Source organism: Sphingopyxis sp. BE235, assembly GCF_031457175.1.
In the GTDB taxonomy this organism is placed as follows: Bacteria; Pseudomonadota; Alphaproteobacteria; order Sphingomonadales; family Sphingomonadaceae; genus Sphingopyxis.
In genome coordinates this window covers 110,932-165,529 of the sequence record NZ_JAVDWC010000003.1, presented here as the reverse complement: position 1 = coordinate 165,529, position 54,598 = coordinate 110,932, and the positions used below count along the sequence as shown (strand labels likewise).

Here is a 54,598-nt window from a genome sequence, read left to right as displayed (position 1 = left end):
CGCCGTCCCGATGGGCATATCGACTTCGCTCGATGCGAACGGGGAGGAAATGGGCCGTCATGTCTTAGCGGCTTTCCCGACCGCCTTTTTCTTGGGAGCGATTTTCTTGGCAGACGGCTTCTTTTTGATGGCAGGCTTCTCAGGCGCCTTCTTGGTCGCCTTTTCCGGTTTCGCCTCGGGCGGAGCGGCCTCGGGCGCGGGCTCCTTCGCCACCGATTTCGCGACGCTTTCCTCGGGCTGGCCCAGCGTGCGCAGGAACATGTTCCGCACGTCGCGGACATGATTGTTGATCGTCCGCACGCTCCATTTCGACGTATCGACCGGCGGCAGCACGGTGACGCGCACCGTCGCGGGGCGCATCACGAACTCGTTCTTCGGCGCGACGTCGGTGGCGTTATGAATCACGATCGGGACGATCGGCACGCCGGCCTGCATCGCCAGATGGAACGCACCCTTTTTGAACGGCTCGAGTTTCGGCGTCAGGCTGCGCGTGCCCTCGGGCGAGATGCAGATCGACTTGCCCTCGACCTTGATCGCATCGACCAGCGGCTCCATTGCCTTGATCGCGCTCTTGCCGTCGGCGCGGTCGACGAAGACGGTGCCGCCCCATTCCATCAGCTTGCCGAGGATGGGGATGTCCTTGATCTCTTTCTTGCCCACCCCGCCCATGTCGCGGCGGATGAGCTTGGCGAGGATCATCACATCCGCCTTGCTCTGGTGGTTAAAGATGAAGACGCACGGGCGCGACGACCAGAGATGCTTCTCGTCCTCGACCTCCAGCTCGACCCCGGTGATCGCGGTCGCGAAATCGCCGAACAGCCCTATCGAGAAATTCGCCGCCTCTCGCTGCGAGCGTGTCAGCGCCCAGATCGGCAGCCCCGCGGCAAAGGCGCCGACGAGCGAGCCGGTGGCGTAGATGGTGCGCGTGTAATCGACCCAGCTCGGCGTCCCGCGGCTCGCGAAGCGCTGGACCGGCCAGCCATGCTCGTCGGCGATTGCCTTGAGCTTCAGGTTCGGGTTGAGCGGGCGGGGTTTGCCAACGCGTTCGAGCAGTTCGATATCGTCGTCGCTGTCCGAGTAGAAAAAGCTCTGGTCGAGATCTAGGCCATATTCGGCGGCGAGTTCCTCGGCGGCGAGCACCTTGCCTTCGCCGAAACACAAGGGCCGGATGATCTCGCCGGTAAACACGCCGTCCTCGATCTCGTATGCCGAGCATTTGATGTCGGTGATGCCAAGGTCGCGCGCGGTCGGTTCGATCTGGTAGATCGTTGCCGACGAGATGATCGCGACGCGGTGACCTTTTGCCTGATGCGCCTCGATGATCGCGCGCGTCTCGGGATAGATTTTGCGCGCGATATGCTTCTTGTAGAGTTCCTCGCCGAATTCGATGAAGCTTTCTTCGTCGACCCCGCGCATGAATTTGGCGGCGCCCGACATCAGCCCCGAAAAGCCGATGGTGCCAAGGCTGTGCTGCGCGATGACCTGCGCGGTCTCGGCGATTTCCTCCATCGACATTTCGCGGCGCTGGAATTTCTCGCGCAGCATCGCGGTCGCCGAGTAGCCCGAGATGATGGTGCCGTCGAAATCGAACAGCGCGGCGATATGCGATCCGGGTTCGGACGCCAGGACTTCTTCCAAATGCGGCTGCGGCCTCGGCACGCGCATCTCCCCACCAAGCGACTATATTGCCGCCTTTCTCTGCACGATGGCAGTAAAGATGGCGTTTATCAATGCGCCCAATTCGTGGTCCGGGTTAGGATGCGAGCGCTGCGGCCTCGCGCGCCAGTGCCTCGATCCGCGCGGGGTCCAGCGGTCCCGACGGGACGACCCAGCTGCCGCCGACGCACAGCACCGGACCCAGCGCGAGCCATTCGGGCGCCGTGGCGGCGCTGATCCCGCCGGTCGGGCAGAAATTGATCCCGCCGAACGGACCCGAAAGCGCCTTTAGCGCCGGGATGCCGCCGCTCGTCGCCGCGGGAAAGAATTTGAAGCTGTCGAGCCCGAGGTCGAGCCCCGCCATGATGTTCGACGCGTTGGCGACGCCGGGCAGGAAGGGAATGCCGCTCGCCACCGCCGCTTCGCCGAGACTGTCGGTGAGGCCCGGCGAGACGATGAATTCGGACCCCGCGTCGATGGCGTCTTTCAGCATCCGGGGGTTGAGCACCGTCCCGGCGCCGACGACCGCGCCCGGCACCTTCTTCATCGCCGCAATCGCATCGAGCGCGGCTGGGGTGCGCATCGTGACTTCGAGCACCGTCAGCCCGCCCGCGACGAGCGCCTCGGCCATCGGCACCGCGTCCTCGACCCGGTCGATGACGATCACCGGGATGACGGGCGCGAGGCGCATGATCTGGTCGATACCGCTGTCGGACATTCCAATTCTCTTTCTTCGTCATCCCGGCAAAGGCCGGGATCTCATCGTTGCATTTTGCTTCATCGTCGAGATCCCGGCCTTCGCCGGGATGACGGACAAATTTGAAGTTAAATCACTGTTTCCATCGCGGCGAGCACCGCCGATCCGCCCTTTTCGGCCTCGTCGGCATGATGGCGGAACAGCGCGAATAGTTCGCGGCCGACGCCGAGTGCAGGCGGCGGGGCGATGGCGGGAGTGCGCGCAGCCCATTCGGCCGGATCGACGAGCGCCACGACTTCGCCGGTCACCGCGCAGACGCGGACGATGTCGCCGTCCTGCAGAAAGGCGAGCGGGCCGCTGACGCCGTCCGTTCCCGGCAAGGCTTCGGGCGAGAGGTGGATTACCGCGGGCACCTTGCCACTCGCGCCCGACATGCGGCCGTCGGTGAGCAGCGCGACGCGGAAACCGCGATCCTGGAGCACGCCCAATGCGGGCGTCAGCTTGTGCAGTTCGGGCATGCCGTTGGCGCGCGGGCCCTGGAAGCGCACGACGACGATGACGTCGCGTTCGAGTTCGCCTGCCTTGAACGCCGCAAGCACCGCGTCCTGCGTGTCAAAGATCCGGCACGGCGCCTCGATCGTCCAGCGATCCTCGGCGACCGCGCTCGTCTTGATGATCGCGCGCCCGAGATTGCCTGCGAGCAGGCGCATGCCGCCGTCGGGCGAGAAAGGCGCCGCAGCGGGGCGGAGCATGGTATCGTCGCGGCTCTCGGCGGGCGCGGCCTGCCAGTGGAGTTCGTCGTTCACCAGCACGGGCTCCGACGCATAATCGGCCATCGTCCCGCCAACCGTCAGCACGTCGCCGTGGAGCAGCCCGGCATCGAGCAATTCGCGCACGACATAGCCGATACCGCCCGCGGCATGGAAATTGTTCACATCGCCCGCACCGTTCGGATAGACTCGCGCGAGCAGCGGCACGGCGTGGCTGAGCTCGTCGAAATCCTGCCAGTCGATGATGATCCCCGCCGCGCGCGCAATCGCGGGCAGGTGGATCGCATGATTAGTCGACCCGCCCGTCGCGAGCAGCCCGATCGCGGCGTTGACGATCGCTTTTTCGTCGACGCAGCGCGAGAGCGGGCGATAATCGTCACCGTCCCAGCCGATCTGCGCGACGCGATGCGTCGCGGCACGCGTCAGTTCCTGGCGCAGCTTGGTGCCGGGGTTGGTGAAGGCGCTGCCGGGGACGTGCAGCCCCATCAGCTCCATCATCATCTGGTTGCTGTTCGCCGTGCCGTAGAAGGTGCAGGTGCCGGCGCCATGATAGCTCGCCGCTTCGGCTTCGAGCAGTTCGTCGCGGGTCGCCTTGCCCTCGGCATAAAGCTGGCGGACGCGCTGCTTTTCCTTGTTCGCGAGCCCCGAAGGCATCGGCCCGGCGGGGATGAGGATTTGCGGCAGATGGCCGAAGCGCAGCGCGCCGATCAGCAGGCCGGGAACGATCTTGTCGCAGATGCCGAGCAGCAGCGCGCTCTCGAACATCGCGTGGCTCAGCGCGATTACCGTGCCCTGCGCGATATTATCGCGGCTGAACAGCGACAGGTCCATACCCGCCTGCCCTTGCGTCACCCCGTCGCACATTGCGGGAACGCCGCCCGCGACCTGCGCGGTCGCGCCGACTTCGCGCGCAAAAAGTTTGATCTGCTCGGGATAGCGGCCGTACGGCTGATGCGCCGAGAGCATGTCGTTATAGCTGGTGACGATGCCGATATTCATCTCGGCGCCGGACCGGATTGCGGGCTTGTCCTCGCCCGACGCGGCAAAGCCGTGTGCGAGATTGCCGCACGACAGATTGCCACGGTTGGTGCCGGCGTCGCGCTGGCGGTCCATCAGGTCGAGATAAGCGGCGCGGCGCGGGGCGCTGCGGGCGATGATGCGGTCGGTGACCGCTGCGATGGTAGGGTGGAGATCAGTCATAAAATTTCCTCGTCGCCCCCGCGAAGGCGGGGGCCGCTATCGGCGCAGCGCAAGGTTGCCAGCGGCCCCTGCCTTCGCAGGGGCGACGTGTTTTCCTCAGTCATGCCAGCTCGCTCCGTCGCGTTCAATTAGCGCGATGGCGCTCGACGGGCCCCAACTGCCCGCGGTGTAATTCTGCGGCGCCATATCGACCTCGGCCCAGGCATCGCGGATCGAATCGATCCACTGCCACTGCGCCTCGACCTCGTCGCGGCGGACGAACAAGGTCTGGTCACCCTCGATGAAATCGAGCAGCAGACGCTCGTAGGCGATGCGCCGCCGCTCGCCGGCAAAGCTGTGCGAGAGCGAGACGTCCATCGTCACCTCTTTGAGCTTCACCCCGTCGCGGTCGAGCCCGGGCTGTTTCGCCATCACCTTGACCCGGATATTTTCCTCGGGCTGCAGGTTGATGATCATGCTGTTTGCATCGAGCTTGCCCGCGCCGACGCGCGCGAAGATATTGTGCGGCACCGGCTTGAACTGGATCAGCACTTCGGACTTGCGTTGCGGCATGCGCTTGCCCGTGCGCAGGTAGAAAGGCACGCCCTTCCAGCGCCAATTGTCGATATAGGCTTTGAGCGCGACAAAGGTTTCGGTGTTCGACGGGTTGCCGAGTTCATCGGCATAGCCCGCGACCGCGCCGCCGTTCACCGCACCGCTGGTGTACTGGCCCTTGACGCTGTGCGCCTTGACGTCGGCGGCGGTCATCTTGCGAAGGCTGCGCAGCAGCTTGACCTTCTCGTCGCGCACCGCGGTCGACGACACGCTCGACGGCGGCTCCATCGCGATGATCGCGAGCAGCTGGAGCATATGGTTCTGCACCATATCCTTCAGCGCGCCGACCCCGTCATAATAGGAAACGCGGCCTTCGAGCCCGACGGTTTCGGCGACGGTGATCTGGACATGATCGATCGCCTGCGCGTTCCACAGCGGTTCGAACAACATATTGGCAAAGCGCAGCGCCAGCAGGTTCTGCACCGTTTCCTTGCCGAGATAATGGTCGATGCGGAACACGCGGTCCTCGGCAAAGGCGTCGCCGACTTGTGCATTGACGTCGCGCGACGACGCAAGATCGTGGCCGATCGGCTTTTCCATCGCGATGCGGCATTCGGCGCAGGAGATGCCGGCGGCCTTGAGCCCCTGCGCGATCGGACCGAACATCGATGGCGGGGTCGAGAGATAGACGCCGATGGGGCGGCCCATGCGGTCGCCGAGCAGCGAAGCGAGTTCGTCATAACCCGTGCCCGCGCCGGCATCGATCGCGCAATAATCGATCCGGTCGAGGAAGGCGGCGACACCCGCATCCTCGATACGGTCGGCGGGCAGATGCTCGGTCAGCGCCTCGCGGACCTGCGCCTGAAACGCCGCGCGATCCATTTTCGAGCGCCCTGATCCGATGATCGTCAGCGCATCGGCGAGCAGCCCGTCGAGGTGGAGATTGTAAAGCGAGGGAAAGAGCATGCGCTGCGCCAGGTCGCCCGTCGCGCCGAACAGCACCAATGTTTCGACTTTCACGCTCACAATCGTCCCCTTGGATAACATGAAAAGAATTGGGCGATACACGAAGCGAATGCAACGCGCATACGTAGGCCGCATACGATGTCGGCACTTGGCAAATCCGACAACGCTGCCATAGGAATTCGCCATGGCCGACAGCCCTGCCCCTTATGATGTCATCGTCGTCGGCGGCGGGGTCAATGGCGCGGGTGTCGCGCGCGATGCCGCGGGGCGCGGCGCGCGCGTGCTGCTGCTCGAAGCGGGTGACCTCGCCGAGGGCACGTCGTCGAAATCGACCAAGCTGATTCACGGCGGGCTGCGTTACCTCGAACATTATGAATTCCGGCTCGTCCGCGAAGCGCTGAAGGAACGCGAAATACTGTGGGGCATCGCGCCGCACATCATCCGCCCACTGCGCTTTGTCCTGCCGCATCGGCCGGGGCTGCGGCCACGCTGGCTGCTGCGGCTCGGGCTGTTTCTCTACGACCATATCGGCGGGCGCAAGAAACTGCCCGCGACGCGCTCGATCGACCTGCGCCGTCATACCGCGGGCGGACCGCTGCAGCCGCAATATGTCCACGGCTTCGAATATTCGGACGGCTGGGCCGACGATGCGCGGCTGGTCGCGCTCAACGCGCGCGATGCCGCCGACCGCGGAGCGCGCGTTCGCACGCGGACGCGCGCCGAAATGCTGCGCTGCGAGGATGGCCTGTGGGTGGTCGACGCACGCGACGATCAGGGCCACCAATATCGCTTCACCGGCCGGAGCGTCGTGAATGCGGCGGGCCCCGCGGTGCTCGACCTTCTCAAACGCGCCGACGCCGAACCCGACCATCAGATGCGGTTGGTGCGCGGTTCGCATATCGTCGTGCGCAAGGTCTTCGAGCATGACTATGCCTATTTCTTCCAGCTTCCCGACGGCCGCATCTTTTTCGCCATTCCTTATGAGCGCGACTTCACGCTGATCGGGACGACCGATCAGGACCATGACGGGCCGGCGAGCGAGGCGAAGGCGAGCGACGAGGAAATCGCCTATCTGTGCGAAGGCGCGAGCCTCTATTTCCGCACGCCCGTCACCCCCGCCGATGTCGTCTGGACCTATTCGGGTGTCCGACCGCTGATCGAGGATGGATCGGGCCGCCCTGAGGCGGCAACGCGCGGATACCGCATCGACCTCGACCTCGCCGAAGGTGCGCCGCTGCTCACCATCTATGGCGGCAAGATCACAAGCTATCGCCACGTCGCCGAAGCCGCGGTCGACGAGCTTGCCGATCATGTTCCGGCGCTGTCGTCCAAGCACTGGACCGCCAAGGCGCCGCTTCCCGGCGGCGATTTTCCGACGAATGGCGTGGCGGCGCTCAAGGCAGAATATAGGCTTTCCTATCCCTTCCTGACGGCGGCGACGGTCGACCGCATCACCCGCGCCTATGGCACCGATGCGCAGTCGTGGCTCGCGCAGGCCGAAGGTTGGGACGCACTCGGCGGCGAGATCGCGCATGGGCTCAGCGTGGCGGAACTGCGCTGGATGGCGATGCGCGAATGGGCGCGCACCACCGACGATGTCCTTTGGCGGCGCAGCAAGCTGGGGCTGCATTTCACACCCGCGGAAACCGAGCGTCTTGCGGTTCATGTCGAACGCCTCGCTGCCGAAGCGCGGCAGTCCGACGTCGAATTTTTCGACGACGAGCGGACCCGCTAGATCCTGACCCTAATCCGCGCCGAACTGCTCGGCGAGCTTGGCGCGCCTTACCTTCCACGTTTCGGCGAGCACAGGCACGTCGCGGAGCGCGCGCAGGTCCGCCGGGCGATCCTTCGCCTCGCCGCCAATCAGCAAGGCGAACAGCGAAGCCAGCGGCCAGTCGGGATAGGGCCGCTCGACCAGGTCCAATGCATCGCCCGCACGCACCTGACCGGGTTCGAGCACACGGTAATACCAGCCCGTCCGCCGCGTCTTGACCACCTGCGCCATCACGCCCTTGGTTCCAAAGCGATGGTCGAGCTTCCAGCACGGCTGGCGCGCCTGCGTCACTTCGACGAGCGCGGTGCCGAGGCGGAAGCGGTCGCCGAGGAAGACATTCTGCTCGTCGAGACCGGCGGTCGAGATATTCTCGCCGAACGCGCCCGGTGCATCGAGCAGCGGCGCATCGTCCAGATACTCCCGCCACCAATCATAATGATCGGCGGGATAATGATGGATCGCCTTGTCGATGCCGCCATGCACCGTCCGGTCGGACTGCTCGTCGCCGGCAAGGCCCATCGCGCCGACGGCAACCGAATCCGCCACCGGCAGCTTGCCGATGGCGCTGGGTTCGTCGCCCCGGAAGGGCTGTGACTTGCCAAGGAGGACGGCGAGAATTTCGGTATTCATACCCGCGATGGCATAAGCTCCGCCACCGAAATGGCAATCGTCAGGCTTGCGCGAGCACCGGGGCAGCGCGCTGGCGCGATGCCAGCACGATCGCGAGGCCGGCAACCGCCATCATCGCGCCCGCAATCGACACCGCCGGAAAACCGAGACCGAGCCCGATCACCCCGCCGCCGACCGCGGCGCCGATGGCATTGCCGAGGTTGAACGCGCCGATATTGACCGCCGAGGCGAGGTTCGGCGCGTCGGAGGCCGCCTCCATCACGCGCATCTGGAGCGGCGGGACGATGGCGAAGGTCGCGACGCCCCACAGGAAGATCGTAACCCCGGCCGCGATCGGCGAATACATTGTGACAGCAAACAGGATCAGCATCGCCGCAAGCCCGGTCAGCGAGACGATCAGGGTGCGGTCGATCGAACGGTCGGCAAAGATGCCGCCGAGCCAGTTGCCGGCGGTGAGGCCGAGGCCGTAAATCACCAGCATCGCGGTCACGAACAACGTCCCTGCCCCCGTCGCTTCCTTCAGGATCGGCGCGATATAGGTGAAGACGGTGAACATCGCGGCCGATCCGATCGCGGTGAGCGCCAATGCGACCAGCACCTCGCGGCGCTTCAGCACACCGAGTTCGGCGAGCATGTTGCCGCCTTCGGCGCGCGGGATGTCGGGAAGCGCGAAACGGAGCGCGGCCATCGTGATCAAGCCCCAGATTGCGATCGCACCGAATGCGGTGCGCCAGCCGAAGGTTTCGCCGACCCATGGCGCAAGCGGCACGCCGATCACATTGGCGAGCGTCAGCCCCATGAACATCGCCGCGACCGCGCTCGCGCGCTTCTCGGGTGCGACTAGGCTCGCCGCAACGACCGAGCCGACGCCGAAGAAGGCGCCATGGTTCAATGAGGTGATGACGCGCGCGACCACCAGCGTCGTGTAATCGCCCGCAATGGCCGACAGGAAATTGCCGAGCGTGAAGATCGCCATCAGGCCGATCAGCAAGGTGCGCCGGTTCATCTTTGCGGTGGTGAGCGTCATCAGCGGCGCACCGAGCAGCACGCCGAGCGCATAGGCCGATACGAGCAGCCCGGCGGCGGGGATCGAAACCCCCAGCCCTTCGGCCATGTCGGGGAGCAAACCCATCGGGGCGAATTCGGTGATGCCGATGCCGAAGGCGCCGGTCGCCAGCGCGAGCAGGGGAAAGTTGATTTTCATGGGAGAGAGTCCAGTCAGACGAGCGGCGGGTTCAGCCGGGCAAAGCCCGCCTGCTGCCGATAGGGGGTGTGCGGATAGGGCGGCAGCACGTCGCTCGCAGCGTCGAGCACCGCTACCTGGTCGGCGGTCAGCGCCCAGCCGACGGCTCCAAGATTCTGGCGCAGTGGTTCCTCATTGCGCGCGCCGATGATCACCGACGACACGGTGGGGCGCCGGAGCAGCCAGTTGATCGCGATCTGCGGCACCGTCTTGCCGGTTTCGGCCGCGACCAGCTCGAGCGCATCGATGACGCGATAGAGCAAATCCTCGGCCACGGGCGGCGCGAACTGTTCGGTGTCATGCAGGCGGCTGCCCGCGGGGACCGGGCGGTCACGCCCGATCTTGCCGGTCAGGCGGCCCCAACCGAGCGGGCTCCACACCAATGCGCCGATGCCCTGATCGGCAGCGAGCGGCATCAAATCGGCCTCATAGGCGCGCCCGATCAGCGAATAATAGACCTGGTGCGCGACGAAGCGCGGCGTGCCGAGGCGGTCGGCGGCGGCCTGCGCCTTCATCAACTGCCAGCCGGGATAGTTGGAAACGCCGGCGTAGCGCAGCTTGCCCGCGGCGATCAGCGTAGCGAGCGTGCCCATCAGCTCGTCGACCGGGGTCGAGGCGTCGAACGCGTGGAGTTGCAGCAGGTCGATATGGTCGGTCCCGAGCCGCCGCAGCGCATCTTCGACCGCGCGGATCAGACGGCTGCGCGAGGCGCCCCAATCCTGCGGCCCGTCGCCCATCGGCAGCCCGGTCTTCGTCGAGATCAGCACCGCGCCGCGGCGACCCTTGATCGCCTCGCCCAAAATCTCTTCGGACGCGCCGGTCGAATAGACGTCGGCGGTGTCGAACAAGGTGACCCCGGCATCGAGGCTGATGTCGATCAGGCGCCGCGCCTCGGCGGCGTCGCTCGTGCCCCACGCGCTGAACAGCGGCCCCTGGCCGCCGAACGTCCCGGTCCCAAAGCTCAACGCCGGAACGCGAAGCCCCGACGATCCCAATTGCCGATATTCCATGATCCTGCCCTTTCGATTACGTGTCGTACGCATAGATGGACTCGAGATGACAGGCGCAGTAGCGTCCACGGGAGCCAAGGATTTTTGAAATGAACGCAAAGATGGACGGTAGTGGCGATCGCGCGCGATCGATGGAGGTCTTCGCCGCTACCGTCGCGGAGGGCAGCTTTTCCGCCGCCGGCCGCTGCCTTGGCCTCACGCCGTCGGCGGTCAGCCGCACGATCGACCGGATCGAGGCGCGGCTCGGCGTGCGCCTGCTGCTGCGCTCGACCCGCGCGCTCGCGCTGACCGCCGAGGGCGAGGCCTATCTGCGCGCCGCGCGGCGCATCCTCGCCGACCTCGACGATGCCGAGCAGGTCATCGCCGATCAGGGCGCCCCGCGCGGGCGGCTGCGCGTCAGCGCGGCGCAGGCGCACGGGCGGCTGACCATCGTGCCCTTGCTCGGCGACTTCGTGCGCCTGCACCCGCACATCCTCGTCGACATCAGCCTTGCCGACCGGCTCGTCGACATTTCCGCCGGTCAGGCCGACGTCGCGATCCGTTTCGGTCCGCTGGCCGACAGCCCACTCACCGCGCGCAAGCTGGGCGAAAGCCGCCGCATCATCATCGCTTCGCCCGCCTATCTCGCCGCGCACGGCACGCCGCGCGTGCCCGAGGATCTGCACGGCCATAATTGCCTGAACTTCAATTTCCGCCGCGCCGAGCCGACCTGGCCCTTCCGCGACGGCGACCGCGAATTCACGTTATCGGTGCAGGGCAATATCGAGGCGAACAATGGCGAGACGCTGGGACAGCTTGCGGCGGCCGGCGTCGGCATCGCGCGCGTCGGCGCGTTCAGCATCGCCGACCAGATCGCGAGCGGCGCGCTCGTCCCGATATTGGAGGACTATAATCCGGGCGATGTCGAGGCGATCCACGCGGTGTTTGCCGGCGGCGCGAACACCCCGGCGCGGGTGCGCGTATTCGTCGACTTCCTCGCCGAACGGCTCGGCCGTGCCGGTTGAGACAGGCGAGCGCGGATGCGGTACGGTGTGCCGATGAATCAGGAAATGATCGACCTTCCGGTCCGGCGACTGGGGCTTGGCGAGCCCGGCGATGCGGCGCTGACCCGCAGCATCGCCATCGAGGCGCCGGTTTCGGTCGAGGTCGGCGGCATTGCCTATGCCGTGATGATGGCGACCCCGGCCGATCTTGAAGATTATGCGATTGGCTTTGCGCTTGGCGAGGGTCTGATCGAAACCCCGGGTCAGATCGGACGGATCGATGTGCAACCGATCGAAGGCGGTTGGGCGCTGCGCATCTGGCTGCCGCCCGAGCGCAACGCGCTTGCGCTCGAACGCGCGCGCAAGCGCGTGAGCGAAAGCAGCTGCGGGCTATGCGGAATCGAGAATATCGAGGAGGTATTGCGGCCGCTTCCGCCCGTGACTGCGCGCATCAGGGCCGATCGCACCGCCATCGCGGCGGCGCTCGCGGCGCTGCACGATCATCAGCCGCTCGGCCGCGCAACGGGTGCCGTCCATGCCGCTGCCTTCTGCTCGCCCGCGGGTGCCATCCTGCTCGCACGCGAGGATGTCGGGCGGCACAATGCGCTCGACAAGCTGATCGGGGCGCTGGCACGCGCGGGTATCGATCCCGCCTCCGGCTTTATCCTGCTGTCGGCGCGGTGCAGTTATGAGCTGGTCGAAAAGACGGTGCGCGCGGGTTGTCCGATGCTTGTCACCATTTCGGCGCCGACCAGCCTTGCCGCGACACGCGCGGTGCAGGCGGGGCTGACGCTCGTGACGCTGGCGCGGGCGGATTCGGCGCTGGTCGTCAGCGATCCGCACGGAATGATCGCGTGAGGACGCTCGGCGCGGTGCTCGCAGGCGGGCGGTCGAGCCGCTTCGGGTCGGACAAGGCGCTCGCGATGCTCGATGGGCGGACCTTGCTCGACCATGCGCTGGCGGCGCTGCGCCCGCATTGCGATGCGGTCGTCGTCGTCGGCCGGGGCGAGATCGCCGACTGGCCGCGCCCCGACATGGGGCCGCTCGGCGGGATTGCGGGGGCGTTGATCCACGCGGCGGATGAGGGCTTCGATCAGGTGCTGACCGCGCCGGTCGATTGCGTGCGCCTGCCGGGCGATCTGCGTGCGTTGCTGGAGCCCGCGCCGGCCTTTCTGGAGACGCAGCCGGTGATCGGGTTGTGGCCAGTCGCAGCACTGCGCGACCTTCGGTCTATGCTGGAAGATGCGGACGATCTGGCGGTCAAAGCCTTCGCCCGGCGGATCGGCGCGCGACCGGTGACGAGCGATTTCGTGCCGCCGAACATTAACAGCACCGCCGACCTCGACTGGCTGACGGGTTTATGATCCGCCGATGGCGTTCACGGTGAATGCCAAAATGCCCATGTTGAAGACAAACGCCGCCATGCAGTGGCCAAGCACGACGCGGCGCATATGCGCGCCCGATATCGTCACATCCGACGTCTGGAAGGTCATGCCGAGCGTGAAGGCGAAATAGAGGAAGTCCCAGTAACCGGGCTCATCCACCCCGGGCACCTCGATCCCGCGCTGGTCGCGGCCGTCCTTCTGCAGATAGTAGAGATGCGCATAGTGGAGCGTGAACACGATGTTCGCGAACAGCCACGCCAGCGCGAGCGTTGCGATGATCAGGAGGACGTCGCAGCGGCCCAGCTTGCCCGGGCTCGCGATCAGTGTCCCGACCGCAAACAATATGACGAGCGAGAGCAGCACGGTGATCGCGAGCAGGCCGATGCGGTTCGCGTCATTAAATTCGGCGCGGCGGCGCATCTGGTCGGCGTCGGCGCGGAAGAGCGGCATCACGGTGCAAAGAAAGACGAAGGCGGCGACGTCGAAGCCGATCAGGAACGCGGCGCGCGGATCGATGTCCAACGCTAGCGCCGCGCCCATCGCGGCGACCAGCACGAACGGAAAGATCAGGAAACGGACGGGCGCGATATGTTTGCCGACAGCCATCGGCGGCGTCAGTCCGCGGCCCGGACGACGCGCACCGGGATCGACTTGGCGGCGGGACAGCCGCTCGTCCTGTCGTAATGGACCAGCGGCAGCAGCGGGTTGAGCTCGGGATAATAGCCCGCGACCGAGCCGCGCGACATCGGATAGTCGAGGATCGTCAGCCCCCCTACCCGGCGCGCGACGCCGTCGGCGCTGATCGTTTCGAGCGCGACCTTCGTTCCCGCCTCCAGCCCGCGCACCGCGATATCGTCGGCGTTCATGAACAGGACCATGCGGTCGTTATACACGCCGCGATAACGATCATTGTAGCTGTAGATCGTCGTGTTGAACTGGTCGTGCGAGCGGACGGTCGCAAGGCGCAGCATGTCGGGATCGTCGACCGCCGCATTGACCGCAAGCCCCGGCAGCACGAGGAAATTGGCCTTGCCGTTCGGCGTCGCCCACACGCGGCGGCGCGGCGGGATATCGAGGTGAAAACCCATCGGCGCCTTGATGCGCTCCGAAAAACCCTCGTAGAGCGCGGGATAGACCGCGGCGATCTTGTCGCGGATCAGGCCATAATCGTCGATATAGCTGGCCCAGCCGGTCTTGCTGTCCGGAAGCGTCGCCATTGCCATGCGGCAGACGATCTCGGTCTCGGGCATCAGGTCGGCGCTCGCAGGTTCGAGCACGCCGCGCGAGGCGGTGACGTTCGACATCGAATCCTCGATCGTCACGAACTGCTCGCCTGCCGCGGTTTCGATCCGCTCGGAGCGCGCGATAACGGGCAGGATCAGCGCGTCGCGGCCGTGGACGAGGTGCCCGCGGTTCAGCTTGGTCGCGATCCCGACGGTCAGGTCCAATTTTCGCATCGCGTCGTAAGCGCGGCCGGTGTCTGGCACCGCGCGGACGAAATTGCCGCCGAGGCCGATGAAGACCTTGGCGGTGCCCGCCATCATCGCCTCGACCGATTCGATGCTATGATGGCCCTCGCCGCGCGGGGGTTCGAAACCGAAGACATCGCGCACCTTGTCGAGATAGGCCTGGCCCGGTTTCTCGTCGATCCCGACGGTGCGGTCGCCCTGGACGTTCGAATGGCCGCGGATCGGCGAGATACCCGCGCCCGGTTTTCCGTAATTGCCCTTGAGGAGCAGCAGGTTCGCGATCTGCTGGACGAGCTGCGATCCCTGCTGATGCTGGGTCACCCCCATGCCGTAACAGATGATCGTCGCGTTCGATCGGATGTAGATTTCGGCGCAGCGGCGGATCTGCGCCTCGTCGATCCCCGCCGCGGCCACAAGGTCGGGCCATGTCTGCGCCTCGATATCGGCCTTCAGCGCTGCAAAACCCGACGTATGTTCGGCGATGAAGTCGTGATCGAGCACAGTTTCGCCCGCGGCCTCGCGCTCGAACATCACCTTCATCATGCCCTTGAGGAGCGCGAGATCGCCGCCGATCCGGATATGCACGAATTCGCTGCTGACCTCGGTCGAGCCGAAGGTCGCCATCTGGACGATGTCCTGCGGCTCGGTGAATTTGATCAGCGCGCGCTCGGGCATCGGGTTGACCGCGACGATCGGGACCCCGCGCTTGCGCGCCTCGACCAGCGGCGTCATCATCCGCGGCGCGTTGGTCCCCGCGTTATGCCCGATCAGGAAGATCGCCTCGGCGTGCTCGAAATCGTCGAGGATCACCGTGCCCTTGCCGACCCCGATCGAGTGCGGCAGCCCGCGGCTCGTCGGCTCGTGGCACATGTTCGAACAGTCGGGGAAATTGTTGGTGCCAAATTCGCGCACGAAGATCGAATAGAGGAACGCTGTCTCGTTCGCGGTGCGGCCCGAGGTGTAGAATTCGGCCTCGTGCGGGCTGGCGAGCGCGCGCAAATGTCGGCCGATCAGCGCGAACGCATCGTCCCAGCGCACCGGCACATAATGGTCGGTCGCGGCGTCGTAGCGCATCGGCTCGGTCAGCCGCCCCTGCATTTCGAGCCAATAGTCCGACTGCGCCATCAGGTCGGTCACGCTGTGCTGCGCAAAAAATTCGCGCGTCACGCGGAATTTCGTCGCCTCGTGCGCGAGCGCTTTCGCGCCATTTTCGCAGAACTCGAGCTTCTTGGTGCAGCTGGCGTCGGGAAAGGCGCAGCTCGGGCATTTGAAACCGCCCGGCTGGTTCATCGACAGCAGCGCGCGCGATCCCTTGGTGACGACGCTTTGTTCGAGCAGCACCTTCGCGGTCGCGGCCGCCGCGCCCCAGCCGCCGGCGGGGTTGTTATAGGATTTGTACCGGGGTTTATCGTCAGCCATCGCCGCCCGATTAAAGCATAGCGACCCCGGCATATCCATCGCTCTTTGAATGCGCCCGTCGCCGTTTCCATCGCGCCAAAATCATCCGTCGTCCCGCTCGAGTGCGGACGACAATTCGGCGGCCAGCGCCGCGACGAGATCGGCCGCCGCCATGGCGCGGGCGAACGGCGCGCCCTGCCCGGCCCATTGCGCGCCATATCCATATTCGCCGCGCGCCTTGGCGGCGGCGTTCAGCGCTTTGCCGAGGTCATAGGCGATCGGATAGGCCGGAATATCGGCGGGCACGATGTCGGCATCGAGCGCGGCGAAGTTGTTCGCCAATATCCGTGCCGGACGTCCCGACACCGCGCGCACCATCGCCGTGCGACGCGCCGCATCGCTGGCAAGCGCCGCTCGATAACCCGCATCGGCGAGGCTCTCGTCGCTGGCGAGAAAGGCGGTGCCAAGCTGCGCCGCCGCGGCGCCGAGCCGCAGCGCCGCCGCGATACCCGCGCCGTCCATGATACCGCCCGCCGCGATCACCGGCAGATGGACCGCGCCAACGAGCTGGCGAACCAGCGCCGCCGTGCCGAGCCGATCGTCGGGCGCGTCGGGGTCGAAGACGCCGCGATGACCGCCCGCTTCCCACCCCTGCGCAACCACCGCGTCGACGCCGGCAGCCGCTATGGCCCGGGCCTCGGCCAGATTTGTCGCGGAGGCAAACAGGACGATACCGGCATCACGCAGCGCACCGATCGCCTCCGCTGGCGGCAGGCCGAAATGGAAGCTCACAACCGCGGGCCGTTCGGCAACGAGCATTCGCAGCATCGCGTCGTCGGTGACGAAGCTCTGGTAGATTTCGGAAAGATGGTCGGGCGGCGCGGCGCCATATTGGCCGAACAGGTCGCGAAATCGGTCGATCCACGCGCGTTCGACACCGCCGTTTGCGACCGCCGGGCGATGGCAGAAGAGATTGACGTTGAAGGGCCGCCGGGTCCGCTCACGAACTGCAGCGATCATCGCCCGCGCCCCGCCCGCGTCGGTCGCGCCGACGGCGATCGAACCGAGTGCGCCGGCTTCGCTGACCGCGGCGGCCATAGCGGGCGACGAGACACCCGCCATCGGCGCCTGGATGATCGGCAATTCGATGCCAAGCAGCTGATGTAGAAGGCGGGTGGTCATCATCGTCTCCGAGGTCGAGCGAATCTGATCGGCGGCGCGTGCAAACAGCAATGGCGCGCCCGGCAGGATTCGAACCTGCGACCACCCGCTTAGAAGGCGGGTGCTCTATCCAGCTGAGCTACGGGCGCGCATAGGCTCTTGCGTCGCGCCGCGAATAGCGTGGTTTGCGTAGGCTGCAAAGCGGGTTAAGCAGCGGCCGATGATCGATTCCGACACCCCGCCCGCCAAACCCGCCCATGTCAGCGCCGCGAGCATCCGGCATTTTCGCTATTATGACCTCGTCATGGCGGCCTTCGTTGCGGTCCTGCTGCTCAGCAACATCATCGGTGCGTCGAAATTGTCGATGGTCGGCGGGTTCACCTTTGGCGCCGGCATCCTGTTCTTCCCGGTCAGCTATGTGATCGGCGACGTGTTGACCGAAGTCTATGGCTATGCGCGCGCGCGTCGCGTCATCTGGACGGGGTTCGGCGCGCTGCTGTTCATGGCGGTGATGAGCTGGATCGTGCTCGCGATGCCGCCCGCACAGGACTGGTGGTGCAGCGGCGCCGACGCGCTGACGCTCAAGGCGGGCGAAGCCGGCGGGACAGGCGCGGTGTGTCAGGCAAGCTACGAAAGCGTGTTCGGCAGCGCGTGGCGTATCGTCCTCGCCTCGATGGCGGCTTTCTGGGCCGGCGAATTCGTGAACTCCTATGTCCTTGCGCGGATGAAGCTGGCGACGGGCGGGCGTTTCCTGTGGATGCGCACGATCGGGTCGACTGTCGTCGGACAGGGTATCGACAGCCTGATCTTCTATCCGATCGCCTTCCTCGGCATCTGGGAAACCGAGCAGGTGCTGCTCGTTCTGACCACGAACTGGGCGATGAAGGTCGCATGGGAAGCGGCCTTGACCCCCGCAACCTATCTGGTGGTGGGGGCGTTGAAGCGGCGCGAAGGTGTCGATGTGTTCGACGAAGGCACCGATTTCAATCCGTTCGGCGCCAAGGTTTGACTGCATGACTTTAATCGAGATCGCCTCGCTGTTCGAGGCGCGAAAAGTGTCGGTCATCGACGCGACGGGCCTCGATAAGGATGCCTTGCACATTTATTTCGGGCTGGCCGTGTTTCTTGCGGTGCGACTTGCCTGGCGCTGGCGCGGCGGATGGGTGGCCGCGTGGCTTGTGGTCCTTGCCATGGCGTGCGGCGGCGAGTGGCTCGACGTGACGGCCGAACTCAGCCGCTCGGCGATCCAGCCCGATGCAGCGCATTGGCACGATATCTGGAATACGATGTTCTGGCCGACGGTCTTGCTGCTGTTCGGGCGGTGGCTGGAGCCCGGCGTCAAAACCGCTGCGATCGCCGCGTACAGCGACGACGCACCGGTATCCTCTTACGGGAAAGCGGACGCAGGCTTTGCCGGCGAAGCGCCCTTGCGCTCAGGCGAGCACGCCGAGCGCCGCCTCGAACAGGCGTAGCCCGTCGGTGCCGCCGTGTGCGCGGTCGATCGCGCGTTCGGGGTGCGGCATCATGCCGAGCACATTGCCCGCATCATTGAGCACACCCGCAATGTCGCGCGCCGAGCCGTTGACGGGGTCGGCGTAGCGGAACGCGACGCGCCCCTCGCCCTCGATCCGGTCGAGCGTTTCGGCGTCGGCGAAATAATTGCCGTCGTGGTGCGCGACCGGCACGTTGATCGTCTCACCCGCATTATAGCTCGCGGTGAACAGCGACTGGCTGTTCTCGACCTTGAGCGGCACGGTGCGGCAGACGAAGTTGAGCCCCGCGTTGCGCATCAGCGCGCCCGGCAGCAGCAGCGCCTCGGTCAGCACCTGAAATCCATTGCACACGCCAAGCACCGGCACGCCGCGCGCTGCGGCATCGGCAACGCTGCGCAGGATCGGCGACCGCGCGGCCATCGCGCCCGAGCGCAGATAGTCGCCATAGGAGAAGCCGCCAGGCAGCGCGATGAAATCGGTGCCGCCCGGCAGTTCGGTCTCGCGGTGCCACACCATCGCGGGCGCGCGGCCGGTGACCTGTTCCAGCGCAACCGCCATGTCGCGATCGCAGTTGGAGCCCGGAAAGACGATGACGGCGGTCTTCATGGCGTGCGTTCCCTTTACGGACGTTCGATGCGGTAGTTTTCGATCACCGTGTTGGCGAGCAGCTTGGCGCACATCGCGTCGAGGTCGGCGTCGCTCGTACCGTCGGCGACATCCAGCTCGATGAAACGGCCGGCGCGGACGTCCGCCACACCGCCGAAACCGAGACCCTCGAGCGCATGATGGATCGCCTTGCCCTGCGGATCGAGCACCCCCGGCTTGAGCGTCACATAGACATTCACTTTCATGGGGGCGGACCTTTGCTTTTGGCGGGCGGGGAAGATGGGCGCGCCTATGCCCGCGAATCACTTTGGGGGCAAGGGGCGGCGGGCCGCCCGGCACCCGAAAAATGCCGCTGTTCGGATTGCGAACCAGTCGCATTTTCCTGTTGCGAATCGCTCGCACTATCCCTACATCACTCTTGTTGAGAAGGATTCGCACATGGTCGTCTGTGTCTGCAACGCAATAAGAGAAAGCCAGCTGCGCGATGTCGCGCGCGATGGCCAATTGCGGTGCGCCAAGGCCGCTTACGCGCAACTGGGTCGCAAACCCAAGTGCGGACAGTGCCTGCCATTCGCTCGCAATATCATCAGCGACGTCGTCGCGACCGCCTGATTTTTCTTGGTTTTCCGCCATTTTTGACCTTGGCCTGATGGGGCCGGGGCGCGTATAATGCGCCCACTCCATTCCAAGACAAAAATGACAGGATAGACACCATGAAGGGCGACGAAAAAGTCATCGATTTCCTCAACGAGGCGCTCAAGAACGAGCTGACCGCGATCAACCAATATTGGCTGCATTATCGCATGCTCGACAATTGGGGCGTCGCGCGCCTCGCCGCGTTCGAGCGCGAAGAGTCGATCGACGAGATGAAGCATGCCGACAAGCTGGCCGATCGCGTCCTTTTCCTCGGCGGCCTCCCCAATTTCCAGATGCTCGGGCGCCTCCGCGTTGGTGAGACGGTCGAAGAGATCCTCAAGGCCGACCTCGCGCTCGAAGAAGAGGCGATCCCGCTGCTCAAGGATGCGATCGCGCATTCGGAAAGCGTGCGCGACTATGTCAGCCGCGATCTGTTTGCCGACATCCTCGAAAGCGAGGAGCATCATGTCGACGAGTTGGAAAAGCAGTTCGAGATGATCGAGCGCATGGGGATCGAAAATTATATCCAGCTCCAGTCGAAGCCTGCCGGCGACGATTGAGGCCGCCTTCGTCATTCCCGCGAAAACGGGAATCCGACTGGCCACGCTTTCTTCGATTCTCGACAAATGCGTCGAAGCGCGAAGGAAGAAGCGGGATTCCCACCTGCGCGGGGATGACGAAACGGGATAAAACAGCAGTTTTCAGGGGCGCTTTCGGGCGCCTCTTTTTTCGCTTGTATTTGCGACTAATTCTCAATAGCAAGGTCAGGCAGTCCCCTCCTGCCGGCCGCTGCAACTTAAAGCTGCGCTTAAAGCGGCCGGCATCTTTTTCGAAAATGGGAATGGACGGACTGCATGGGCCGGGAGAAACGAACCTCATGCAAAGCAGCGAGCTGATCCGCCAATTGTCCGAGCAGCCGCTGGTGCGCGATTTGTCGGTCGAAGCGGCACAGGCCGTCCTTGCGCTGCGTTACTGCATCCTCTGCCGCCGCAGCGAACGCGACCCGATGCCCGAACTCGAACGCCGCTGGGGCAATATCCTTGCCGCGCGGCGCTATCGGCTGGTGGTCGAGGCGATCGGCCATGTCTGGCCCGACCCCTTCGCCGTCGCCCCGCCCTGCTGCCCGCGCGTCAGCTTCGACGAGGCGTTGCTCGCCGCGATCGTCGGCGCCGCCTCGCGCGGGGACCGCGTCCATTTCGACTGGCTGACCGCCGAGATGCTCGGCGGCGATGCACGCGAAATGCTGTTCGTCGCGATGGAAAATTTCATCCGCGCAAGGACGCCGGGGCGGGTTTAGCCGCCCGCGTAATCACGGCGGGCAAAGAAGAGTATAGGTCGGCTTTGGGGTAGGAAGCGGACGCCGCCCCCTTCCTTACTTCGTCATCCCCGCGAAAGCGGGGACCCAGAGCGTCCGTCGGCTGGCCCATCCCTGGGTTCCCGCTTTCGCGGGAATGACAAAGAGGGAGAGTGGGGCAACATCCGGCCGAACGCAGCCGCCCGCTTCATTTCCCCGCCTTGTCGCTCACCGCCTTGATCACCAGCGCCTTGTCATCGACCAGATAGCGCTTCGCGAGCGCCTGCAACTCGGCCGGCGTCGCGGCCTCGACCGCGCCGATGCCCTTGCGGCTGCGGTCGAGGCGGTCGGCGTGGCTCGCGGCTTCGGCGACATAGTTCAGCCAATAGCTGTTCTCGCGCCGCGATTTCACCATCGCTTCGAGCAGCGGCCTCCGCGCGCGGTCGAGCAGGTCGGCGTCAATGGGCTTGTCGCGCAGTTCCTTCGCGATCGCGAAAATCGCGGCGCGGGTCGTTGCGAGATCCTTATAGTCGACGTTGCTCGCCGCGAAGAGATGGCCGTAGCCGGGGAATTCGTCCGACAGGCTCGCCGCCGCGCCGGGGCTGTAGCTTTCGCCGAGCTTCTCGCGCAGCTCCTCGGTCAGCATCAGCTGCATCGCGCGCGACAGCAGGGTGAGCTGCATCGCCTCGGCGAGGTCGCTGTCGTCGCGCGCCGGCCAATAGACGCGCAGCTCGGCCTGTTCGGCGGGCCCCTTGTGGATCAGCGTACGCTCGCTGCGGTCGGTCGCGAACTGGCGGATGCGCGCATCGGTGCGTGGATCGAACGCCGCTCGCCGCTCGGGCAGCGCCCCGAACGTCGCCGCAATCGCATCGATCGCCGACTGTTCGCCGATATCGCCGACGACGCCGATCTCGATCGCGCCATGCGCAAAGCTGTCGGCGATCGCGGGCTTCAGCTGCGCCCAGTCGAGCGCCATGACCTTTTCGAGCGGCGGGGTCTGCGAGCGCGGGTCGTTGTTGGCGAGGATGCCGCCGACGTCGCGGCCGAGCACCGCCGCGGGGGTCGCGTCGTTCGCGGCATATTGTTGCGGCAGGACGCGGCGGATCAACGCAAGGCCATCGGGGCGATAGCCGGGATGCGTGAGGAACGCCGCCATCAGCTTGGCCTGCAGCGCGAAATCCTCGGGCGAGGTCAGCGCCGACCCGCCGAACGCGTCGGTGGAGTTGCCGAACACCGGGCTGATCGTCTTGCCCGCGAGGATCGAACGCAGATCGTCGAGGCTGTGCGCTTCGAGGCCACCCAACATCAGTGAACCGGCGAGCGACACCTTGGTCGGATCATCGCGCGTCGCGAGCAGGTTGCCGCCATCGACGCGCAGCGACAGCATGACCTTGTCCTTCTGGAAATCGGTCGTCTTGATGTTGAGCATGACGTTGTTGGCGAAGCGAATGCGGCGGATGCCTAGGTCGTCGATGCGTTCGTCGCTGACAATTTTGCCGGGCGTGCCGAAACTGTCGTATGCGAAGGCGGCATTCGCGGCCTCGGTCGGTGCGGCGACGGCGACCTGCGTCGACGCACGCAGCGCCGCGAGGACCGCGTCAGGGCCACCCTCGACCGGTTTTTTCGCCGTCACGCGCGCGAGCGGCGCGCTGAGCCCTGCCATGCGCTTCTGGAACGCCGCTGTGACCGCCGCGGCGGTCAGCGACGGCGCCGCGGCCTCGAACAGCCCCTGCGAGGTTTCGGGCCGGACGAGGACGAAATCGCCATCGGCAGCCAAGATCAGCGCGTCGGCAAGCCCTTCGCTGCGCCGCGTCGTCACCCCGGCAACGGCGTTCTTGAGCGCGGTGCGGCGGTTCGCGAGCTGTTCGTCGACTTCGGCCTGAGTGAAGCCATGTTCGACGGCGCGCCGCTGTTCCTGTTCGGCGAGCGCGAGCGCTTCTTTCCACGCGCCTTCCTTGGCGACCGCGCCGACGGTGATCTGGTCGAATTTCTTCCAACCCTCGGCGTCGCTGAAATAGCCGGTCAGGATCGGCGAATCTTCGTTGAGCGCGATCTTCGCGAGCCGGCGGCTGACGATCGCCTCGCCGACATCCTCGGCGAGCTTGCGCGCGCGTTTCGCCTTGGTGTCGGGCTCGTCCACCCACGGCTTGAAGCTCGCGATCGTCACCGAATCCTGGATCGCCGGATCGACGAAATCGTCGGCCGCGGCGGCGCGCTGGTAATCGACATTGCCGATTTCGGGGTCGGCGCCCGCGGGACCGACGCCCTTCCAGTCGGCAAAGCGCGCCTTGATCTTCGCCTCGACCGCCGCGGGGTCGAAATCGCCGACCATCACCAGCGTTGCGCGTTCGGGACGGTAATAGCGGTCGTAGAGATCGCGGAGCCGCGACGCGGGCGCGGTCCTGATCACCTCCTCGGTGCCGACCGGGATGCGGTTTGCGACATTCATCCCCTTCATCTGGAAGTCGAGCTGGTCGATCAGGCTGCGCAGCTGATAGGTGTCGCGCGCGCGGCGTTCGGACAGGATGATGCCGCGCTCGCGGTCGACCGCGGCGGGATCGATGGTCAGATTGCCGCCCGTCTCGCGCATCAGCATCAGCCCGGTGTCGATCAGATCATCCGACGCGTTCGGCAGGTCGAGCTTGTAGATCGTCTCGTCGAAGCCGGTCGAGGCATTGGTGTCGGCGCCGAACGCCAGCCCCTTGCGCTCGAGCAGCTTGATCATCTCGCCCTCGGGCACATTGGTCGATCCGTTGAACGCCATATGTTCGAGGAAATGCGCGAGGCCGCGCTGGTCTTCGGCCTCGGCAAAGCTGCCGACGGCGAAGCGCATGCGCAGGACGACGCTATCCTTGGGCGTGCTGTTTTTCAGCAGCGCATATTTCATCCCGTTGGGGAGCACGCCGAAGACGATATTCGGATCGACCGGCACATCGCTCGCCGCGAAGTTCCACGCCTTCGCCGCTTCGCTCTGCGGATTGACCGCCGCGGATGCGGCAACCTTTGCGGGCGCTTCCCTGGCCCAGGCGGGCGCGGTGCTGGCGATGAGGAAGACGAGGGGCGACAGCGCGGTCGAGGCGCGCCGGACAAGGGATTTGGTCATGGAGCATGATGTGGCCACCGCCCGTCGGGTGGTCAAGCCAGTGTTACGCGACCCGGCCGATGCTTTCGACAGACGACGTCTTCTCGCGATCGGCGGCTTTTGCCGCGTAGAGTGCGCGGTCGGCGACCTCGAGCAATTTGCGCGCGCTGTCGCCGTGCTCGGGCCAGCTGGCGGTGCCGATGCCAGCGCCCACACCGATCGAGCGGCCGCCGATGCGGTAAGGCGCAGCGAGCGCGGCGAGAACATGGTCGGCAAGCGAGGTCTTGAGCAGGATCGACCCGGCGGGCACGAGGATCGCGAATTCGTCGCCGCCCTGCCGCGCGACCACCGCATGATCGCCGCACGCGCGGCGCAGGCGCTCGGCGAGCTCGCACAAGACGCCGTCGCCGATCGCATGGCCGTGCTGGTCGTTGATCGGTTTGAAGCCGTTGAGATCGAGCAGCGCGATGGCGAACGGGTTGGCCGCGTCGCCCTTCGCAATCTCTTCGTCAAGCCGCATGTCGAACTCGCGGCGATTGGCGAGGCCGGTCAGCGGATCGGTGTGCGCCAGGTCGCGCATCTGGTGCTGAAGCTGGAGCAGGTCGATCAGCTGGTCGTGCTGCTGGAGGATCATGCGCAAGAGGAAGATCGTCGCGACGACCAGGCTGGTGCCCGCAGCGATTTCGGGCGGATTGCCCGATGTCAGCATCAGGAACGAGATCGGCACCAGCCCGATCAGCAGGTTGATGAAGGTCGCGAGGCGGATCGACGACAGGCAATAGGCGGTCGCAAGCGAGCCCATCGCCATGATCATCGCATAATAGCTGTGCGTCGAGGGCGGCGCGGCGAGCCAGTTGATCACCGTCCAGCTGCTGCACATCGCGCCCGTCGTCCCCGACAGCCACATCGATTCTTTGATCATCCGCCGTGCGCGGCGCAGGCTCATCCGCCGGCCGCGATTGTGCATCAGAAAAACGAAGCCGAGCACCCCGATGAGCGCCAGCGTGACCGGGAAGCCGATGCGGACGATCGGATGGACCGTCTGCACCCCGGCATAGATGGCGGTCGGCGTTGTCGCCGCCAGCATCAGGAAAAGCATCGGGGTCAGCGTTTCGACACGATTGGCGCGCAGCAAGGCGACGTCGTCCCGAATCGCGTCCGGAATCGGCGGAAAGAAGCGCGTGCGCAGCCAGTGATAGACCCCCGTCATAACGGCGGGATAGCAAGCGCGAGTAAAGCAGGGGTTAAGGAATGAAAGCCTGTCTTATCACAAAGCTAAGTGGCGCCCGCGGGGGAATGGCTTGCGAAATATTAACCATGTTCAGGGACAAGCCCGGCCACTTGTTTCGCGCCCGAGAGGAGCCACGCCATGTCTTATCCGACGCCGCAGCCGACCGCATCCAATCCCGCGCCGGCCGCGCCGATACCGCCGGCCGATCCCACGCTGCCGCAGGATGACACGCCCGCGCAGCAGGCCGCACGCGCGGCGCAGCTGACCGCGACGCAGGCCGTTTATACATGGACGACCGACGTCCCGACCTTGCCCGGCGTTCCGCTCGCAACCGATGTTCCCAAGAATGACGAGCCGACGATCGCCTGGTTCGTGATCCTGATCGGCGTCGGGCTGGGCATCGTGCGCAATGCGCTGACGGTGAAGCTCGGCGGCGTCGACAAGGGCGAACTCGATAGCCCGCGCGCGGAATATGAGGCCGCGCTCGCCGAATGCGACGCGATCGAGGCTTCGGCGGCGAAGATCGCGGCCGAGCATGGCGTGCACACCGGCGGCAATATCTTCGAGCGCATCGTCGGCGATGTCGAAAATGCCGTCGCCGCCGCCGAACGCGATGCGCATGTCGCTTTGCTCAAGGGTTATAAGGACCGGCTCGAAGAGCTGATGAAGGTCGAGGACGCCGACGGGCTCGGCAGCAAGACGCCGCGCAGCATCGAGGCGTATCGCGCGCTATTCGCCACGCTGCCCGTTCCGGGCGTCAGCTATATGTTCCAGGACGACAGCGAGTTCGCGCGGCTGCGCGTGCAGGGTCCGAACTGCATGCTGATCACCGCGGTCGGCGATGCGCTGCCCGCCAATTTCCCGCTGAGCGCCGCCAAATATAGTGCGGTGGTGAATGGCGACACGCTGGGCAGCGCGCTCGCAGATGGGCGGCTGTTCCTGCTCGATTACAAGCCGCTCGAGGTGCTCGATCCCGGCACCTATGGCACCCAAGCCAAATACGCCTGGCAACCGATCGCGCTCTTCGCGGTGCCGCCGGGCGGATCGTCGCTGATCCCCGTCGCGATCCAGTGCGGGCAGGATCCGGCCGACACTCCGATCTTCACCCCCTCGCCCGTCGCCGACAAGATCTGGGGATGGGAAATGGCGAAGTTCGCCGTGCAGGTCGCCGACGGCAATTATCACGAGCTGTTCGCGCATCTGGCGCGCACGCATCTGGTGATCGAGGCGTTCGCGGTCGCAACGCATCGTCATCTGGCCGAAATCCATCCGATCTGGGCGCTGCTCGTCCCGCATTTCGAGGGCACCTTGTTCATCAACGAACAGGCAGCAACCTCGCTCATCGCGGCCGGCGGCCCGATCGACCATATTTTCGCAGGCACGATCACGTCGAGCCAGCTCGCCGCGGTCGACGCGCGGCTGGCGTTCGATTTCTATGGCAAGATGCCGCATGCCGACTTTTCCGCGCGCGGGGTCGGGGTGGATTCGGCGCTCGCCGATTATCCGTACCGCGACGATGCGCTGCTCGTGTGGGACGCGATCCACGAATGGGCGCGGCAATATGTCGACCTTTATTATGCGCACGATACCGATGTCGTCGCCGACACCGAGCTTGCCGCCTGGGCGGCGTGCCTTGCGGGCGAGGCGAAGATCAAAGGCTTCGGGCCGGTGACGACGCGCGCGCAGCTCGCCGAAATCTGCACGATGGTGATGTTCACCGCGAGCGCGCAGCATGCCGCGGTCAATTTCCCGCAAAAGGACATCATGGCCTTTGCCCCCGCGGTCACCGGCGCGGGCTGGCAGGCGGCACCGAACGGTCAGCGCGGGCATGACAAGGCGGGCTGGCTCGCGATGATGCCGCCGATGACGCTCGCGCTCGAACAATTGAATGTGCTCGAACTGCTGGGATCGGTCCATTACCGCCCGCTCGGCGATTACCGCAGCAACGCCTTTCCCTATCCTTTGTGGTTCCAGGATCCGCGCGTGACGGGGGCTGAAGGGCCGCTCGCCTGGTTCCAGGCTGCATTGCAGGGCGTCGAGGCGGAGATCGCGACGCGCAATGCGGAGCGGATGCAGCCATACCCCTATCTGCAGCCGAGCCTGATCCCGACGAGCATCAATATTTGACGATCAAGAGGAAGGGCACCGGGCCATTCCGCAAGTGGATGGCCCGGCGCCCTTTTTTCTTTCCTCAGCCTGTCTTTTCAGCCTTGCGCCGGAACGGATGAAGCAGTTGCGACGGGTAGGATGCCGGCATTTTTTCGTCGATGCCATAACGCGCCGGGAGTGTCCCGTGCGTCATATTCGCGGTGCCGAACAGCAGGTCCCAGAAGGACAGTTGGGCGCCGAAATTCCGGTTCCAGGCTTCAGGATTGTCGGCATGGTGCCAATGGTGGAATTCGGGCGACGCGATCAGCCAGCGCAGCGGCCCGATGCTGACGCGGACATTGGCGTGCAAAAGCAGCGTATGCCACTGATAGATAAGTGAGAAAATGAGGATCGCTTCAGCCGTGAAGCCGAGTGTAAAACAGGGAATGAGCGACGCGCCCTTGGTCAATATCTGATCGACCGGATGGATGCGATGCGCCGCCAGCCAGTCGAGATCTTCGATGCTGTGGTGCACCGCATGAAAACGCCAGAGCAGGGGCACGCTGTGGAAGAGACGGTGAAAAGCATAAAAGAGGAGATCGGCGACGACGATCAGTTCGATCACCTGCAACCATAAAGGCTGGCCCGCGACCATTGTCCGGAAGACGCCCGGCACGAAGCGTTCGCCGAGCACCATCGCCAGCACGACGATCGCAACCACACCGATGCCGATCGGCACGCGGTTGACGATGAAATAGATGGTATCGGTGACCCACGCCGGGCGGAACATGCGCTGCTCCCTGCGTCGCGGCAGTAGTCGCTCGAGCGGCAGGAACAACAGCGCGACGAGAAGCAGGTTCTGGACATCGATAAAGCCCAAGAGGAAATTCATCCGCGTGGTCCCGATCAGAAGACGAAGGGGATCAGCCGGTAACGCACCTTCCGGCTCATGTCCTGATAGGCGGGATCGGCCATCAGCACGCGTTCCTCGGCCATGATCCGCGCGATATTGAGCCCGAGTGCAAGGCTATAGACCGCAAGGTTCCACCAGTTCGGGCCGCTAAGCAGAAAACCGATGTGGGTGAGCATGTAGCCCGCATACATGGGGTGACGTACGAAGCGATACGGCCCGCTGACCTTCACCCCGCGGTTCGCCGCGATGACGCCGAAGCTGCGCCGCAGCGTAAATTTGGCGTAAAGCTGGAAGAATATGCCCGCGATGATCAGGAAACCGCAGAAGGCGATGGGTACGAGCGGGGTGTCACTCGGCGCGATGACCAGCATCGCGGCGAACGTGCCGCCGAACCCCAGCGCCCAATCGAGCGGGCGGAGCGAGATATCGTTGGTGGACCGGCGGAACAGGACGAAGAAGACCACGCAGCCCTCGGCGAGCAGCAGCAGCCAGTTCTGAGAATGCCCCGCAATCGCCGATGGTATGAGCCGCGACGCCAGCGTCGCCAGCAGCAGAACGACGACGACTTTTTCCAAAAGGTCCCAATGGATGACGCTTACCGCCGGTTGCGACTTGCCGCCCGAAACGCTCATGATGCCATATCCCCACTAGATCAGGAGGATCGGATAGCGCCCGGATGGTTACCAACCGGATAATTTCGGAGATCTATCGCCGCGGCCCGGGCCTATTTGTCGCGTTTCTTCCGATGACTCTCAAGGTCGAGCACGGCATTCTCGCCGCCCTCGGGCAGCAGGCCGAGCCGGCGCGCGACCTCCTGATAGGCTTCGACTTCGCCGCCGAGGTCGCGGCGGAAGCGGTCCTTGTCGAGCTTTTCGTTCGTCGTCATGTCCCACAGACGACAACCATCCGGGCTGATCTCGTCGGCGAGGATGATGCGGCTGAAGTCGCCTTCATAAAGGCGCCCGAACTCGAGCTTGAAGTCGACGAGGCGGATGCCGACCGCGGCGAACATGCCCGACATGAAGTCGTTGATGCGGATCGCCATGTCCTGGATGTCGTGAAGCTCGTCCTGGCTGCACCAGTTGAAGCAGGCGATATGTTCCTCGGCGACGAGCGGATCGCCGAGCGCGTCATCCTTGTAGCAATATTCGATCAAGGTGCGGGGAAGCTGCGTCCCCTCCTCGATCCCGAGGCGCTTCGACAGCGTGCCCGCGGCGACGTTGCGCACGATCACTTCGATCGGCACGATCTCGACCTGACGGATCAGCTGCTCGCGCATGTTGAGGCGGCGGATGAAATGGTGCGGCACGCCGATATTGCCGAGCAAGGTGAAGACATGCTCCGAAATCCGGTTGTTGAGCACGCCCTTGCCGCTGATCGTGCCCTTTTTCTGCGCGTTGAACGCGGTCGCATCATCCTTGAAATACTGGATCAGCGTGCCCGGTTCGGGGCCCTCGTACAGGATCTTCGCTTTGCCTTCGTAAATCTGGCGGCGACGGGACATGGCGTGCAAACTTTCTGTCGGAACCAAATGAATGACCCCGGCAAAGCGACTCAGACGGAGCGCGGCGCCGGGGCGGTTGGGCGCCCTATAGCGGCAAAGGTCGGGCGCGTCATCCCCGGCATCGCACGCGCTGATTTACGTTTACGTCAACTAGAGCTTGCACTCCTCCGCTTCGCTTGCGACGCTGCACAAAAGCCAAGGAGAGAGATGGATGAGCTTCGACCAGATTCGCCTCGACAAGCATGAAGGCATCGCGCTGCTGACGCTGCATCGCCCCGACCGGATGAACGCCTTTACCACCGAGATGATGCTGGAGATCGTCGCCGCGCTCGACGAGTGCGACGCCGACGACGGTGTGCGCGCGGTGATCTTCACCGGATCGGGCGACCGCGCCTATTGCGCCGGCGCCGACCTCGGTCAGGGCGCCGCGACCTTCGATTATGACAAGCGCACCGACAAGGCGGCGCTGCTGCCCGAGGGCATGGCGGCGAGCCCGGTCGCCGAGGACGGCACGATCGACTGGTCGCACCCGCTGATCCGAGATTCGGGCGGGCGCGTCTCGATGCGCATCTTCGACTGCAAGAAACCGGTATTAGGCGCGATCAACGGCGCCGCGGTCGGCATCGGCGCGACGATGACGCTGTCGATGGACGCGCGCCTCGCGAGCGAGACCGCGCGTTATGGCTTCGTCTTCGCGCGCCGCGGCATCGTGCCCGAGGCGGCGTCGAGCTGGTTCCTGCCGCGTCTGGTCGGCATCCAGAATGCGGTCGACTGGTGCTATTCGGGGCGGCTGATCGACGCCGCCGAGGCGCATGCGAAGGGGCTGGTGCAATCGGTCCACGCGCCCGGCGAACTGGTCGACGCGGCGATCGCCAAGGCGCGCGAGCTGACCGACCACAGCGCACCCGTGTCGGTCGCGCTTACCCGCCACATGCTGTGGCGGATGCTCGGCGCGCCGCATCCGATGAGCGCGCACCGCTGGGACAGCCGCGCGATCTTCGCGCGCGGGCGCAGCGCCGACGCCGCCGAGGGCGTGTCGAGCTTCCTCGAAAAGCGTCCCGCGAACTTCACCGTGAGCGTCGCGAACGACTATCCCTGGTTTGCGGAGTTCGAGGATACGCCGCCTTACGGCTGAACGCGCTTCCGGAAATAGGGCCGGAAAAACATATAGAGGCCCGAGAATATCAGCAGGAAGAGCGGCGGCAGCGGCAGATAATAGACCCACTGGGCGGGCTCCTGCCCCACTCCCAGCGTCACGAAAATCGCGAGCACGATCGCCGAAAAGAGGATCGACACCCAGCGGTGAAATTGCCGGATCCACAGGTTCCAGTTCATAAGATTCTCCCTGTTTGATTGTCAGTCGAGCTTGGCCACGACCTTTTCCAGATTTTCGAGATGGATGCGCCAGCCGCCCTTGGCGCCGCCGAAGGCCTGCTTCTGGTCGGGGCGGAAACCGACCTGCTCCATGCGCAGCAGCGTTCCGGCCGCGGTCGGTTCGAGCGTGAAGGTGACGACGCTGTCCAGCGCGTAGGCCGGATCATCGTGCGTGGTATTCCAAGCGTAGGACAGCGTCCGCCCCGGTTCGACATCGAGGATTTCACAATCGACATGGCCCCAGTCGCCGCGCAGCTGGAAGCGGTGGCCAAGGTCGAGGCCGAAATCATTCTTCATCAGCCATTCCTCGATCAGATGCTGTTGCGTCAGCGCGCGCCACAGCTTTTCGGGCGGGTGCGGGATTTCGCGTTCAACGGTTACGGTGCGCACGTCGGTATCGGTCATTGATCCATCCTTTTGAGCAAATTTTCGAGATCGTCGAACCGCGCTTCCCAGAAGCGGTTCATGCGCCCGGTCCAGTCGACCAGCGGCGCGAGCGCGCGCTGCTGCGCGCTGTAATGCGTTTGCCGCCCCTCGTGCCGGTCGAGCACCAGCCCCGCCTGTTTGAGGATGCCGAGATGCTTCGACACCGCGGGCTGCGAAATGCCCGCGCCCGCGGTCAGCGCGCCGACCGTCTGCTCGCCGTCCAGGCAAAGCCGTTCGAACAGCGCGCGCCGGCTGGGATCGGCGAGCGCCTTGAAGAGAAGATCGGGCGAGGGTTGCGTCATAATTCATAACTCACTGGCTATGCATTTTCTCATAACCATATAGTTATGGATGTCAAGCGCCGCCCTTGCGGCGGCCCTGCCGCCCATCGGACGCTGGAGCCCGGCTCCGCTTTCGCATTACATGTGGCAGTGAATCGGGCCGGCCTCCCTTCCGTCCATCCTTCGCGCCGCATCGTCTGCGCCGGGGTACTGGCGGGTCTGACCGTCCCGTCCATTGCAATTGCGAGGCCCGCCATGTCCAATCGCGCGATCAATCCCACCGGCGTTTCCTATGCGCAGGCGCATGTTGTCGAAGCGCCAACGCGATGGCTGTTCGTCAGCGGCCAGATTCCGGTCGACGAGACGGATCAGGTGCCGGCGGGATTCGAGGACCAGTGCCGGCTCGTCTGGCGCAATATCGAAAAACAGCTTCTAGCTGGCGGGATGACCTTGCAGGATCTGGTCAAGGTCACCGTTTTCCTGTCGGACCACCGGTATCGCGCGGCGAATTACGAAGTCCGGCACGAAGTGCTGGGCGGCCACTCGCCTGCGCTGACGATCATAATCGCTGGCATCTACGACGAAGCCTGGCTGCTCGAAATCGAAGCGATCGCCGCGGCGTAGCGACCCCTGTTAGCGATCCTTATCGCGCTTCAGGATGAGCGCGGTGGTCGTATCCTCGACCCCCGCAATCAGCGCGATCCGGTCGCGCGCGGCGTTGAGCCGCGCCGCGTCGGCCGCCTCGATCTCGACGAGCAGGTCGATCTCGCCGCTCAGCGAATAGCAGCGCGCGACCTCCGCCATGCCGGTCACCGCCGCGACAATGTCTGGCGAAGGCGTGCGCGCCAGCCGCAATTGCAGGATCGCCGCAATCCCGCCCTCGTCGACAATACGTGCGTGATAGCCGCCGATCGTCCCCGCGGCCTCCAGCTTCGACAATCGTTCGCGCACCGAGCTGCGCGCGAGGCCGACGGTCGCGGCGAGCGTCTTCAATGGCAGGCGGGCGTTGCCGCGCAGCATCGCCACGATTTGCCGGTCGATCGCGTCCATAGTCTCTCCCCCGCCGCCCTTGTGGCGCCGCCACCGCCGATCGGACGCTGGCCAAGCGCTTGCGGCCCGGCAAAATTCACCGCGCTTCTGCTAGCGTCTTGCCGGAGAGAAAGTCCATGATGTTTGCCCACCGCGTTCCTGTATCGCTCTCCCTCGCCGCGCTGGCGGGATGCACCGCGGCGGCGGATACCCCGATGCCGGGCGCCGCGAAGCTGTGGACCCCGGCCGCCATCTCGGGACCCGGTTATGAATCCTCGCCGACTTTCACGCCCGACGGGCGGACGATGGTCTACCTCGCGGCCGACAAGGATTTCCGGACTTACCAGCTGATGCAATCGCGCTGCGAAAACGGCGCATGGGGCAAACCCGCGCCGCCGCACTTTGCGATGCCGCTGCCGGTGATCGAGGCCGATCCTTTCGTCACTCCCGACGGCAAGCGGCTCTATTATATCTCGTCGCGCCATGCGCCCGCGAAGGAGGATTTCGACATCTGGTATGTCAAGCGCACCGCGGATGGCGGCTGGGGCGAGCCGCAGCGTCTGCCCGAACCCGTCAATTCGCCCGCCGCCGAACTCCTCCCGCGCACCGACGCCGACGGCCGCCTTTATTTCGGATCGAGCCGCGCGGGCAGTGCGGGCGGCGGCGACATCTATGTCGCGACCGAAGTCCGGCCGGGCGAATGGACGGTCGCCAACCTCAGCCCGCCGGTCAGCGGGGGCGGTTACGAGTATGAGGCGGAGATTTCGCGCGACGGAAAGACGATGATCGTCGTGTCCGATCGCGGCGATCGGTCGCACCTCTACCGCTATCGCCGCGAAGGCGAACGCTGGGTCGAGGTCGGGCGCATTCCCGCCGATCCCGCCCAGTTCCAGGTGGGCCCGCTGCTGTCGCCGAAGGGCGACCGGCTGCTCTTCGCGCAGCGGCACGGCGATCGGTCGGGCGAGATGTTCCTGATCGATCTCGTCCCAGAGCCCGACCGGTCGTGGCCGCCGACGTGCGGCGATCAGGCGGCGTTATAGACGCGCCGCCCGCGCGTTGCGGTCATGCTGTGCGTATTCTTCAGCGCGAGCGAGCGTGCCCGGATCGTTTCGACGCTGTGCCAGTTCGCGGTCACCCGCTCGGGGGAGAATTGTACGGTCACATAGCCGCGATCGGCGGTATTCGCCCATTTGAGCTGCGGCGACGAGCGGCGCAGCGCCGTCACGCGCGCCTCGTCGGTCACGCCCTTGATATAGCTTTCATACCCCGGCGATGTGACGCTCTGTCCCGCAATCTCGATCCCCGCCGGCCGGCCGTCCTCGGCGAGGTCGAAGGCCCAGGCATTGTGCGTGTCGCCGGTCAGCGTGACGAGATCGGCGTCGGCGCGCTGCGCCGCGGCGAGCAGGCGCGAACGCGCGGCGGGATAGCCGTCCCACGCGTCGAGGTTGAGCGGCAGTCCCGCCTTGGCCGCCAGCTGGCCCGCCTCGACCCGGCGGCGGATATAGTCGGGCTGCTCGCCGCCGAACCAGTCGCGCGTTTCGGGCGGTGTAAAGATCGTGCCCATCACGACCTGCTGCGCGCAGACCTGCCAGCGCGTTCCCGCCTTGGTCGAGGCTGCGAAGCCGTCGAACAGCCATTTCTCCTGCTCCGCGCCCATCATCTGGCGCGCCGGGTCGCGATAGGCGGTTTCGGCGAACTGCTTGAGCTTTGCCGCAGCGTCGCCGCTACCGGCGACGATCTCGTCGATCTCGAACTGCCGGTCTCGCGCGGTCACACGCGTTTCGGGAAGGAAGATCGTCGCGAGGTCCCCGACCTGATATTGGCGCCAGCGCGCGTCGGCGACGGGCATCCATTCGCGATAGGCACGTTCGGCGGCGGCCATGCGCGCCGCCCAGTCGCCTTCGCCTTCATTATGGTTTTCGGCACCGCCCTTCCAGACATCGTTCGCGAATTCATGGTCGTCCCACTGGGCGATCATCGGGAACAGCTGGTGCAGCTTCTGCAGGTCGGGGTCGGCACGATAAGCCGCATAGCGAAGGCGATACTCGGCAAGAGCGACGATCTCCTGCGCCGGCTGGATCTCGCGCCCGGGCAGCGCCTGCTTCGCCGAGGGATAGTCGCCGGCCTTATATTCGTAGAGATAGTCGCCGACATGCGCGACGAGGTCGATGTCGCCGCGCGCCGCCGCATGGCCATAGGCATTGAACCAGCCGAACGGCATGTTCGAGCAGGAAAAGAGCGCGAGATTGAACGCCTTCGTCGACCCCTGCGGCAAGGTGCGCGTGCGGCCGGTCACCGACCTGGTGCCATCGGGGGCGATGAAGCGATAATGATACCAGCGGCCGGGCTTCAGCCCGTCGACGACGAGCTTTGCGGTATGGTCGCGCTCGCCCGCCGCGACGACGACGCCGCCCGCAACAACCTTGGAGAAATCCTCGGCTTCCGACAATTCGACGGTCAGCGCCGTGTCGTTCGCGGCGGCATAGCGCGTCCAGAGCAGCACCGAATTCGGCCCCGGCTCGCCGCTCGCGACGCCATGGGTAAAGCCCTGCGCCATCATCGCGCGCGCGGCGCCCGGCAGCGACAGCGCCGCCAGCCCGACGGTGCCCAGCTTGATCAGATGACGCCGGTCGATCTCGCCCCAATGATGATGCATCGCGAATCTCCTCCTCTTTGGCCGGGTCTTTGCCCCGCCTTTGTGACGATTCGGTGCTAGCCCATCACCCCGAGCGCGAGCAGCAGCAGCATGAAGGTGATGACCGAAAACAGGCTGAAAAAGAGCAGCAGGCTCGTGCGCACGAGCGCCCCGAAGCGCGACGAGCGATAGGCGCCACGAAGCTGGCGGTACATATGGAAGGGCACATAGAGCATCGCGAACGCGGTCGCGACGTCGCCGAATATCGTCAGGTTGAACAAGCGCACGACGACGAACAGAAGCAACATGAAGCTGATCGAGTAAGTGACGAAGACGAAATGGTCGTAGGTGTGAAAGCGGCGACTGAACGGAAACAGCAGCCACATGAAGGGCAGCGACAGCGGGATCAGCGCCCAGGCGAATTTATACGCGTTCGCCTGTAATTTGTATAATATGAGCGCGGGGTTCGCGTTCGCCTTTTCAAGGCCTTCGTCGATGAACGGCACCCCGGTATTGAAATTGGTGCGTGAAACGAATTCGACGCTGGTCATCATCTGCTGCGCCGGATCGTCGAGCACCGGCGGCCCCTTGGCACGCTCTTCCTTGCTCATGCTGCGCGCGACGCCGAGATAGTTGGCGCTTTTCTGGAGCGTTTCGCGCTCTTCGACGAGCAGGCGGCGTTCGGCCGCCTTCAAGTCCTTGACCGCGAGGCTTGCGTCGACGCGCTTGACCTCCTCCTCGAAACTTTCCTTGAGCGCGTTCGAGCGCGTCTGCTCGGCCGCTGCCTTCGCGATCCCCTCGCCGACCCCGCCACCGCTGCCGACGATGGCGAGCACGGCATAGGTCAGGAAGACCGCGAACAGGAACAGCGCAAGCGGCGAGACAAAGCGCGCGCGTTCGCCGTGAATATAGCGCCGCGTCAGGTCGCCCGGCCGCCAGCTGAGCAGCGGCAGCGTGTTCCAGACCTTCCCTTCGAAATGGAAGATCGCGTGGACCAGATCGTGCCCGATTGCGCCAAAGCTGCGATGCACGTCGGCGCGCTGCCCGCAATAATGGCAATGCGATCCCGCGAGGCTGGTGCCGCAGTTGAGGCAGCGCGCGCCGGCATGGGGTGCGCCCGTGCCCCCATGCCGCGGCTCGACCGCCTGCCCTGCCAACCCGGCGGTAACCGCCGCCCCGATGCCTTCGATGTCCCCGCTCATGGCGCCCTGCCTAAAGGCGCGCGCGGCAGCGCGCAACGGGACTTTCGGGGGTCATGTAAAACGTGATAGTGGCAGCGCCATGAACGCCGAAGCCCTCTCCGCCCCGCCGATGCCCGGCGATGCCGCCGCCCTGATCGCCGACATGGGCGCGCGCGCGCGCGCCGCGTCGAAAGCGCTCGCGCTGGCGCCAACGGCGGACAAGGCGGCTGGACTGGTTGCAGCGGCGGCGCAGATTCGTGCGCGGGCGGCGGATATTCTTGCGGCCAACGCCGAGGACATGGCGGCAGGACAGAAAAACGGCCTGTCGGGCGCGATGCTCGACCGGCTGCGGCTCGACGAAGCACGGCTCGCGGCGATCGCCGACGCAATCGACGATGTCGCGGCGCTGCCCGATCCCTCGGGTGCCGAAATCGATCGCGTGACGCGGCCCAACGGGCTCGTTCTCAGCCGCGTGCGCGTGCCGCTCGGCGTCGTCGGCATCATCTATGAAAGCCGGCCCAATGTGACCGCCGATGCCGCGGCGCTCGGGCTGATGTCGGGCAATGCGGTGATCCTGCGCGGCGGCAGCGAGGCGGTGCATTCGAACCGCGCGCTTCACGCGGCCTTCGCGGCGGGGCTGGTCGAGGCCGGGCTGCCCGCCGATGCGGTGCAACTGGTGCCGACGCAGGACCGCGCCGCGGTCGGCGCGATGCTGCGCGCGCAGGGACTGATCGACATCATCATTCCGCGCGGTGGCAAGGGCCTCGTCGCGCGCGTGCAGGACGAGGCGCGCGTGCCCGTCCTCGCGCACCTCGACGGGATCAACCACCTTTATATCGACGCCGCCGCCGATCCGGCGAAAGCCGTCGAGCTTGCCGTCAACGCCAAGATGCGTCGCACCGGCGTCTGCGGCGCGACCGAGACGATCCTGATCGACCGCTCCTACCCCGCGCCGCTCGCCATCATCGACGCGCTGATCGCGGCGGGCTGCGAAGTGCGCGGCGACAAGGGCGTCGCGGCGCTGAGCCCGCATGTCGACGCGGCATCGGCGGGCGACTGGGACACCGAATATCTCGACGCGATCGTATCGATCGCCCTGGTCGACGGCCTTTCCGGCGCGCTCGCGCATATCGACGCGCATTCGAGCCGCCACACCGACGCAATCGTCACCGAGGATGCGGCGGCCGCCGAGCGCTTCCTGACGGGCGTCGACAGCGCGATCGTGATGCACAATGCCTCGACCCAGTTCGCCGATGGCGGCGAATTCGGCCTCGGCGCCGAAATCGGCATCGCCACGGGGCGTCTGCATGCACGAGGGCCCGTGGCACTCGAAGGGCTCACCACCTATAAATGGCTGGTGCGCGGAAGCGGGCAAGTCCGGCTTTGACGGCCGTCAAGCCCAGCAGAAGGGCACGATGGTTTCGCTGGGCGGCCCTCATCTTGCTGATCGCCGCAACGCCATTTTTTTGGCTTGTTGCGCGGGATGCCCTGCTCAAACTGCGCGCCGATGAAGGCCACGGAAAAGAAATCGCGCGGAACATCGTCGCCGATCGCTTGGTAGAGACGATCCGCGATTCAAAGGCAGCCCCCTTTACGCGAGAGCCACTCTATCTGACGATCATGCTCGATCCATCTTGTTTCGTGATCGACGGGAAGAGCTTCCGCCCGAGCAAGACGCCGGCCGAAGCCGGTTCGCTTCGTGACAAAAAATTTCCGTCGCTTGAAGAAATTCTCTCCAATCATCGCTGGATCGCCGAGCGCGAAGTCCGAGATCTCGTTTTTCGCACGCAAGTTTCGGACGGCTTTTCAACGGGTGAGCTAATCGCTTTGAACGGTTGCATCGCCGCGACACCGCTCGTGAGATGGTGCGAAAACAAGGTCTCCGTGCGGATCGATAAGATGGGCGACACGACCTACCGCAAGGTTGCCGCTCGTTTAGGACTAAAAGCGCAACGAGCCGGCGAACCTGATCTTGAATGTTACATGCTGCCTGAGGTTGTCGAAGGGTCAGCTGAGCCGTGATCCCCACCGGCCTCCTCGGCGGCAGCTTCAATCCCGCACACGGCGGGCATCGCGCGATCAGTTTGAACGCAATCGAGGCGCTCGGCCTCGACGAGCTGTGGTGGCTGGTGTCGCCCGGCAATCCCTTAAAGCCCAAGGCGGGCATGGCATCGCTCCCCGCGCGCCTCGGCTCGGCGCAGCACGCGGCGCGGCGTTCGCCGATTCGCGCAACGGGAATCGAGGCCGAACTCGGCACGCGCTACACGATCGACACGCTCAAAAAGCTCGTCCGGCGTTACCCGAACCGGCAGTTTATCTGGATCATGGGGGCCGATAATCTGGTCCAGTTGCCCCAATGGCGCGACTGGCGGGGGATTGCCCGACTCATGCCGATTGCGGTTATCGCGCGTCCGGGCTATAATGACCGTGCCCATGCAAGGCGTGCGATGGGTTGGCTTCGGCGCTTCGTCCGGCCCGTGGACCAGAAATTACATTGGACGGACTGGAGACCGCCCGCCCTCGTGTTCCTGCGATTTTCGCCCGATGTGCGATCCGCAACTGCGATACGGCAGGCCAACCCCCGCTGGTTCGAACGCTATGAAGGCCGCGCCTTGCGCGACCCGCTGACCCGTTCGCGCCTTGTGGACCCGACTAGGAAAGGACGCATTTGATCTCCGCAACCCAGGATGCCGCCACCGGCGCCGCATCCGCCAACGATAACGTGGATACGCTCCACGCGCTGATCCTCCACCAGCTGGATGAGGATCAGGCCCAGGAAACCATCTCCATCCCGCTTGCCGGCAAAAGCAGCATCGCCGATCATATGGTGATCGCGAGCGGCCGGTCGACGCGCCATGTCTCGGCAATCGCCGAGAAACTGGCACAGCGGATCAAGCAGGAAGCGGGCCGCCAGGTTCGCGTCGAAGGGCTGCCCAATGCCGACTGGGTGCTGCTCGATGCGGGCGATGTCATCGTCCACCTGTTCCGCCCCGAGGTGCGTAGCTTCTACAACCTCGAGCGCATGTGGTCGTTCGGCGACGCGCCGCCGGTTACCGCGGCAAATTGACGTCCGCCCCGCCTACCGGCTAGGCGGACGCTCATGTTGCTGCACATCATCGCGCGCGGGCGCATCGGGCGCGGGCCCGAGGCCGAGCTGGTCGAGCGCTATATGAAGCGCGTGACCTGGGCGCAGAAGATTTCGGAGCTTCCCGATACGGGCGGCCGTCTGCCCGCCGCGGCGGAGAATAGCCGCACCATCCTCCTCGACGAGGGCGGCGACCAGATGTCGTCGCTCGAATTTGCCAAATTGCTCGAAAAATGGCGCGACGGCGGGGTGCGCGAGGCGCGCTTCTGCCTCGGCGCCGCCGACGGTTTCACCCCCGAGGAGCGCGAAGGCGCCGATAAGGTCATCGCCTTTGGCCGCGCGACCTGGCCGCATCTGATGGCGCGCGCGATGCTCGCCGAACAATTGTGGCGCGCGACGAGCATTGTCGCGAACCACCCCTATCACCGCGAAGGGCGCCAGTGAGGCGCGCGCTCGCGGCTCTCGCGATCACCGTCGTTTTGGGCGGCGGGGCGGCGCTCGCGCTGGCGCCGATCGACATCTTCGATCCACAGGCGATCGCGGCGCGCGAGCGCATGCAGCTGATCGATGCCAAGCAACAATCGGCGGCGGCGATGGCGCGCAGTGCGTTGCTCGAAAAACAGGCGTTGGCGGCGAGCAGCGAGGCCGACCGGCTGAAGAAACGCAGCGCCGCGCTCGCCGCGCGCATCCAGTCGGCCGAGGCCGACATCGGCGCCGGTGAAGCCCGCGTCGCGCTCGTCAGCCGCCGCCTCGCGGGTCAGCGCGCGCGGCTGGCGCAGCAGCAGCAACCCTTGCTCGAACTCGCCGCATCGCTTCAGCAATTGAGCCGCCAGCCCCCCGTCAGCGTGCTCGCGCAGCCGGGATCGCTGACCGACATGGTGCATGCGCGCGCGGTAATCGACGCCGCGATGCCGGTGATCGAGCGCCGCACCGCCGGAGCGCGGCGCGAACTCGGGGCGCTGCAGACGGTGCGGCAGCAGCAGGCGATCGCATTGAAGGCGCTTTCGGCGAGCAAGACCCAGCTCGCGCAGCGCCGCGACGCGCTCACGCGGCTCGAAAATGAAGGACGGCTGCGCTCGCGCGAGCTGATGAGCAGCGCGCAGCTTGAGGCCGACCGCGCGCTCGGGCTTGGCGAAAAGGCGCGCGATATCGTCGACCTGATGGACTCGCTCGAAGCCGATAGCGCGGTGCGCGCCGAACTCGCGCAGCTCGCCGGCTCGCTGCCGCGTCCGCGCAACCCCGAAGGCAGCATCGCCGCCGCCGTACCGCCCGCCGCCGCCGAGTCCGAATTGACGCAAGGCGCCTATCGACTGCCCGTCGTCGGACGCATCGTCGCGGGGCTGGGCGAGGTCAACGAAAGCGGCGTGCGTTCGCGCGGCGTCACCATCGCAGCACGCCCGGGTGGGCAGGTCGTCGCCCCCGCCCCGGGCCGCGTCGGCTTTGCCGGCGATTATCGCGGCTATGGCAAGATCGTGATCATCGACCATGGCGGTGGCTGGGTGTCGCTGCTCACCGGGATGATCGCATTGTCGGTCGGGGTCGGCGATACGCTCGATTCGGGGGCGCCGATCGGCCGCGCCGGATCGGACGACAGTCGCATCACCGTCGAGCTCCGCCGCGCCGGCCGCCCCGTCGATATTGTCGCGATGATCGGCTGAGCGGCACCGTTAATCGCCCGTTCGGCCGCTGTCTCGCATAGGGATGCACCGCTTGACGCCCGCAGATTTGCGTAGGAGGATGGCGTGCCGGGGATTATAAGGCGGGATTGCTCTCGCGTGACTGAAAGACGCCCATGACCGAATCGACCAAGACCGCCGTGTCCCCGAAGCGCCGCTTCGCCTTGTGGCAGGGCGCCGCCGCGCTCTCGACGCTGGCGCTCGTTCCGCTCGCGACCGGCGCGATGGCGACCGTCGATTCGAAGACGCAGGAAGAAATTTCGCGCTTCATGGACGTCTATCTCGAGGTCAAATCCAACTATGTCGAACCGGTCGACGATTCGAAGCTGATCGAAGGCGCGATCAACGGCATGCTCGCCAGCCTCGATCCGCATTCGGGCTATCTCGACGCGCGGGGCTTTTCGAACCTGCGCACGCAGACCGACGGCGAATATGGCGGGCTCGGCCTGTCGGTGACGATGGAAGACGGCGTCGTGAAGGTGATCGCGCCGACCGCCGACACCCCGGCCGACAAGGCTGGCATCAAGGCCGGCGATTATATCACCCACATCAACAAGGAACTGATCTTCGGCCTGACGCTCGACGAGGCGGTAGAACAGATGCGCGGGCGTCCTGGCACCGAGATCGGGATCACCGTCGTCCGCGAAGGCCAGGACAAGCCGATCGAAATGACGCTGACGCGCGAGATCATCGACCTGAAGCCCGTCAAATGGGAAGTCAGCGGCGATGTCGGCGTGCTCACCGTCACCAGCTTCTCGGCCGACGCGACGACCGACCTCAAGGCCGCGATGATGGCGGTCGAAAAATCGCTCGGCAAGAAACCGCGCGGCTGGATTCTCGACCTCCGCTCAAACCCCGGCGGGCTGCTCGACGAAGCCGTCGGGATCAGCGACCTGTTCCTCGAACGCGGCGAGATCGTCTCGCAGCGCGGCCGCAAAAAGGGCGACATCGAACGTTATTTCGCCGAGCCCGGCGACCTCGCCGGCGGCGCGCCGGTCGTCGTGCTGATCGACTCGGGATCGGCCTCGGCGTCCGAAATCGTCGCGGGCGCACTGCAGGACCAGCACCGTGCGGTCGTGATGGGCGAACGCAGCTTCGGCAAGGGATCGGTGCAGACCGTCCTGCCGCTGACCGACACCACCGCGCTGCGCCTGACCACCGCGCGTTACTACACCCCGTCGGGCCGCAGCGTGCAGGAAGGCGGGATCGAGCCCGATATCCGCGTGCCGCAGATTTCGGATCCCGACTATGCCTCGCGGCCGAAGTTCCGCGAAAGCGACCTGCGCCGCCACCTGATCAACGAAAAGAAGGTCGACAACGGCCTGCTTGAGAAGGATGAAAAGGCCGACCCGCGCTTCACCGCGACTGCCGCCGAACTGAAGGCGAAGGGCATCGAGGACTTCCAGCTCCACTATGCGCTGCAGACGATCGGGCGCATCGGCCCGGTCGCCCCGCGCATGGCGCAAAGCGGCAAGCCGCCGGTCAAGCCCGCCAAGCCGACCGCGCGCAACTAGGGGCGCGGGACATGCTGAACTCGCGGCTTTCCGCGCCCGTCGCCGCGTTTCTTGCGCCGCTGCTGCTCTATGGCGGCGCGCTCGTGTCGCAATATGGCTTTGGCCTGCACCCGTGCGAGATGTGTTACTGGCAGCGCTGGCCGCATCAGGCGGCGATCGTGCTCGCGCTGCTCGCGCTGCTGCTGCGCGGCAATGACAAGGCGATGCGTGCGCTCACGCTGCTCGCCGCCGTCGCGATTGCGGTGAGCGGCGCGATCGGTGTCTTTCACGCCGGGGTCGAATATGGCTTCTGGGAAGGCGTCACCACCTGCGCGACCGGTGCTGCTGGCCCCGTGTCGCTCGATTCGATCATGAACGCGCCGCTGATCCGCTGCGACACCGCGCAATGGACGCTCTTCGGCATCTCGCTCGCGGGTTTCAACGCGATCTTCTCACTGGGCGCGGCCGCGCTCGTCTTGACCTTGCTGCGCCGGAAGACCACATCGGCAACATGATGAACAAGCGCACCGCATCGATGATCCGCGTCGACCAGGCGGGCGAATATGGCGCGACGCGCATCTACGCGGGCCAGCTGGCGGTGATGGGCGACCGCCACCCGATGGCGCGCGAGATCGCGCATATGGCCGAACAAGAAGAGCGGCACCGCAAATTCTTCGATGCCATGATCGCCAAGCGCGGTGTGCGCCCGACCGCGCTCCAGCCCTTCTGGAACGTCGCGGGCTTTGCCTTGGGCGCAGTGACCGCCGCCATGGGGCCGCGCGCCGCGATGGCGTGCACTGCCGCGGTCGAGACCGAGATTGATCGCCACTACCAGCACCAGCTCGACGAGCTGGGCGACAGCGATCCCCAGCTCAGCGCCGCGGTCGACGAATTCCGCGCCGAGGAGCTGGAGCATAAGGAAGCCGCGCTTGCGGCGGGTGCCGAGAGCGCCCCCGGCTACCCGGTCCTGAGCTTTGCGATCCGCGCGGGTTGCCGTGCAGCCATCGCGCTGTCGAAACGTATCTGATAGAATAACCGCTGACGCCGTTCACGACGGATGCAGGTGGTGGCTGCCATGCCGCCCGAAACGACAAAGGAAGATCGAGATGACCCGCCTCCCCCTGTTCGCGCTGATCCTCGCCGGCAGCGCCGCCGCCATGCCTGCTGCGGCACAGCAAACCGTGGTCGAGGGCGAAAAGGTCAATCAGGTTGTCGTCTACGGCGACGACCAATGCCCCAAAGGGGCCGCTGACGAAATTCTGGTCTGCGCGAAGCTTCCCGAAACCGAACGCTATCGCGTTCCAGAGATGCTCCGCGGCAATCCGCTGGACGTCCGCAACGAAGCCTGGGCGAACAAGGTTGTTGCGGTCGAACGCATCGGCCGCTTTGGCACCGACAGCTGCTCGCCCACCGGCCTCGGTGGCTTCACCGGCTGTACGCAGGCGCTGGTCGCCGGCGCGAAGGCCGAACGCCAGGCCGCGAACAAGACTGACTGGCAGGCGATGATCGCCGACGAACGCGCCAAGCGCATCGCGGGCATCGACGCCGCGTCGGACGAAGTCGAAGCCGCGGTCGTTGCCGAGGAACGCGCGCTCGCCGAACGGCAGAAGGCGGCCGAGGAACTCGAGCGTCAGGCGAGCGGCCAGGCGCCCGCGCCGACCGCCCCCGACGAAGCCGACGCGGCGCCGCTGCCGACCCCGCCGAAGCACTGAGCCGGCTTTCCGGCGAACGGTCGCGCCCGGCATTCGCCGGAGGGTGACGCCCGCCGTCAGTTCAGCAGATATGTCTGCCAGAAGAGCAGCGAAGACCAGAATGTGTAATCCACATTCTCCTTCTTGCCCCACTGGTGTCCCTCATTCGTCGCCACCAGATGCCAGGCAGTGCCGCCGCCCTTGCGCACCGCGGCCACGACCTGATCCGCTTCGGACGCGGGCACGCGCGGGTCGTTGGCACCGGTGACGACAAACAGCGGCTTGCGGATGTCTGCAACACGCGTGAGCGGCGAGATTTCCGTCAGCTTTCGGCGCTGCGCCGGATCGCGCTCGTCGCCATATTCGACGCGGCGCAGATCGCGGCGATATTCCTGCGTATTCTCGAGGAAAGTCACGAAGTCGGAGATGGCGACCACGCAGAGGTTCGCGCGCAGCTTATCGGCGAAATGCGTCGCGGCGGCGTAGCACATATACCCGCCATAGCTGCGCCCGGTCAGGCCGAAGCGCGACGCGTCGAGCCGCGCGTCCTTGGCGAGAACATCGAGGAATACCCCCATGTCCTTGACGCTGTCCTCGCGCTTGAACGGCCCGTTATCGAGCCCGACGAAGCGCTTGCCATAGCCGGTCGAGCCGCGGACGTTCGGATAGAAATAGGCGACCCCCAGCTCATTGACGATATAGTTGGTGCTGCCCAGATATTCGGGGCGCCACTGGCTTTCGGGCCCGCCATGGACGTGCATGATCAGCGGCCGTTTGCCCGGAAATTTCGCGGGATCGGGGCGATAGAGAAAACCCGACATCGCGGTGCCGTCGAAGCTCTTGATGCTCACCAGTTCGGGTTCGACGTTGCGCGCGACATCGAGCCCGCCGGTCTCGCTCTGCGTCCAGCGCGTCACGGCGAGCGTTTCGGGGTCGATGCTATAGGCATCGGCCGCGCTGCGCGCCGACGTGAAACCAATGCCGATCGCGCCCCACGGTGCGATGTCGATATGCCCAATAACACCCGCGGGCAGCGCGTCGACCGTGCGTGCCCGCCCGCTCGCGACGTCGAGTAGGCGCAGCCGGCTCACGCCCGCCTCGTTGACCGCATAGGCGATGAAACGCCCGTCTCCCGAGATGTCGAACGCCTCGACATCCCATTTTTCCGCCGGGCCGCGCGGCGTGAATGCGCCGGTCGCGGGATCGAGCGTGCCGAGGCGCTGCACGTCGCTGCCGGCGTCGCTCGCCACCCAGATCGTGCCGTCGGGCGCGAAGGAGGCGCCGCTGAAAGCGATCTTCTTTCCGTGGTCACCGACCGGCGTCATCTTTCCGCTCGCAAGGTCGAGACGGAACAGATCGGTCTTTTCGACCGACGCCGAGCGCGTGACGAGCGCCCAGCTCTTGTCGGGCGCGAACCCTGCGACCGACCAGCCGTTGCTGTCGACCTGCCCGGCCAGTCGCGCCGACGCGGGGTCGCGCGGGTCCATGACATAGATATCATTGTCGCGGCCGTTGCGGCGGGTCGAGGTGAAAGCGACGAGGCTACCGTCCTTGCTCCACGCATCGAGCGAATTGCGGCTTTTTCCGTCGGTCAGCATCGTCAGCCGGCCATCCTTCATCGCGAAAATCTGATAAAATTCGCTGCCGCCGATGTCCTTTTCGATCAGCATCACATCGCCGGTCACGGGCGACCAGCCGCCATGCGAAACCGGTTCGGCCTCGAAGGTGAGCTGTTCGCGCGCGCCGAGCGGCCGCGCGACGCGGTGAAGCTGCGCCGTGTTACCGAAACGCGTCGCGATGAGCATCGACCGGTCGGCGGGGTTCCAGCCGACGAACGCCGCGGTCCGATATTCGAGATAGGGCCGGGTCGCCGCCGCCAGCGCCGCGGGCACCGCGGGCACACCGTCGGCGACAAGCGCCGCGGGCTTCGGTTCGGCGGCCGGAGCCCCTTCCCCAGCGCCCAGCGCGGGTGCGATGGGCAAGGCAAGGGCGGCCACAACGGCGAGATAACGCATGATTGATTTCCCCGGTTTCCTGAAACGAACGGCTATGGCCTAGACGCTACCGCAGCCAGCCCCGGAAGCAAGTCGACCAACTGTACACAAGGCTCGACCATTGACCGCAATTGTGAGCCGATAAGGCGATGAATATGGCCGATTTTGAAGCAATTCGGCGCCCCGACCCGATTACGTTGCGATTCCGCGATGAATCGAGTGCAAAAATTAACGAATCACTGGCAAGCTGTCTTGACTTGGGAATTTTTGGGGCAAAACGTGCGGTTCTGGGAATCGCCAGCCTAGGGGGCTGTAATATGGCATCAGCATTTGGACCGCGCCTTTGGAGGCGCACGACCGTCAGCGTGCCGCCGGCACGGAGTCTGGGTCGCCGAATGACGTGGCATGCCGCCACCGCCCTCCTCGCTTTTGCCGCCTTGCAGATCTGGCTCGTGATGAGCGCGGTCGCTGCCGGCGCGCCGTCTGCTTTCATCGTCGTCGCGCTGGTTATGCTGCTCGTGCTCGCCCTCCCCGTCGCGCGCTCGACCGAACGGCACTGGTATCGCCTCAGCCGTCAGGCGCTCGCGAGCTGGGGCCTGCATGCGCGCTTCCGCCGCGACGTCCGCCGCCTGTGGGTTGCAGCACTCACGCTGCCCTTCCTGTGGATCAGCGGCGCGATGGCCGCCACCGACGCCATCGCGAAGATCGCGAACTGACCCTTTTTCAGCGCTGGTTTTGATTTTTTGCCGCGCGCCGTATAGGGCGCGGCCATGCTGACCGTTTCCGAAGCCCTCGATCGTGCGCAGATGCTGTGCGACGCCGCTGCGAAAGCCGGCGCCGATGCCGCCGACGCGCTCTATTATTGCAACGCCGCAACCTCGGTCTCTATGCGGCTCGGCGCGCTCGAGGATGTCGAGCGGTCCGAGGGGCAGGATATTTCGCTCCGCGTCTTCGTCGGCCAGCGCAGCGCGAGCGTATCGACCGCCGACATGGACGTGGGCGAGCTCGCCAAGCTGGTCGAGCGCTGCGTCGCGATGGCGCGCGAGGCCCCCGAGGACCCCTATGCCGGGCTCGCGCCCGAAGACCTGCTGTTCAAGGGGCAGGTTCCCGATTTCGACCTCGATGACGGCAGCGAAGCCGACCCGGCCGCGCTGCGCGAAGCCGCGCTGGTGGTCGAGGAAGCCGCGCGCGCCGTCGCCGGCGTGACGAATAGCGAGGGCGGCAGCGCAAGCCACAGCCGCACGCGCTTCGCGCTCGCGACCAGCCATGGCTTTGCCGGCGGTTACGGGTCGAGCGGCCACAGCCTGTCGGCGAGCGTCATCGCAGGCGAAGGCGCAAGCATGCAGCGCGATTATGGCTGGCACAGCGCGCATCATCTGGCGGACCTCGAAAGCGCGGCGGACATCGGCAACCGCGCTGGTACGCGCGCTGTTGCAAGGCTGAGCCCGGGCAAGGCGCCGAACGGCAAACTGCCCGTGCTGCTTGATCCGCGCGTCAGCGGCGGCATCGTCGGCCATCTGCTCGGCGCGATCGCCGGGCCCGCGATCGCGCGCGGCACCAGTTTCCTCCTCGGCAAGGAAGAGCAGACGCTGTTCGACAGCAGCATCGTGATCCGCGACGAACCGCACCGCGCACGCGGCCTGCGCAGCCGCGCCTTCGACGGCGAGGGCTTGCCCACCGCGGCGCGCGACATCGTCGCCGGTGGCAAGATCACCGGCTGGCTGCTCGACACCGCATCGGCGAAACAGCTCGGCCTGGCGCCGACCGGCCATGCCAGCCGCGGCGGCGGCGCGTCGGGGGTGGGCGCGAGCAACCTGCACCTCGCGGCGGGCAGCGTGACACCCGCGGCGCTGATGGAGGGCATCGCCGACGGCGTCTATATCACCGAACTGATCGGCCACGGCGTCAATCCGGTGACCGGCGATTACAGCCGCGGCGCGTCGGGTTTCCTGATCAAGGATGGCGCTCTCGCCGGGCCGATCGCCGAATTTACGATCGCGGGCAATCTGATCGACATGTTCGCAGGCCTGATCCCCGCGAACGACCTCGAATTCCGCCATGGCACCAACGCGCCGACGCTGCGCATCGACGGCATGACCGTCGCGTCGAGCTAGAGACCGCCGCCGATGCCCGGCCGCAACCTCGAAGCCGCGATCGCCGCGACGCGCGAAGTCGGCGACATGGCGATGGCGCGCTGGCGCGGCGAGGGGCAAGCAGTCAATGTCTGGAACAAGTCGCACGACAATCCGGTCAGCGACGTCGATCTGGCGGTCGATGCGCGGCTGAAGGCCGTGCTCGGCGCGATGGTGCCCGAGGCGGGGTGGCTGTCCGAAGAAACCGCCGACAATGAAGCGCGGCTGTCGTGCCGCGCGATGTGGTGCGTCGACCCGATCGACGGCACGCGCGATTTCATCCGCGGCCGGCCCGGTTGGTGCGTGTCGGTCGCGCTCGTGATCGACGGCACGCCCGAGTTCGGCATCCTCTACGCCCCCGCGCTCGACGAACTATGGGTCGCACAAAAGAGCCAGGGCGCGCTGCTCAACGGCGAAACGCTGCACGCCAGCCAGCGCACGACTTTCGCCGGATCGCGCGTCCCCGCCGATGCGCTGCCCAAGGTCGACAGCGACCTGGTCATCGTCACCAAGCCGAACAGCATCGCGCTGCGCATGGCGCTCGTCGCCGACGACCGCGCCGACCTCGTCGCAACGCTGCGCTGGGGGTTCGAGTGGGATGTCGCCGCCGCGGCGCTGATCGCCAGCGAGGCCGGAGCGACGGTGACCGACGCGTTCGGCGCCCCTTTGCGCTTCAATACCCCGCGCGCGCAGGCGTTCGGCGTCATCGCCTGCGCCCCCGGAATCCATGCCGCCGTTGTCGACCGCTTGCATGATCGCGCGGTCGCCCTTACATCGCCATCCTGAGCGGTGATCCACGGCTTCAAACCACCGCACTTCGCTTGACAATCAGCCCGACTCACCTTAGTTGCGCGTCCATTCCGACAGCCTGACCGGACGGCGAAGCGCCATGCGCGCATCGTGGTCCGTTTTTTGCGTTGGAAAATCAGACGCTTTGAGATGGGACCGATTGCCTACGGCCCCGTGGAGCAGGAGAAAGTTACCAATGGCACGTATTGCGGGCGTCAACTTGCCCACCAACAAGCGCGTAATCATCGCGCTCACCTACATCCACGGCATCGGTCGCAAGAGCGCTGTCGACATCGCCAACAAGCTGGGCATCGACCACACGCGTCGCGTTCAGGATCTTTCGGATGCCGAAATCCTCCAGATCCGCGAAACGCTCGACGCCGACCACACGGTCGAGGGTGATCTTCGCCGCAACACGGCGATGAACATCAAGCGCCTGATGGACCTCGCCTGCTATCGCGGCCTGCGTCATCGCAAGGGCCTTCCGGTCCGCGGCCAGCGCACGCACACCAATGCGCGCACCCGCAAGGGCAAGGCCAAGGCGATCGCCGGTAAGAAGAAATAAGGTCGAGCGCGTCCATCCGGGCGCGCTTCCTTATTTCCCCTGCCGGGGCAGCGGCGCATCGCCCGCCACCGGCCATTCAGGATTTAGGTTAGGAATATATCATGGCTCGTGAACCGCAGCGTCTTCGTCGGCGCGAACGCAAAAACATCTCGTCGGGCGTCGCCCACGTCAACGCGACCTTCAACAACACGATGATCACCATCACCGACGCACAGGGCAACGCGATTGCCTGGTCGAGCGCCGGCATGATGGGCTTCAAGGGAAGCCGCAAGTCGACCCCGTATGCGGCGCAGGTTTGCGCCGAAGACGCCGGCAAGAAGGCCGCCGAACATGGCGTCCGTACGCTGGAAGTCGAAGTCAAGGGCCCGGGTGCGGGCCGTGAATCGGCTCTCCGCGCGCTGCAGGCCGTCGGGTTCCACATCACGTCGATCCGCGACGTGACGCCGATCCCGCACAATGGCGTCCGCCCGGCCAAGCGCCGCCGCGTCTGACGTCTTTCGGGCGCGCTCCGCCGGAGCGCCGCCCGTACAAAACTCCTCGCTGGACTGGTGGTCGACCCCCACCCGTCCCGCCCAAAGCAAAGGGAAATCCATGACTGTCAATATCCGGAACTGGCAGGAATTGAAGAAGCCCAGCAACCTGGAAATCAAGGCTGGCAGCGACGGCAAGCGCAAGGCGACCTTCGTCGCCGAACCGCTCGAGCGCGGCTTCGGCCTGACGCTCGGCAACGCGCTGCGCCGCGTGCTGCTCTCGTCGCTCCAGGGTGCGGCTATCACGTCGATCAAGATCGAGAATGTGCTCCACGAATTCTCGAGCCTCGCCGGCGTGCGTGAAGATGTCACCGACATCGTCCTCAACGTGAAGCAGATCGCGCTCAAGATGGAAGGCGAAGGCCCGAAGCGGCTTCAGCTTTCGGCGACCGGTCCCGCGACCGTCAAGGCCGGCGACATCATGGTGTCGGGCGACATCAAGGTGATGAACCCGAACCACGTCATCTGCCACCTCGACGATGGTGCGACGCTGAACATGGAACTCGTTGCCGACACCGGCAAGGGTTACGTCCCCGCGACCGCCAACCGTCCGATCGACGCGCCGATCGGCCTGATCCCGGTCGATTCGCTCTACTCGCCCGTGCGCCAGGTCGCCTACAAGGTCGACAATGCCCGCATCGGCCAGGAACTGGACTATGACAAGCTGAACCTGACCGTCGAAACCGACGGCACGATCACCCCGGAAGACGCCGTCGCTTACGCCGCGCGCATCCTCCAGGACCAGCTCCAGGTCTTCGTCCACTTCGAAGAAGCGATGAACGACAGCGGCCTCATCGGCATGGCGGCTTCGCCGACCACCGCCGATGAATCGGACGTCAACCAGCTCAACCGCTTCCTTCTCAAGAAGGTCGACGAGCTCGAACTGTCGGTCCGTTCGGCCAACTGCCTCAAGAACGACAACATCATCTATATCGGTGATCTCGTTCAGAAGACCGAAGCCGAAATGCTCCGCACGCCGAACTTCGGCCGCAAGTCCTTGAACGAAATCAAGGAAGTGCTGTCGTCGATGGGCCTGCGTCTCGGCATGGACATCCCCGGCTGGCCGCCGGAGAACATCGAAGAAATGGCCAAGAAGCTCGAACAAGAGCTGCTGGGCTGAAGATAGCCGTCGCCCCAGCGAAAGCTGGGGCCGCTATCGTGGCATTGTGCCGCGAGCGATCCCAGCTTTCGCTGGGATGACGATTTCGGGAATGGGTCGGCCCGCACATCGACCTGGCTTGGGGTACCTCGAACGGCCCCTCTGACAAACGAAGGAATGAATTATGCGTCATAAATCGGGTGGCCGGAAGCTTCAGCGCACGAGCGCGCATCGCACGGCCCTGTTCCGCAACATGTCGGCTTCGCTCATCAAGCATGAGCAGATCACGACGACCGTCGCCAAGGCGAAGGAACTGCGTCCCTATATCGAAAAGCTGGTGACGCTCGCCAAGCGCGGTGGCCTTGCCAACCGTCGCCTCGCGAACAGCCGCCTGCTCGACGACACGCAGCTCAAGAAGCTGTTCGACGTGCTGGCCGAGCGCTACAAGGACCGCAACGGCGGCTACACCCGCGTGATCAAGGCCGGCATCCGCGCCTCGGACGCGGCGCCGATGGCGATCATCGAATTCGTCGACCGCGACGTCGATGCCAAGGGCCAGGATTCGGGTCCCGTCGAGCAGTATGACGACGAGGCGGAAGCCGCATAAGGCGCGCTTCTAGCGACACGAGAAACAAGGGCGGCATCCGAAAGGATCGCCGCCCTTTTTCATGCCCGATTGACATCCATCCTGTTTCGTCCGATATTTCTGTTATGACAGAAATTACCGAACATGATTCGAAACTGTCCCCGGCGGCGACCGAATTCATCCTTCATTGGGGTAATCTCGGCGGCCAGTGGGGTGTCAACCGCTCGGTGGCGCAAATCCATGCCTTGCTGTTCATCTCCGACCGCGCGCTCCACGCCGAGGAGATCGCCGAGATGCTCGGACTCGCGCGCTCGAACGTCTCCACCTCGATCAAGGAACTGCTCGGCTGGCGGCTGATCGAGCGCGTCCCGTTGCTCGGCGACCGGCGCGACCATTTCACCGCCGAAAAAGACATCTGGGAAATGGTCACGCGGATCGCCGCGGGCCGCAAGGCACGCGAGGTCGATCCCGCCGAGGCGGCGCTGAAAGCGTGCGTCGCGCGCGCCGCGAATGACCCCGGGTTCAGTCCCGATGCCAAGGCACGCCTGTCCGACATGCTCGATTTCGTGACAACGATGGGGCGCTGGCACGACGAAATGCTGAGCGTGCCCAAACCTGCGCTGATGCGGCTGATCAAGCTCGGCGCCGGGGTAACGAAGCTGATCAACTGGCGTCCGGGCAAGGGCAAGGACGCCGGTCAGGAGCGGTAGGATGCGCAGCGGTGCGGAACGACGGAGCGAGGCAGTGGTCCCGGCGGCACGCGATGCCGGCGATACGCTCGCCGACGATCGCTTTCGCCGCCTCGTTCCGCGCGCGGACTGGGACGCGCTGCCCGCCGACGTCCGGCGCCGCTTTTCGAAACGCCTCTGCGGAACCGCTGTCGCGACCTATAGCGGTGAGATTGTCTGGACGCGCCTCTCTCGCGCCGGCTGGCTGCTTGCCCAGCTCTGCCGCCTGATCGGCGCGCCGTTGCCGACGAGCGCCAGCGGCCCCGCGCCCGCCGCCGTCGCGGTCAGCAAGGACCACACCAGCGGCGGCCAGTGCTGGACGCGCCTTTATGGCCGGACGCGCGGCCATCCGCAGGTGATCCACAGCGCGAAGAGCTTTGCGGGCCCAACCGGACTCGAAGAGCATATCGGCGGAGGCTTCGGCATGGCGCTAACGGTCCGTGCCGAAGCCGATGCGCTGATCTTCATGTCAGACCATTATTTCTGGCAGCACAGGAGGCTTCGGTTCCGCCTTCCTCGCTGGCTCGCCCCCGGCGCAACGGTCGTGACGCACCAGCATCTCGGCAGCGGCCGCTTCGCCTTCGACCTCAAGATCACACACCCGCTGTTTGGCGAGCTGCTCAATCAGCACGGATTGTTCCGCGATGCCTGACGCGGCCGGCCCGATCATTCTGTTCGACGCCGAATGCGTGCTGTGCTCGGCCAACGCGCAGTTCGTGCTGCGGCACGACAAGGTCGCGCGGTTCCGCCTCGCATCGATCCAGGGGGTGGCGGGTGCCGCGCTGTGCCGCGAACATGGCCTCGATCCGCGCGACCCGACGAGCATTCTAATTATCGATGGCGCACGCGTTCGGCGCGACAGCGATGCCGTGCTCGCAATCTATGAGGGACTCGGATGGCCGTGGCGGGTGCTCGCGCTCTTTCGCCTGGTCCCGGCATTCTTCCGGGACCCCATTTACCGCTGGATCGCGCGCCATCGCTACCGTCTGTTCGGAAAGCGCGCGACCTGCTGGGTCGCGCCGCCCGAATATCAAAACCGGATATTAGAATGAAGATATTGATCCTCGGCGGCTATGGCGTGTTCGGCGGACGCCTTGCTGAACTGCTCGCCGACGTGCCCGACATCGACCTCTTCATCTGCGGCCGCGACCTCGGCCGAGCGGAGCGCTTCTGCACCGCCTATCGCGGCATCGCGCGCGTCAATCCGCATAGGCTCGACCGGCGCGATACCGCTGCGGCGCTGGATCGGCTCCGTCCCGACCTCGTCGTCGATGCTTCGGGACCCTTCCAGGATTATGGCGCCGACGGCTATCGGGTGGTCGAGGCGTGCATCGCGGCGAAAGTCGACTATCTCGATTTCGCCGACGGCGCCGATTTCGTCTTCGGCATCGACCGCTTCGATGCCGCGGCGAAGACCGCGGGCATCTTCATCCTGTCGGGGGTCAGCAGTTTCCCCGCGCTCACCGGCGCGGTGTTGCGCGAAATGGCAAAGACGATGGACGTCCGCGCGGTCGAGGGCGGGATCGCGCCGTCGCCCTTTGCGGGCATCGGGCTCAACGTGATGCGCGCGGTCGTCGGCTA

General features: G+C 65.5%; 58 protein-coding genes and 1 tRNA gene (1 of these 59 cut by a window edge). 34 read left to right on the top strand and 25 right to left on the bottom strand.

What is annotated here, in order from left to right; genetic code table 11:
• Positions 1–57: 57 nt before the first annotated feature.
• The 4 genes from J2X38_RS14405 to zwf all read right to left on the bottom strand — a co-directional run bounded on the left by J2X38_RS14405 (position 58) and on the right by zwf (position 5,904).
• A complete protein-coding gene (locus J2X38_RS14405; protein WP_310255128.1) occupies positions 58–1,638 on the bottom strand; it encodes an HAD-IB family hydrolase in 1,581 nt (526 codons plus the stop codon).
• Positions 1,639–1,753: 115 nt separating this feature from the next.
• Positions 1,754–2,374, bottom strand: coding sequence for a bifunctional 4-hydroxy-2-oxoglutarate aldolase/2-dehydro-3-deoxy-phosphogluconate aldolase (eda, locus tag J2X38_RS14400; RefSeq protein ID WP_310255127.1), 621 nt, complete (start codon positions 2,372–2,374; stop codon positions 1,754–1,756).
• Positions 2,375–2,481: 107 nt separating this feature from the next.
• A complete protein-coding gene (edd, locus tag J2X38_RS14395; RefSeq protein ID WP_310255126.1) occupies positions 2,482–4,323 on the bottom strand; it encodes a phosphogluconate dehydratase in 1,842 nt (613 codons plus the stop codon).
• A 96-nt stretch (positions 4,324–4,419) separates the two neighbouring features.
• Positions 4,420–5,904 carry a glucose-6-phosphate dehydrogenase gene (gene zwf / locus J2X38_RS14390; RefSeq protein ID WP_310255125.1) on the bottom strand — a complete coding sequence of 495 codons (1,485 nt, stop codon included), beginning with the start codon at positions 5,902–5,904 and terminating at the stop codon, positions 4,420–4,422.
• A 103-nt stretch (positions 5,905–6,007) separates the two neighbouring features.
• On the opposite strand from zwf, the gene glpD reads away from it, so the two are divergent.
• Entirely contained in the window at positions 6,008–7,558 is a 1,551-nt protein-coding gene (gene glpD / locus J2X38_RS14385; RefSeq protein ID WP_310255124.1) for a glycerol-3-phosphate dehydrogenase, read from the top strand.
• A gap of 9 nt (positions 7,559–7,567) precedes the next feature.
• On the opposite strand, the gene J2X38_RS14380 is transcribed toward glpD, so the two are convergent.
• From J2X38_RS14380 to J2X38_RS14370, 3 genes are read right to left on the bottom strand one after another with little or no spacing between them, the layout of a single operon-like run.
• Entirely contained in the window at positions 7,568–8,227 is a 660-nt protein-coding gene (locus tag J2X38_RS14380; RefSeq protein ID WP_310255123.1) for an MOSC domain-containing protein, read from the bottom strand.
• A gap of 40 nt (positions 8,228–8,267) precedes the next feature.
• Positions 8,268–9,431 carry an MFS transporter gene (locus J2X38_RS14375; RefSeq protein ID WP_310255122.1) on the bottom strand — a complete coding sequence of 388 codons (1,164 nt, stop codon included), beginning with the start codon at positions 9,429–9,431 and terminating at the stop codon, positions 8,268–8,270.
• A gap of 14 nt (positions 9,432–9,445) precedes the next feature.
• Positions 9,446–10,480 carry an aldo/keto reductase gene (locus J2X38_RS14370; RefSeq protein WP_310255121.1) on the bottom strand — a complete coding sequence of 345 codons (1,035 nt, stop codon included), beginning with the start codon at positions 10,478–10,480 and terminating at the stop codon, positions 9,446–9,448.
• Positions 10,481–10,569: 89 nt separating this feature from the next.
• Between J2X38_RS14370 and J2X38_RS14365 the strand changes: the two genes are divergently transcribed.
• The 3 genes from J2X38_RS14365 to J2X38_RS14355 are packed head-to-tail and all read left to right on the top strand — an operon-like array spanning position 10,570 to position 12,827.
• The gene (locus J2X38_RS14365; protein WP_310255120.1) at positions 10,570–11,484 is read left to right on the top strand and encodes a LysR family transcriptional regulator; all 915 of its coding nucleotides are present in this window, start codon (positions 10,570–10,572) and stop codon (positions 11,482–11,484) included.
• A 45-nt stretch (positions 11,485–11,529) separates the two neighbouring features.
• Positions 11,530–12,321 (top strand): formate dehydrogenase accessory sulfurtransferase FdhD, encoded by a 792-nt coding sequence (fdhD, locus tag J2X38_RS14360; RefSeq protein WP_310255119.1) that lies wholly within the window; start codon positions 11,530–11,532, stop codon positions 12,319–12,321.
• Positions 12,318–12,827, top strand: a complete 510-nt coding sequence (locus tag J2X38_RS14355) for a molybdenum cofactor guanylyltransferase (RefSeq protein ID WP_310255118.1) — start codon at positions 12,318–12,320, stop codon at positions 12,825–12,827. The genes fdhD and J2X38_RS14355 overlap by 4 nt, the downstream gene beginning before the upstream one ends.
• On the opposite strand, the gene J2X38_RS14350 is transcribed toward J2X38_RS14355, so the two are convergent.
• The 4 genes from J2X38_RS14350 to J2X38_RS14335 form a co-directional block, all read right to left on the bottom strand.
• On the bottom strand, positions 12,822–13,454 hold the full coding sequence (locus J2X38_RS14350; protein WP_310255117.1) for a DUF1345 domain-containing protein: 633 nt from the start codon (positions 13,452–13,454) through the stop codon (positions 12,822–12,824). The genes J2X38_RS14355 and J2X38_RS14350 overlap by 6 nt on opposite strands.
• 8 nt (positions 13,455–13,462) lie before the next feature.
• Positions 13,463–15,736: an FdhF/YdeP family oxidoreductase gene (locus J2X38_RS14345; protein WP_310255116.1), complete on the bottom strand. Its 2,274-nt coding sequence runs from the start codon at positions 15,734–15,736 to the stop codon at positions 13,463–13,465.
• Positions 15,737–15,817: 81 nt separating this feature from the next.
• Entirely contained in the window at positions 15,818–16,897 is a 1,080-nt protein-coding gene (locus J2X38_RS14340) for a nitronate monooxygenase (RefSeq protein WP_310255115.1), read from the bottom strand.
• 51 nt (positions 16,898–16,948) lie between these two features.
• Positions 16,949–17,025 (bottom strand) — tRNA-Arg (locus J2X38_RS14335).
• 71 nt (positions 17,026–17,096) lie between these two features.
• On the opposite strand from J2X38_RS14335, the gene J2X38_RS14330 reads away from it, so the two are divergent.
• Both J2X38_RS14330 and J2X38_RS14325 read left to right on the top strand, forming a co-directional pair.
• Complete coding sequence (locus J2X38_RS14330; protein WP_058539734.1) at positions 17,097–17,885, top strand: queuosine precursor transporter; 789 nt, start codon at positions 17,097–17,099, stop codon at positions 17,883–17,885.
• A gap of 4 nt (positions 17,886–17,889) precedes the next feature.
• Entirely contained in the window at positions 17,890–18,348 is a 459-nt protein-coding gene (locus tag J2X38_RS14325; protein ID WP_310255114.1) for a hypothetical protein, read from the top strand.
• Here the strand turns inward: J2X38_RS14325 and purQ are convergent.
• Positions 18,310–18,975 (bottom strand): phosphoribosylformylglycinamidine synthase subunit PurQ, encoded by a 666-nt coding sequence (gene purQ / locus J2X38_RS14320; RefSeq protein WP_310255113.1) that lies wholly within the window; start codon positions 18,973–18,975, stop codon positions 18,310–18,312. The two genes, J2X38_RS14325 and purQ, sit on opposite strands and share 39 nt — an antisense overlap.
• 14 nt (positions 18,976–18,989) lie before the next feature.
• Positions 18,990–19,220, bottom strand: coding sequence for a phosphoribosylformylglycinamidine synthase subunit PurS (purS, locus tag J2X38_RS14315; protein WP_037513977.1), 231 nt, complete (start codon positions 19,218–19,220; stop codon positions 18,990–18,992).
• Between the two features lie 193 nt (positions 19,221–19,413).
• Between purS and J2X38_RS14310 the strand changes: the two genes are divergently transcribed.
• From J2X38_RS14310 to J2X38_RS14300, 3 genes are all read left to right on the top strand, one after another.
• The gene (locus J2X38_RS14310; RefSeq protein ID WP_058539777.1) at positions 19,414–19,587 is read left to right on the top strand and encodes a bacterioferritin-associated ferredoxin; all 174 of its coding nucleotides are present in this window, start codon (positions 19,414–19,416) and stop codon (positions 19,585–19,587) included.
• Between the two features lie 101 nt (positions 19,588–19,688).
• Positions 19,689–20,171, top strand: coding sequence for a bacterioferritin (gene bfr, locus J2X38_RS14305; protein ID WP_058539736.1), 483 nt, complete (start codon positions 19,689–19,691; stop codon positions 20,169–20,171).
• A gap of 317 nt (positions 20,172–20,488) precedes the next feature.
• Positions 20,489–20,908, top strand: a complete 420-nt coding sequence (locus J2X38_RS14300) for an addiction module antidote protein (protein WP_310255112.1) — start codon at positions 20,489–20,491, stop codon at positions 20,906–20,908.
• 205 nt (positions 20,909–21,113) lie between these two features.
• Here the strand turns inward: J2X38_RS14300 and J2X38_RS14295 are convergent, their stop codons facing one another.
• Both J2X38_RS14295 and J2X38_RS14290 read right to left on the bottom strand, forming a co-directional pair.
• A complete protein-coding gene (locus J2X38_RS14295) occupies positions 21,114–24,008 on the bottom strand; it encodes a pitrilysin family protein (RefSeq protein WP_058539738.1) in 2,895 nt (964 codons plus the stop codon).
• 43 nt (positions 24,009–24,051) lie between these two features.
• Positions 24,052–25,197 carry a diguanylate cyclase gene (locus J2X38_RS14290; RefSeq protein ID WP_231732818.1) on the bottom strand — a complete coding sequence of 382 codons (1,146 nt, stop codon included), beginning with the start codon at positions 25,195–25,197 and terminating at the stop codon, positions 24,052–24,054.
• Positions 25,198–25,356: 159 nt separating this feature from the next.
• Between J2X38_RS14290 and J2X38_RS14285 the strand changes: the two genes are divergently transcribed.
• Positions 25,357–27,345, top strand: coding sequence for a lipoxygenase family protein (locus tag J2X38_RS14285; protein WP_310255111.1), 1,989 nt, complete (start codon positions 25,357–25,359; stop codon positions 27,343–27,345).
• 64 nt (positions 27,346–27,409) lie between these two features.
• Here J2X38_RS14285 and J2X38_RS14280 read toward each other — a convergent pair whose 3' ends face one another.
• From J2X38_RS14280 to purC, 3 genes are all read right to left on the bottom strand, one after another.
• Positions 27,410–28,198, bottom strand: coding sequence for a sterol desaturase family protein (locus tag J2X38_RS14280; protein ID WP_310255110.1), 789 nt, complete (start codon positions 28,196–28,198; stop codon positions 27,410–27,412).
• A gap of 14 nt (positions 28,199–28,212) precedes the next feature.
• Positions 28,213–28,851, bottom strand: a complete 639-nt coding sequence (locus J2X38_RS14275) for an isoprenylcysteine carboxylmethyltransferase family protein (RefSeq protein WP_058539741.1) — start codon at positions 28,849–28,851, stop codon at positions 28,213–28,215.
• Between the two features lie 92 nt (positions 28,852–28,943).
• Entirely contained in the window at positions 28,944–29,723 is a 780-nt protein-coding gene (gene purC, locus J2X38_RS14270; protein WP_056368675.1) for a phosphoribosylaminoimidazolesuccinocarboxamide synthase, read from the bottom strand.
• 211 nt (positions 29,724–29,934) lie between these two features.
• On the opposite strand from purC, the gene J2X38_RS14265 reads away from it, so the two are divergent.
• A complete protein-coding gene (locus tag J2X38_RS14265) occupies positions 29,935–30,858 on the top strand; it encodes a crotonase/enoyl-CoA hydratase family protein (RefSeq protein WP_058539742.1) in 924 nt (307 codons plus the stop codon).
• Here the strand turns inward: J2X38_RS14265 and J2X38_RS14260 are convergent.
• From J2X38_RS14260 to J2X38_RS14250, 3 genes are read right to left on the bottom strand one after another with little or no spacing between them, the layout of a single operon-like run.
• On the bottom strand, positions 30,849–31,058 hold the full coding sequence (locus tag J2X38_RS14260; RefSeq protein ID WP_058539743.1) for a hypothetical protein: 210 nt from the start codon (positions 31,056–31,058) through the stop codon (positions 30,849–30,851). The two genes, J2X38_RS14265 and J2X38_RS14260, sit on opposite strands and share 10 nt — an antisense overlap.
• 21 nt (positions 31,059–31,079) lie before the next feature.
• Positions 31,080–31,502, bottom strand: a complete 423-nt coding sequence (locus J2X38_RS14255) for an SRPBCC domain-containing protein (RefSeq protein ID WP_310255109.1) — start codon at positions 31,500–31,502, stop codon at positions 31,080–31,082.
• Entirely contained in the window at positions 31,499–31,825 is a 327-nt protein-coding gene (locus J2X38_RS14250; RefSeq protein WP_037513915.1) for a helix-turn-helix transcriptional regulator, read from the bottom strand. The genes J2X38_RS14255 and J2X38_RS14250 overlap by 4 nt, the downstream gene beginning before the upstream one ends.
• A gap of 45 nt (positions 31,826–31,870) precedes the next feature.
• Between J2X38_RS14250 and J2X38_RS14245 the strand changes: the two genes are divergently transcribed.
• Positions 31,871–32,428: a RidA family protein gene (locus tag J2X38_RS14245; RefSeq protein ID WP_310255108.1), complete on the top strand. Its 558-nt coding sequence runs from the start codon at positions 31,871–31,873 to the stop codon at positions 32,426–32,428.
• Between the two features lie 9 nt (positions 32,429–32,437).
• Here the strand turns inward: J2X38_RS14245 and J2X38_RS14240 are convergent, their stop codons facing one another.
• Positions 32,438–32,854: an Lrp/AsnC family transcriptional regulator gene (locus J2X38_RS14240; RefSeq protein WP_310255107.1), complete on the bottom strand. Its 417-nt coding sequence runs from the start codon at positions 32,852–32,854 to the stop codon at positions 32,438–32,440.
• A gap of 116 nt (positions 32,855–32,970) precedes the next feature.
• Between J2X38_RS14240 and J2X38_RS14235 the strand changes: the two genes are divergently transcribed.
• The gene (locus J2X38_RS14235; RefSeq protein WP_310255106.1) at positions 32,971–33,873 is read left to right on the top strand and encodes a hypothetical protein; all 903 of its coding nucleotides are present in this window, start codon (positions 32,971–32,973) and stop codon (positions 33,871–33,873) included.
• On the opposite strand, the gene J2X38_RS14230 is transcribed toward J2X38_RS14235, so the two are convergent.
• A complete protein-coding gene (locus J2X38_RS14230; RefSeq protein ID WP_310255105.1) occupies positions 33,858–35,489 on the bottom strand; it encodes an alkaline phosphatase D family protein in 1,632 nt (543 codons plus the stop codon). The genes J2X38_RS14235 and J2X38_RS14230 overlap by 16 nt on opposite strands.
• 56 nt (positions 35,490–35,545) lie before the next feature.
• A complete protein-coding gene (locus J2X38_RS14225) occupies positions 35,546–36,670 on the bottom strand; it encodes a DUF3667 domain-containing protein (RefSeq protein WP_310255104.1) in 1,125 nt (374 codons plus the stop codon).
• Positions 36,671–36,749: 79 nt separating this feature from the next.
• Between J2X38_RS14225 and J2X38_RS14220 the strand changes: the two genes are divergently transcribed.
• The 10 genes from J2X38_RS14220 (at position 36,750) to J2X38_RS14175 (ending at position 44,615) form a co-directional block, all read left to right on the top strand.
• On the top strand, positions 36,750–38,036 hold the full coding sequence (locus tag J2X38_RS14220; RefSeq protein WP_310255103.1) for a glutamate-5-semialdehyde dehydrogenase: 1,287 nt from the start codon (positions 36,750–36,752) through the stop codon (positions 38,034–38,036).
• A 53-nt stretch (positions 38,037–38,089) separates the two neighbouring features.
• Complete coding sequence (locus J2X38_RS14215; RefSeq protein ID WP_310255102.1) at positions 38,090–38,671, top strand: hypothetical protein; 582 nt, start codon at positions 38,090–38,092, stop codon at positions 38,669–38,671.
• On the top strand, positions 38,668–39,321 hold the full coding sequence (locus J2X38_RS14210) for a nicotinate-nucleotide adenylyltransferase (RefSeq protein WP_310255101.1): 654 nt from the start codon (positions 38,668–38,670) through the stop codon (positions 39,319–39,321). Before J2X38_RS14215 ends, J2X38_RS14210 begins: the two co-directional genes overlap by 4 nt.
• Entirely contained in the window at positions 39,318–39,716 is a 399-nt protein-coding gene (gene rsfS, locus J2X38_RS14205) for a ribosome silencing factor (protein WP_137893304.1), read from the top strand. Before J2X38_RS14210 ends, rsfS begins: the two co-directional genes overlap by 4 nt.
• A 33-nt stretch (positions 39,717–39,749) precedes the next feature.
• The gene (locus J2X38_RS14200; RefSeq protein WP_058539751.1) at positions 39,750–40,178 is read left to right on the top strand and encodes a 23S rRNA (pseudouridine(1915)-N(3))-methyltransferase RlmH; all 429 of its coding nucleotides are present in this window, start codon (positions 39,750–39,752) and stop codon (positions 40,176–40,178) included.
• Positions 40,175–41,392 carry a peptidoglycan DD-metalloendopeptidase family protein gene (locus J2X38_RS14195; RefSeq protein ID WP_310255100.1) on the top strand — a complete coding sequence of 406 codons (1,218 nt, stop codon included), beginning with the start codon at positions 40,175–40,177 and terminating at the stop codon, positions 41,390–41,392. Before J2X38_RS14200 ends, J2X38_RS14195 begins: the two co-directional genes overlap by 4 nt.
• A 134-nt stretch (positions 41,393–41,526) precedes the next feature.
• Positions 41,527–42,924, top strand: coding sequence for a S41 family peptidase (locus J2X38_RS14190; protein ID WP_310255099.1), 1,398 nt, complete (start codon positions 41,527–41,529; stop codon positions 42,922–42,924).
• 11 nt (positions 42,925–42,935) lie between these two features.
• The gene (locus tag J2X38_RS14185) at positions 42,936–43,418 is read left to right on the top strand and encodes a disulfide bond formation protein B (protein ID WP_058539754.1); all 483 of its coding nucleotides are present in this window, start codon (positions 42,936–42,938) and stop codon (positions 43,416–43,418) included.
• Positions 43,415–43,930: a demethoxyubiquinone hydroxylase family protein gene (locus tag J2X38_RS14180; RefSeq protein ID WP_058539755.1), complete on the top strand. Its 516-nt coding sequence runs from the start codon at positions 43,415–43,417 to the stop codon at positions 43,928–43,930. Before J2X38_RS14185 ends, J2X38_RS14180 begins: the two co-directional genes overlap by 4 nt.
• A 79-nt stretch (positions 43,931–44,009) precedes the next feature.
• Positions 44,010–44,615 carry a hypothetical protein gene (locus J2X38_RS14175; RefSeq protein WP_310255098.1) on the top strand — a complete coding sequence of 202 codons (606 nt, stop codon included), beginning with the start codon at positions 44,010–44,012 and terminating at the stop codon, positions 44,613–44,615.
• A 56-nt stretch (positions 44,616–44,671) separates the two neighbouring features.
• Here J2X38_RS14175 and J2X38_RS14170 read toward each other — a convergent pair whose 3' ends face one another.
• Complete coding sequence (locus J2X38_RS14170; protein WP_310255097.1) at positions 44,672–46,609, bottom strand: prolyl oligopeptidase family serine peptidase; 1,938 nt, start codon at positions 46,607–46,609, stop codon at positions 44,672–44,674.
• A 374-nt stretch (positions 46,610–46,983) separates the two neighbouring features.
• Here J2X38_RS14170 and J2X38_RS14165 point away from each other — a divergent pair, with 374 nt between their 5' ends.
• The 11 genes from J2X38_RS14165 to J2X38_RS14115 all read left to right on the top strand — a co-directional run.
• Positions 46,984–47,304 carry a hypothetical protein gene (locus J2X38_RS14165; protein ID WP_310255096.1) on the top strand — a complete coding sequence of 107 codons (321 nt, stop codon included), beginning with the start codon at positions 46,984–46,986 and terminating at the stop codon, positions 47,302–47,304.
• 54 nt (positions 47,305–47,358) lie between these two features.
• Entirely contained in the window at positions 47,359–48,702 is a 1,344-nt protein-coding gene (locus tag J2X38_RS14160; RefSeq protein WP_310255095.1) for a metallopeptidase TldD-related protein, read from the top strand.
• Between the two features lie 12 nt (positions 48,703–48,714).
• Positions 48,715–49,506 carry a 3'(2'),5'-bisphosphate nucleotidase CysQ gene (locus tag J2X38_RS14155; protein WP_310255094.1) on the top strand — a complete coding sequence of 264 codons (792 nt, stop codon included), beginning with the start codon at positions 48,715–48,717 and terminating at the stop codon, positions 49,504–49,506.
• A gap of 199 nt (positions 49,507–49,705) precedes the next feature.
• Entirely contained in the window at positions 49,706–50,074 is a 369-nt protein-coding gene (gene rpsM / locus J2X38_RS14150) for a 30S ribosomal protein S13 (RefSeq protein ID WP_037513891.1), read from the top strand.
• A 101-nt stretch (positions 50,075–50,175) separates the two neighbouring features.
• The gene (gene rpsK / locus J2X38_RS14145) at positions 50,176–50,565 is read left to right on the top strand and encodes a 30S ribosomal protein S11 (RefSeq protein ID WP_003040416.1); all 390 of its coding nucleotides are present in this window, start codon (positions 50,176–50,178) and stop codon (positions 50,563–50,565) included.
• 100 nt (positions 50,566–50,665) lie between these two features.
• Positions 50,666–51,724, top strand: coding sequence for a DNA-directed RNA polymerase subunit alpha (locus J2X38_RS14140; protein ID WP_058539761.1), 1,059 nt, complete (start codon positions 50,666–50,668; stop codon positions 51,722–51,724).
• Positions 51,725–51,887: 163 nt separating this feature from the next.
• Positions 51,888–52,310 carry a 50S ribosomal protein L17 gene (gene rplQ / locus J2X38_RS14135; protein WP_058539762.1) on the top strand — a complete coding sequence of 141 codons (423 nt, stop codon included), beginning with the start codon at positions 51,888–51,890 and terminating at the stop codon, positions 52,308–52,310.
• 104 nt (positions 52,311–52,414) lie between these two features.
• Complete coding sequence (locus tag J2X38_RS14130; protein WP_310255081.1) at positions 52,415–52,999, top strand: MarR family transcriptional regulator; 585 nt, start codon at positions 52,415–52,417, stop codon at positions 52,997–52,999.
• Between the two features lies 1 nt (position 53,000).
• On the top strand, positions 53,001–53,669 hold the full coding sequence (locus J2X38_RS14125) for a DUF4166 domain-containing protein (RefSeq protein WP_310255079.1): 669 nt from the start codon (positions 53,001–53,003) through the stop codon (positions 53,667–53,669).
• On the top strand, positions 53,662–54,069 hold the full coding sequence (locus tag J2X38_RS14120; protein ID WP_058539765.1) for a thiol-disulfide oxidoreductase DCC family protein: 408 nt from the start codon (positions 53,662–53,664) through the stop codon (positions 54,067–54,069). The genes J2X38_RS14125 and J2X38_RS14120 overlap by 8 nt, the downstream gene beginning before the upstream one ends.
• Positions 54,066–54,598, top strand: partial view of a DUF4166 domain-containing protein gene (locus tag J2X38_RS14115; RefSeq protein WP_310255076.1) — the start only. The gene runs 1,123 nt beyond the window's last position; 533 of the gene's 1,656 nt are visible here — the first part of the coding sequence; its start codon is at positions 54,066–54,068; its stop codon lies beyond the right edge, outside the window. The genes J2X38_RS14120 and J2X38_RS14115 overlap by 4 nt, the downstream gene beginning before the upstream one ends.

Excerpts from the sequence above, each read along its gene's own strand:
- J2X38_RS14340 (WP_310255115.1), bottom strand. The coding sequence starts at position 16,897 with ATGACCACCCGCCTTCTACATCAGCTGCTTGGCATCGAATTGCCGATC.
- J2X38_RS14180 (WP_058539755.1), top strand. The coding sequence starts at position 43,415 with ATGATGAACAAGCGCACCGCATCGATGATCCGCGTCGACCAGGCGGGC.
- J2X38_RS14185 (WP_058539754.1), top strand. The coding sequence starts at position 42,936 with ATGCTGAACTCGCGGCTTTCCGCGCCCGTCGCCGCGTTTCTTGCGCCG.
- J2X38_RS14225 (WP_310255104.1), bottom strand. The coding sequence starts at position 36,670 with ATGAGCGGGGACATCGAAGGCATCGGGGCGGCGGTTACCGCCGGGTTG.
- J2X38_RS14345 (WP_310255116.1), bottom strand. The coding sequence starts at position 15,736 with ATGGCTGACGATAAACCCCGGTACAAATCCTATAACAACCCCGCCGGC.
- rplQ (WP_058539762.1), top strand. The coding sequence starts at position 51,888 with ATGCGTCATAAATCGGGTGGCCGGAAGCTTCAGCGCACGAGCGCGCAT.
- glpD (WP_310255124.1), top strand. The coding sequence starts at position 6,008 with ATGGCCGACAGCCCTGCCCCTTATGATGTCATCGTCGTCGGCGGCGGG.
- J2X38_RS14230 (WP_310255105.1), bottom strand. The coding sequence starts at position 35,489 with ATGCATCATCATTGGGGCGAGATCGACCGGCGTCATCTGATCAAGCTG.
- J2X38_RS14290 (WP_231732818.1), bottom strand. The coding sequence starts at position 25,197 with ATGACGGGGGTCTATCACTGGCTGCGCACGCGCTTCTTTCCGCCGATT.
- J2X38_RS14300 (WP_310255112.1), top strand. The coding sequence starts at position 20,489 with ATGCAAAGCAGCGAGCTGATCCGCCAATTGTCCGAGCAGCCGCTGGTG.
- J2X38_RS14310 (WP_058539777.1), top strand. The coding sequence starts at position 19,414 with ATGGTCGTCTGTGTCTGCAACGCAATAAGAGAAAGCCAGCTGCGCGAT.
- J2X38_RS14285 (WP_310255111.1), top strand. The coding sequence starts at position 25,357 with ATGTCTTATCCGACGCCGCAGCCGACCGCATCCAATCCCGCGCCGGCC.
- J2X38_RS14140 (WP_058539761.1), top strand. The coding sequence starts at position 50,666 with ATGACTGTCAATATCCGGAACTGGCAGGAATTGAAGAAGCCCAGCAAC.
- rpsM (WP_037513891.1), top strand. The coding sequence starts at position 49,706 with ATGGCACGTATTGCGGGCGTCAACTTGCCCACCAACAAGCGCGTAATC.
- J2X38_RS14200 (WP_058539751.1), top strand. The coding sequence starts at position 39,750 with ATGTTGCTGCACATCATCGCGCGCGGGCGCATCGGGCGCGGGCCCGAG.
- J2X38_RS14260 (WP_058539743.1), bottom strand. The coding sequence starts at position 31,058 with ATGAACTGGAACCTGTGGATCCGGCAATTTCACCGCTGGGTGTCGATC.
- J2X38_RS14165 (WP_310255096.1), top strand. The coding sequence starts at position 46,984 with ATGACGTGGCATGCCGCCACCGCCCTCCTCGCTTTTGCCGCCTTGCAG.
- J2X38_RS14255 (WP_310255109.1), bottom strand. The coding sequence starts at position 31,502 with ATGACCGATACCGACGTGCGCACCGTAACCGTTGAACGCGAAATCCCG.
- J2X38_RS14240 (WP_310255107.1), bottom strand. The coding sequence starts at position 32,854 with ATGGACGCGATCGACCGGCAAATCGTGGCGATGCTGCGCGGCAACGCC.
- zwf (WP_310255125.1), bottom strand. The coding sequence starts at position 5,904 with ATGTTATCCAAGGGGACGATTGTGAGCGTGAAAGTCGAAACATTGGTG.
- J2X38_RS14160 (WP_310255095.1), top strand. The coding sequence starts at position 47,359 with ATGCTGACCGTTTCCGAAGCCCTCGATCGTGCGCAGATGCTGTGCGAC.
- J2X38_RS14220 (WP_310255103.1), top strand. The coding sequence starts at position 36,750 with ATGAACGCCGAAGCCCTCTCCGCCCCGCCGATGCCCGGCGATGCCGCC.
- J2X38_RS14295 (WP_058539738.1), bottom strand. The coding sequence starts at position 24,008 with ATGACCAAATCCCTTGTCCGGCGCGCCTCGACCGCGCTGTCGCCCCTC.
- J2X38_RS14125 (WP_310255079.1), top strand. The coding sequence starts at position 53,001 with ATGCGCAGCGGTGCGGAACGACGGAGCGAGGCAGTGGTCCCGGCGGCA.
- J2X38_RS14120 (WP_058539765.1), top strand. The coding sequence starts at position 53,662 with ATGCCTGACGCGGCCGGCCCGATCATTCTGTTCGACGCCGAATGCGTG.
- bfr (WP_058539736.1), top strand. The coding sequence starts at position 19,689 with ATGAAGGGCGACGAAAAAGTCATCGATTTCCTCAACGAGGCGCTCAAG.
- J2X38_RS14365 (WP_310255120.1), top strand. The coding sequence starts at position 10,570 with ATGAACGCAAAGATGGACGGTAGTGGCGATCGCGCGCGATCGATGGAG.
- J2X38_RS14275 (WP_058539741.1), bottom strand. The coding sequence starts at position 28,851 with ATGAGCGTTTCGGGCGGCAAGTCGCAACCGGCGGTAAGCGTCATCCAT.
- J2X38_RS14265 (WP_058539742.1), top strand. The coding sequence starts at position 29,935 with ATGAGCTTCGACCAGATTCGCCTCGACAAGCATGAAGGCATCGCGCTG.
- J2X38_RS14370 (WP_310255121.1), bottom strand. The coding sequence starts at position 10,480 with ATGGAATATCGGCAATTGGGATCGTCGGGGCTTCGCGTTCCGGCGTTG.
- rpsK (WP_003040416.1), top strand. The coding sequence starts at position 50,176 with ATGGCTCGTGAACCGCAGCGTCTTCGTCGGCGCGAACGCAAAAACATC.
- purC (WP_056368675.1), bottom strand. The coding sequence starts at position 29,723 with ATGTCCCGTCGCCGCCAGATTTACGAAGGCAAAGCGAAGATCCTGTAC.
- J2X38_RS14130 (WP_310255081.1), top strand. The coding sequence starts at position 52,415 with ATGACAGAAATTACCGAACATGATTCGAAACTGTCCCCGGCGGCGACC.
- J2X38_RS14235 (WP_310255106.1), top strand. The coding sequence starts at position 32,971 with ATGATGTTTGCCCACCGCGTTCCTGTATCGCTCTCCCTCGCCGCGCTG.
- edd (WP_310255126.1), bottom strand. The coding sequence starts at position 4,323 with ATGACTGATCTCCACCCTACCATCGCAGCGGTCACCGACCGCATCATC.
- J2X38_RS14245 (WP_310255108.1), top strand. The coding sequence starts at position 31,871 with ATGGATGTCAAGCGCCGCCCTTGCGGCGGCCCTGCCGCCCATCGGACG.
- purS (WP_037513977.1), bottom strand. The coding sequence starts at position 19,220 with ATGAAAGTGAATGTCTATGTGACGCTCAAGCCGGGGGTGCTCGATCCG.
- J2X38_RS14350 (WP_310255117.1), bottom strand. The coding sequence starts at position 13,454 with ATGGCTGTCGGCAAACATATCGCGCCCGTCCGTTTCCTGATCTTTCCG.
- J2X38_RS14280 (WP_310255110.1), bottom strand. The coding sequence starts at position 28,198 with ATGAATTTCCTCTTGGGCTTTATCGATGTCCAGAACCTGCTTCTCGTC.
- fdhD (WP_310255119.1), top strand. The coding sequence starts at position 11,530 with ATGATCGACCTTCCGGTCCGGCGACTGGGGCTTGGCGAGCCCGGCGAT.
- J2X38_RS14375 (WP_310255122.1), bottom strand. The coding sequence starts at position 9,431 with ATGAAAATCAACTTTCCCCTGCTCGCGCTGGCGACCGGCGCCTTCGGC.
- J2X38_RS14155 (WP_310255094.1), top strand. The coding sequence starts at position 48,715 with ATGCCCGGCCGCAACCTCGAAGCCGCGATCGCCGCGACGCGCGAAGTC.
- J2X38_RS14190 (WP_310255099.1), top strand. The coding sequence starts at position 41,527 with ATGACCGAATCGACCAAGACCGCCGTGTCCCCGAAGCGCCGCTTCGCC.
- J2X38_RS14325 (WP_310255114.1), top strand. The coding sequence starts at position 17,890 with ATGACTTTAATCGAGATCGCCTCGCTGTTCGAGGCGCGAAAAGTGTCG.
- purQ (WP_310255113.1), bottom strand. The coding sequence starts at position 18,975 with ATGAAGACCGCCGTCATCGTCTTTCCGGGCTCCAACTGCGATCGCGAC.
- J2X38_RS14170 (WP_310255097.1), bottom strand. The coding sequence starts at position 46,609 with ATGCGTTATCTCGCCGTTGTGGCCGCCCTTGCCTTGCCCATCGCACCC.
- J2X38_RS14330 (WP_058539734.1), top strand. The coding sequence starts at position 17,097 with ATGATCGATTCCGACACCCCGCCCGCCAAACCCGCCCATGTCAGCGCC.
- J2X38_RS14250 (WP_037513915.1), bottom strand. The coding sequence starts at position 31,825 with ATGACGCAACCCTCGCCCGATCTTCTCTTCAAGGCGCTCGCCGATCCC.
- J2X38_RS14380 (WP_310255123.1), bottom strand. The coding sequence starts at position 8,227 with ATGAATACCGAAATTCTCGCCGTCCTCCTTGGCAAGTCACAGCCCTTC.
- J2X38_RS14175 (WP_310255098.1), top strand. The coding sequence starts at position 44,010 with ATGACCCGCCTCCCCCTGTTCGCGCTGATCCTCGCCGGCAGCGCCGCC.
- eda (WP_310255127.1), bottom strand. The coding sequence starts at position 2,374 with ATGTCCGACAGCGGTATCGACCAGATCATGCGCCTCGCGCCCGTCATC.